This window comes from Halomonas sp. DP3Y7-2 (assembly GCF_019800795.1).
GTDB lineage: Bacteria > Pseudomonadota > Gammaproteobacteria > Pseudomonadales > Halomonadaceae > Halomonas > Halomonas litopenaei_A.
Window position 1 is genome coordinate 345,752 of record NZ_JAHVKJ010000011.1, and the last position, 57,671, is coordinate 403,422.

A 57,671-nucleotide genomic window follows, 5' to 3' on the forward strand; every position below is an offset into this window, starting at 1 on the left:
CCCGACGTCAACCCGAACACAACACACCAACACGGGTCCCCTTATGACACGCACAACTCCTAAAAGCCCCAAGCGCCCGTCGTGCCTGCAGGACGTTTTCGTCAACCTGGCCACTCACCAGCCTCATCTGCAGGAGGTGATCGCATGACCACGCCCTCTTCCACCTCCTCGCATCCCTTTGCTCCTGGCAAACCTGCACAGAAAGGCAAGGGCCGAGTCTTCCTTCTGGTCGCAGGATTGGTCGCCCTGGTAGCTGGTCTCACCCTCTACCATGAAGCGGGAACGCCATTTGGCTGGATAAGTCTGGTCCCTTCGCTGATCGTACTGGTCGTGGCCATCGCCACCCACCGCACCCTTGAAGCATTGGCCATCGGCTCCCTGTCAGGCCTCATCCTGATCGAGCCGGCCGATTACATCGGGACCCTGGCCGACATCTCACTCGATGTCATGATGAACGAGACCATCGCCTGGCTGATTCTGGTCTGCGGTCTGATGGGCGGCTTTATCGCGATGCTGGAAAAGTCCGGCTGCACCCTGAGCTTCAGCCACTTCATGAGCCGCCTGGTCAAGACTCGTCGGCAATCGTTGATCAGTACCGCCGTTCTCGGCCTGCTGATCTTTATCGATGACTACCTCAACGCTCTCGCCACATCTGCTGCCATGAAGCGACTTACCGACCGCTTCGGGGTATCACGCGAAAAGCTGGCGTACATCGTCGACTCCACGGCCGCTCCAATATGTGTGCTCGTGCCGATCTCCACCTGGGCGGTGTATTTTGCCGAATTGCTGGAGACCAATGGCGCGACCGACGGGCCTGGCATGTGGCTCTATATCCAATCGATCCCGTACATGCTGTATGGCTGGGTGGCCATGGGCCTGGTCTTTCTGGTCGCGATCGGGTTGATGCCCGATCTCGGACCGATGAAGGCCGCTGAGCGTCGCGCCAAGGCCGGCCAACCCATTCCCGATGGCGCCCCCGACGAACCGCTCAGTGACGACACCCCTCGCGGCAACCCCTGGCTTGGCCTGTTCAATTTCATTGCCCCCATGGCGGTATTGATCGGCGCCAGTGCCTACTTCGAGATCGACCTGCTCAAGGGCGTCATCGCCGCCACCCTGTTCACTATCGTGCTGTTCCTGGTGCAGCGCTTGTCGACCTTCTCGAGCTTGATGGATTCGATCATGGACGGCTTCCGTACCATGATGCTGCCCCTGGCCATTGTTGCCGTCGGCTTCATGCTCAAGGAAGTCAACGATCAACTGGGCATGACCCAGTTCATGATCGATACGCTGGCTCCTTACATCACCCCCGCACTGCTGCCTGCCATCGTGTTTGCTTCCATGGCCGTCGTGGTCTTTGCCACCGGCTCCTCCTGGGGCGTCTTTGTCATCTCGATCCCGATTGTGGTGCCCATGGCCGCCCATATGGGAGTGTCGATGCCATTGGTGGTCGGCGCCCTGCTGTCCGCCTCGAGCTTCGGCAGCCATGCCTGCTTCTTCTCCGACTCGTCGGTACTGTCCTCCCAGGGCAGCGGAGTACTGCCCATGCAGCACGCCCTGACGCAGCTGCCCTACACCCTGATCGGCGCCAGCGTTACCACCCTCGGCTTTATCGTGCTGGGATATAGCCTGGCGTAGCACGGAAGCTTGGCGTGGCACTTAAGCCTCGTGCATTGCCGGCAATGCCTATTGGCGAGGTCTGGCAGTCAACAGCACCGCCGCCCCCTGTGGGCGGCGGTGTCAGGTTCTATCTCGCGATATCGGCCGCTCTACAACCACCCCAGGGTCTGCATGGCCTGACTGGCGGGCTCAAGTCCGTAGCGGACGCACAGGAATCCGCCGAGACTAAGCGCCAGGGTATAGGGGGCGGCCATCCACACCATCCGTCGGTACGATAGGCGCACCAGCGGCGCCACCGTGGACGTGAGCAGGAAGAGGAATGCGGCCTGCCCATTGGGCATGGCCACCGAGGGCAGGTTGGTGCCTGTGGCGACGGCGACCGACAGCAGATCAAACTGTTCAGCGCTGATCAGTGCCTGCTGGAACGCGGCTCGAATCTCGCTGATGTAGACCGTGCCAACGAACACGTTATCCGACACCATCGACAGCAGTCCGTTGCTGAGATAGACCCATCCCAACTGCTCTCCCCCGGTATGCGCGAGTACCATGTCGATCACCGGCGCAAACAGGTGCTGCTCGACGATCACCGCGACAATGGTAAAGAACACCACCAGCAGAGCAGTGAACGGCAGCGCCTCTTCAAAGGCATGCCCGAGGGCATGCTCCTCGGTAATACCCAACAGCGAGCTTGCCAGTACGATCACGGCCAGCCCGATCAACCCCACCGACGCCTGATGCTGTGCCAGCGCCACCATCAACCAGGTGAGCACCCCCAGCTGGACCCAGAGTCGAGCGCGTTCACCCACGCTACATCCGGCGCGGTCCTGCCGATCATGTTCGATCAGGATCTGGCGAATCGTGTCTGGGAGCCGCTGACCATAGCCACACAGATGGCGACTCTCCACCAACAGGCAGGTACCCAGGCCAGCCGCCAACACCGGGATGGTCACCGGCGCCAGTCTCAAGAAGAACTCGCCGAAGCCCCAGCCCGCCTGGTCCGCAATGATCAGGTTCTGGGGCTCCCCCACCATGGTCATCACCCCACCCAGGGCGGTTCCCATGGAGGCGTGCAGCAACAGCGAGCGCAAGAACCGACGGTACTCCTGCAGCTCAGTGCGGCTGATATCGGACAGCCGCGTATCGTCAGCGTGATCGTGACTGTCGTGCTGGCCGCGGGCCGATGCGACGCGATGATAGATGGCATAGAAACCAACGGATACGCTGATGACCACCGCCATGACGGTCAGCGCATCGAGAAACGCCGACAACGCCGCCGTCGTCAGGCAAAAGCACAGCGACAGGACTCGCTTGGATGGAATACCGACCAGAAGCCGGGTGAATAGCTTCAGCAGCAGCGGCTTCATGAAGGTGATACCCGCGACCATGAAGACCAGCAGCAGTAATACATCGAGATTGGCCGAGACCTCATCCATCACGTGGTGCGCATCGGTCATGCCCATGCCGACGGCCTCCAGGGCCAGCAGCCCACCAGGCTGCAGCGGATAGCACTTGAGCGCCATGGTCAGGGTAAAGATGAATTCCGCCAGCAATAGCCAGCCAGCCACGAAGCCACCCAGCCAGAAGAACACGAGCGGGTTGATCACTAGGCAGGCGAGAAGCGAGAGCTTGTACCAGTCAGGGGAAGTCCCCAGGAAATGTCGAAATAGTGCCTGCGGTAAGGTCGTCACCATCTGCCGTCTCCTCGTCACACTCACCAGACAGGAGTATGCAAGCAGGCAGCGGCGAGAACTGCGCGTCTGGGTCAAGACTTCAGCCTGAACCAAAGGGGTAGCGACTTGTCAGCGCTTAGCCATCGGGATAGCGTGAGATCAGACCCCGCCAATGAGGAATGGAATGTGAAATGGGCCCGCAGCAGCCGCGACAAGATGCACCACCACGCCGATGACGTTGGCAACCTGCTTGTGGAAGGTTTCCACTACCTGGGGCTGTTCGTGATTGGTGGAATGATCGCCTGGGCCTCGGTGGGGACGTTCATCACCATGATCAGCTCTGGGCATGCAAGCGTAGACGACATTCTGCTGCTATTCATCTACCTGGAGCTAGGCGCCATGGTCGGCATCTACTTCAAGACCAACCACCTGCCGATTCGCTTTCTGCTCTACGTCGCCATTACCGCGCTGACCCGCTACCTGATAGGGGACATTTCCCACCATCCCAAGCCGGATATCAGTCTGCTCTACCTGTGCGGAGGCATTTTCCTGCTGGCATTGGCGGTGCTGGCCGTGCGTTATGCCTCGTATACCTTTCCCTCGAGTCGCCCCATTGATGCGTTGGGCAAGGAAGTGGACAGCGGCAAGTCGGAGTGAGCCCCCCCGTCACGCCGTTGACTGCGAACCTACCCTTTGCACATGAACATCGGCCCGATGAACATCGGCCCATAAACATCAGCCCATGAAAAGAAAAAAGACGCCGGAAGCCACTGACGGGCTCCGGCGTCTTTTGGAGATGCAGGGATCTCATCACCCCTTGGCGGCCATCCTCACGAGCGGTCGGTGGATTGCGTCACCACCTCCCACTGGGGCTGCCCCTGTTCCAGCAACACCCGGTCACCATCCGGCGCGCTCTCCAGGCGAGCAACCTGGCGTACACCGTCATACTCCCAGGCCACGTCATAGCCCAGCGTCTTCTCGCTGGTATCGTTGACCGTGTGGCAGCGCTGCTCGGTAGTGGTCACCGTCTGCCCGGACTCGATATGCCGCTGAACCTCTCGGCCGGCAAAGCCTCCGCCGATGGCGCCGGCCACCGTGGCGATCTTGCGCCCGCTACCGCCACCAATCTGGTTGCCGACCAGGCCGCCTACGACGGCACCCGCCGCACTGCCCAGGATACTGTGAGGGTCACGGGTGGGTGCCTGACGCGACACCTGCACATTTTCGCAGACCTGGCGCGGTGTGCTGACGGTCTCGGTGACCGGCGTCACCGCGGTAATGTTGGCGAATTGAGGCCCCTGGGGCGCCTGCTGGACCTGCCAGGCACCAAAGGCCAAGCCACCGAGACCGAAGACCGCTAGGGTGGAACCGACAATGATCGACTTGCTCATGCTGTTCTCCTTGCTCCTTCACGGGCTCTTATCCCCCGTGATGGGCGTCTTGGCGTAGGTTGATGACACCATCCTAGCCATTATCGAACAGCGTTCGAAGCCTTCTCGGTCAACTTGCGAGGTTTTTGTCGTACTGTCGTCCCGACGCGACAAGGGTGGCCCCCATTGGCGACGCCGAGACGACAGCCCTAGAGGACGCCGACCTAGGCTTTGTCCGAAAAGTCGACGAGCGAAGGTTAGACAAGGCAAAAATCGGTGAGAAAGCGCAGTTTACGAGGTGTAAATGAGCATTTTAAGGCGATTTTTAACGCCGTATCACCAAGCGCAGGCACTTTTCGTACAAGCCCTATAGTCCCAGCTTGTCCCGGGTCTCGTAGTACCAGGCGCCGATAGCGGACAGTGGCACGCGCAGCATGCGTCCACCGGGAAACGGCAAATGAGGGAGGCCAGCGAAGGCATCAAAGCGCTCATCGCGACCGGTCATCACCTCACTGATCAGCCGCCCCGCCAGATGGGTGCAGGTAACCCCGTGTCCTGAATAGCCCTGGGCGTAGTAGACGTTGTCATTGATGACACCGAACTGAGGCAGTCGGTTCAACGTCATCAGGAAGGTCCCGCTCCAGGCAAAGTCCACCTTGGTGGACTTGAGCTGCGGAAAGGTTTTTTCCATCTTCGGACGAATGACAGCCTCGATGTCAGCGGGGTCCTCGCCGCCATAGTTGACGCCGCCACCGTAGATCAACCGGTTGTCGCGGGTCAGCCGGAAATAGTCCAGCAGGTAGTTGCAGTCTTCCACCGCCATGTTGTTCGGCAGCAGCGAGCGGGCCAGGTCATCGCTCAACGGCTCGGTGGTGATGATCTGAGTACCGCAGGGCATGGACTTGGCCTCGAGCTCGGGCATGACGCCGCTCATGTAGGCGTTGCCCGCCATCACTACCCTGTCAGCGTGGACTCGCCCATGGCGGGTCTTGAGCTGTACAGACTGACCATGCACCAGAGCTTCCACCGGACTCTGCTCGTAGATCACGCCACCCAGAGACTCAAGCGCCGCCGCTTGCCCCAGCACCAGATTCAAGGGATGCAGGTGACCGCCGGAATGATCGACCAGCGCCCCGCTGTAGCGGTCGCTGCCGACTTCACGGCGATAGCTATCGCCTTCCAGCAACTCCAGCTGATGGTGGCCGTAACGCTCCCACAAGGCCTTGTGTTCACGCAGCCCCTTGAGCTGCTTGTCGTTGCAGGCCGCAAACAGGTTGCCCTCACGCAGGTCGCAATCGATGCCGTACTGGGCAATACGCTCACGAATGATGCGATTGCCTTCAAAGGCCATGTCTCCCAATGCCCGAGCCGTATCAGCCCCGTACTTGTCCTCGATGACATCCATGTCACGGCTATAGCTGTTGACGATCTGACCACCATTGCGACCAGAGGCACCATAACCGACACGTGCGGCTTCGAGTACGATGACCTTCAGCCCCTTCTCGGCCAGATGCAGGGCGGCGGAGATACCGGTGAATCCGGCACCTACCACACAGACATCACAACTCACGTCATCTGCCAACGCCGGACGCTGGGGAGTCTCATTGGCCGAAGCGGCATACCAGGAGGCCGCGTGATGAACGTTGTTGGCTGATGCCGCCGCAGAGGACGTAGAAGCTGACCTGGCCATAAAAACCTCTCACATGGTTATTTTATTCAACATATGATCGCATTCTACGCGGTTAAAAGCGTCAAAACCAACCCCGGCGACATCAAATAATCACCACTCAAAGCTTCCTATATGCATCGAGCCAGGCAATCGCCTGGCTCGATGTCAACGCCGACACACCATCATCTACCTACACCCGAAGCAGTAGATGCTCACGCTCCCAGGAGGAGATCACCTGGAAGTACTCTCGGTGCTCGGCACGCTTGACCGCCAGATAGCTGTTGGTGAATCGCTCCCCCAGAATACCCGCCAGGGCCTCACAGCCATGCAGCAGGTCCAGCGCGGGGCCGATGTCGTCGGGCAGCTTGTTACCGCCCGACCAGGCAGACCCGACCATGGGCGGACGCGGTTCTACCTGGCCCAGCATTCCCAGGTAGCCGCAGGCCAGAGAGGCCGCCATCACCAGATAGGGGTTGGCGTCGGCTCCGGCCAGCCGGTTCTCGACCCGGGTCGCCTCCGGCCCTGACACAGGGACACGCAGGCCTACCGTGCGGTTATCCATGCCCCACTCGACGTTGATGGGCGCCGAACCAGAGGTCTCGGTGCGCAGCAGACGCCGGTAGGAATTGACGTTGGGCGCCAGCAGCGGCATGGCAGCGGGCAGATAACGCTGCAGCCCGCCGATGAAATGGTGAAACAGGCGACTGGGCTGACCGTCGTCACCGGCAAACAGGTTTCGGCCCGTTGCGGGGTCGACCAGGCTCTGGTGAATATGCATGGAGCTGCCCGGCTCGTTGGCCATCGGCTTGGCCATGAAGGTGCCATACATGCCATGACGCAGCGCCGTCTCACGCAGTACGCGCTTGAACATCACGACCTGATCCGCCAGCACCAGCGGATCACCGTGCTGGAAGTTGACCTCCATCTGCCCGGCGCCTTCCTCATGGATCAGGGTATCCAGATCCAGATCCATCGCCTCGCAGTAGTCGTACATTTCCTCGAACAGAGGATCGAACTCGTTGACCGCATCGATGGAGAAGCTCTGTCGACTGCTCTCCTGTCGACCGGTGCGCCCTACCGGGGGCTCGAGGGGGTAGTCCGAGTCGGTATTGGTCTTGACCAGAAAGAACTCGACCTCCGGGGCCACGACGGGCGTCCAGCCTCGCGCTTGATAGAGCTCCAGCACGCGCTTGAGAACGTAGCGAGGCGCCAGCTCCACCGGCTCACCAGTAAGATAGTGACAGTCGTGAATGATCTGGGCGGTGGGATCGTCAGCCCAGGGGACCAGAAACACCGCATTGGGGTCGGGGACCAGCTCCATGTCCCGCTCGGCGGGATTCCAGAAGCGGATATCCTCGTCGTCCGGGTAGCCGCCGGTCACGGTCTGAATGAAGATCGAGTCCGGCAGGCGCGGCCGACCACCGTTCAGGTACTTGCCCGCGGGCATGATCTTGCCCTTGAGGATGCCGGTGAGATCGGTGACCAGGCACTCGACCTCGGTAATACCATATTGTTTGAACCAGTCGCTAAGCGCTGGGCTTTCCTGGCGGTTACTCATGAGAGTGTTCCGTTGCGTAAGTGTCTCGCTCGGTGGCCGAGCCCCATCCCGGGGCCCGTGGCCGGGCCGACGCCGCGAGGCGCTGAACGCCTCGCGGCAGTGGCATCACCGAGCCTTTACCTCGGACCACAGCTGCTGGAAGGTCTGCAGCTGTTGGCCTGACAGGCTGGGGGTGAAGCGAAGGCGTTCCATATCGTCTTCGGTCGGCTGGGTCGGCGGCTGCGTCAGCACCTCATCGAGGTAAGGCCGCGCGGCCTCGTTGGGGCTTGCGTAATAGTTGTAATTGGACAGCTGAGCGCCAATTTCGGCGTCCAGAATGAAGTCGATGAACTTGTGCGCGAGTTCCGGGTTGGGGGCATCCACGGGAATGACCATGGAGTCCACCCACATCTCGGCACCCTCGTCGGGAATGATGAAGGCGAGATGCTCGAAGGTTTCCGGGTCTTCATCCTTGAAGTACAGATAGTCGCCATTGAAGGACATGCCGACGTGGGTAACGCCCCGCGCCAGCTGCTGCAGCGTCGGAGTGCCATCGGTAAAACCAGAGAAGTTATCGCGGTTCTTGGTCTCGATCAGCAGTCTCGCGGCCTGTTTCAAATCATCCAGACTGCTGCACTGGAAGTTGCCTACCAGATAGGCGCAGGCGCTGCCGGTGGCCACCTGGCCGTCCTGGATCATCGAGAACGGATAGTCGCCATTGACCTCCGGATCAAACAGCAATGACCAGCTCTTCGGCGCCTCAGGGAAGGTCTCGGTGTTATACACGATACCGGTGGTGCCCCACTGATACGCCGCCGAGTACTCAGCACCCGGGTCGAAGCTGGGGTCCTTGAACTGGTCCATCAGGTTATCGAAATTCGGGATCAGTGCACGGTCAAGCTTCTGCACCAGGCCCGTCTCGATCATCCGCGGAATGTAGTAGTTCGACGGCACCACAATGTCGTACTGGGACGTGCCGCCAGCATTGAGCTTGGCGATCATTTCAGGGTTCGAGTTGAAGTAGTTGGTCACGACCTCAACGTCGTACCTCTCCTCAAACGCCTCGATGATCTCGGGGTCCATGTACTCGGTCCAATTGAACAGGTACAGCTTGCCCTCTTCGGCCTGAGCGGCCCCCGTGAACAGGACGCTGGCCAAGGTGATGCCGGCGGCGATGCGGTTGCGATAGAGCATGGTGTGGGTCTCCCTGGTGCCCTGGGTCATGGAACAGGTATCGGTTATCGGTCCTTCACGCCTTGCGCCGATTGATGGCAAGGCTGGCGACAGCAGCCAGCGCCACGGCAGCGATCATCAAGGTGGCAATGGCGTTGATCTCTGGAGAGACCCCCTTCTTGATGGCCCCCCAGATATAGATCGGCAAGGTGGCGCTTTCCGGTCCCGAGGTGAAGAAGCTGATGACGAAATCATCCACCGACAGGGTAAAGGAAAGGAAGAAGGCAGATATCAACGCCGGTTTGATGGTCGGCAGCATGAAGTGCACCACCCGCTTGATCGGGGTCGCGTACAAGTCCTTGGCTGCCTCGAACAGGGTGGGGTCGAGCCCCACGAAACGGGAGTAGACAATCAGCGCCACAAACGGAATCTGAAAGGTCACGTGAGCGATGATCATCGTCCCGAGTCCGGGCTTGAACCAGCCGGTCAACTCGTGGAGCTTGACGAAAAAGGCCATCTCGGAGATGCCAAAGACGATATCCGGCAACACGATCGGCAGATAGATCAGCACGATCAACCAGCCCAGCTTGCGATGCCGGTGGCGATACATGCCGTACCCGATCAGACAGCCGATCGCCAGGGCGATCAGTGATGATGCCAGCGCCAGCACCAGGGTATTGCCGAAGGCACTCATGATCTGGTCATTGGCAAACAGCTGGTGATACCAGCGCAGGGAGAAGCCGGTCATGCTGGCGGCGCTATTGGCGGCGTTGAAGGAAAACATCACCACCACAGCCAGCGGCAGGTACAGGAAGACCAGGGTCAACCACCAGAAGCCCGTCAGTCCACGCTTGAGGGTGCGCTTTCTCATATCACCACCTCCTCTCCACCGCCCAGGCGTTTGCCAATACGCCGCATGGCATAAAGCCCAGCAAAGGTTGCCAGCAGCATCAAGATGGCGCCGGCGGCGCCGAGCGGCCAGTTGGAGCCACCCGAGAACTGGTTGGCGACCAGGTTGCCCAGCATCAACGCCTTGCCACCGCCCAGCAGCTCAGGGATCACATACATGCCAAAGGCCGGGATGGCAACCAGCACCACGCCCGCCAGCAGTCCCGGCAAGGTCTGCGGAAACACCGCGTGCCAGAAGGCCTTGATGGGCGTGGCGTAGAGATCCTGGGCCGCCTCGACCTGCGCCGTATCCAGTTTTTCAAAGGCGGCGTACAGCGGCAGCACCATAAACGGCAGGAAGTTGTAGACCAGGCCCAGGGTGACGGCGAAGTTCGACGGATACAGGCCCATGTTCGGGGCAATCAGTCCCAACGTTTCGGCGGCAGCCGACAGCGGCGTCCCCGGTGCCAGCAGATTCATCCAGCCAAAGGTGCGGATGACCTGATTGGTCCAGGACGGCACGACCACCAGCAGCAGCATGATCGGCCGCCAGCGAGCTCGACAGGTGGTGATGTAGTAGGCGATCGGATAGGCCACGACGACCACCAACCCTGTCGCCACCACGGTCTGCCACAGCGACCTCAACAGCGTATAGAGGTTGCCCGGGCTCCAGCCCAGAAAGCCGAATCCCGCCAGCTGGCGAAAGGACTCCAGCGACAATGGCATCTCGGGCAGTCCATAGGGCCCGTTGGTCATGAAGGCCACGCCCATCAGATAGGCACTGGGCAGCACCAGAAAAAGGATGATCCATGCAGCACCGGGACTGACGGTAAACAGCAGATGCCTGGTCTCGGTCACCATGGCTCGGCTACGGCCGAGCACAGCAGTATCGTTCATGCTCGGTCCCCCTATGCAGCAACGGTCACAAGATCTTCAGCGGCCACCACCAGGGTCACCTCGTCATCCACCTCGGGCAGCCGGTGTCCACGGTTGTTGATCGTGGCCTGGATCGTGGCCGCGCCGACCGCCAGGCGAAACTCGGCGTGACTGCCCCGATACAGGCGTTCCACCACCCTGCCATGCAGGTGATTGGCGCCCTGCTGCGTTCCCGGCAGCACGTCCAGGGTTTCAGGGCGAATCAACAGCAGCTCATCGCTGCCCGCCGTGCCCGGTTCGAGCACCAGTTCGCCCAGCTCGGTGGTCACCCGATCCCCCTCCCGGCGGCTGATGGGATAGAGGTTGTCATGTCCCATGAAGCGCGCCACAAACGCATTGACGGGCCGTTCGTAGACATCACGTGGAGGCCCCACCTGCTGGATCGTGCCTCCGTTGAGCACGGCGATACGATCGGACATGACCATTGCCTCGTCCTGATCGTGGGTCACGAACACAAAGGTCATGCCCAGCCGCTTCTGGACCCTCAGCAATTCCACCTGCAGCTGGCTGCGCAAGCCCGCATCAAGCGCCGACAGAGGCTCATCCAACAGCAGTACATCCGGCTCGCACACCAGCGCTCGAGCCAGGGCAATGCGCTGACGCTGGCCGCCCGACAGCTGATCGATACGCCGGTCGATGAGATCCCCCAGCTGGATAAACTGCGCAATACGCGCTACCCGCTCTTCCCGCTGCTGACGATCGACACCGCGCATCTTGAGGCCAAAGGCCAGGTTCTCGCGCACGGAAAGGTGCGGAAACAGGGCATAGGACTGGAATACCGTATTGACGCTGCGCTGGTGGGGCGGCACGTCGGTGACATCACGCTGGCCGATGGTCAGACGTCCATCGTCGGCTTCTTCCAGGCCCGCGAGGATCCGCAGCAGGGTTGTCTTGCCGCAGCCAGACGGCCCCAGCAGGGTAAAGAACTCTCCCGCCTGGATAGTGAGATCAACGCCATCAAGGGCCACGGTGCTGTTGCCGAAGCGCTTGTGCAGTCCCTGCATGTGGATCGACGAGGCGCTGCGCTCTGGTCCGCCGTCTGCGGGCCGGTCGTGCTCTGAAGGACCATGCTCTGACAGCTCGTGCTGTGACGAACCGTGCGGTTGTGCAACATGCTCAGCCTCGCCGGAGTCCGCGGGCGTAGCGCTGGAATCACCCGCATGCTGGGTCGCACGCTGAGCGGAAGGTATCTCGGTCATAGGGGGGATCCTCGTCATGGTCGGCACATCAGTGAAACGCTGCGGTCGATAAAGCATGACCGTGCGTTGCTACAGCCGATCGCGAAGCTTGTAGAAATGTGTGGCGAGCAACAACAGCGGCGTCCTCAAAAGACGACCGCCAGGGAAGCGGCGGTGGGGCATGGCAGCAAAGACATCGAAGCGCTCGCTCTGGCCGGCAATCGTTTCCGCCATCAGCTTGCCGGCGAGGCCGGCCATGGCCATGCCATGTCCAGAGTATCCTTGCGCGTAGTAGACGTTGGCCGCTACACGCCCGAAGTCCGGCGCCCGATTGAAGGTGATGGCGACGTCGCCACCCCAACGGTAGTCGATCTGAACATCGTTGAGCACGGGAAACAGACGCCGAATCTTGCCATCAATGCGCGCCTCCAGCCCACGTGGAGGGCGTCCATCGTAGCTGACCTCGCCGCCATAGATCAGGCGACGGTCCGCCGACAGCCGATAGTAATCCAGCACGAAGTTGGCATCGGACAGCGCATCGTTACGGGGCAGCACCAACGCGGCCTGCTCTTCACTCATGGGCGCGGTGGCAATCATGTAGTTGGCGCAGCGCATGACCCGCCCGCTCAGGCGGGGCAGCAATGCGTCGCCGTAGGCATTGGTCGCGACCACCACGCTGTCGGCGGTGACCTGCCCCTGGGGCGTGAGCACCCGCGCTGGGGTGCCCTGCTCGATCGACGAGACCGGACTGAAGCCGTGGAAGACGGCCCCGGCCTGCTGCGCTGCACGGGCGAGACCCAAGGTGTAGTTGAGGGGATGGAGATGGCCCGCTTCCGACTCCCACAGGGCGGCCGGATAGGCGTCGGTCACCACATGCTCCTTGAGTGCGGCACCCTCGCGCCATTCAAGCGCACGGTAATCGTACTTCCGGGCCATGGTGTCCTGGTGCTCGCGCAGCTCGCGAACGTGGCGCGGTTTCACCGCTGCATGCAGGTAACCCCAGGCAAGCTCGCAAGGAATGTCATGCTGATTGATGAGGTCAGCGGTCAGACGAACCGCCTCGCGACTCATCTCCCAGATATCCCGTGCAGCCGATAGCCCAAGGGCTTGCTCCACGGTACTCATGTCGGTACCAAGCCCCGGCAGGATTTGCCCACCACTGCGACCAGAGGCGCCGTAGCCGACCTCCTGAGCTTCCAGCACCACCACCTTGTAGCCACGCTCGGCCAGATGAAGTGCTGTCGAGCAGCCGGTAATACCCGCACCGACCACACAGACGTCCGCATGCACCTGGCCTTCTAGTGCCGGTGTCGGCGCCAGCTCCACCTTGATGGAGTCGCGGTACCAGGAGGCCGCCGCGGACGAGGAAGAATCTGTCATGGGAGAATCCGTGTTGGTTGCGTAAACGCTTGTTGTTATCGAATCTCACACCTTTTTAGCAAGGTGATGACGACAGTGTGCCATTTTTTCGCCACCAGGCGTCAAGTATCCAATAACACAAACCTACTAACCCTAAGGTCAGTAATTCCTAACGCATGGCCATCCTGATGGCCTTGACGAACATGTCTCCAGCTACGACACCTAGACTTTGCGCTTCTGGCTTCATATCGTCCCGGACGACCAAAAGACATCGTTAACGCGTCGGTCATACTGTTATGCAGCTGGCAGAACTTAGCACCATCAAGGTAAAAAAACTCGACACCTGGTCCAGGCCCGATACGCTCACATCGCCATCATCAACGATGAGCGACGAAGCAGACTAGCAGAAATACGCGAGCACACAACGCACGCCATCATCAGGGCTCTCGCGCTGATTGGGCATCGTGTCCCAACGCCTCCAGAAAGACTTCCAGCACGCGATGCGGACGCCGATCACGGCGAGTGATGGCGACGAACGGCGTCTCGTAGGCGGCCTGCGCCGGGCAAAGCTCACGCAGCCGCCCCTGGGCCACCCAGATCTGGGCATGGTGATCTGGCAAGTATCCCAGGTAGGCCCCGGTGAGGATCAGAAAGGCCGCACCCTCGCGGTCGGATGCGGTGGCGCTGGCCTTGAGCCCCTGATGGCGCTCGCGACCGTCATCCGGGAGTGGGTAGGAAGGCACCACCGCGTCCCAGTCGGTGAGTGCGTCCAGCGCCACGTCTCTTGCGTCGAACAAGGGGTGCCCTCGACCGCAGTAGAGCCCGGAACGCTCGCTGTAGAGCGCATGACTGTCGAGACTGGTGGGAAGATTGACCGCCGGAACCACCCCCACATGCAGGCGGCCATCCAGCACTCCCCTGGCAATCTCTCCCGGGGGATCCATGTGCATATTGATGCGCACATCGGGGCCCTGGGCCTTGAGGCTGGCCAGGGCATGGGTAATGCGCATCTCAGGCGAGCTGACCAGCGTGTCCGTGATGCCGATATTCAGCTCACCACGAAGGCTGTGATGCAGCGCATTCACCTCGGTGCGAAAGGCTTCGAGCCCGGACAGCAGACGTCGAGCCCCTTCCAGAACCTCGCGGCCCTCCTCGGTCAGCGCAAAGCCGCCTCGACCGCGGCGGCAGAGTTTGAGCCCAAGACGCTTTTCCAGATCCCCCATGTGCAGGCTGATGGCCGACCGACTGATGCCAAGCTCGCTCTCGGCAGCGGAAAAGCCGCCGCACTCGGCCACGGCCTTGAACACCCGCAGCAGGCGGATATCAAAATCCGTGACTGGCCGCTGTCGGCTCACGGCGTCTGCTCTTGCGGCTGAGACTCGGTGGGACGCTGGCGGCACTCAGGACAGTGAGGGTCGCGGCTCAGCCGGTAATGACGCCATTCACCGGACAGGCCATCAAAGGTAGCAAGTCCCTGGTGCGCCTGCCCCGCTCCCGCCAGCAGCTTGACCGCCTCAAGGGCCTGAAAACAGCCGATCACCCCTACCAGGGGGGAAATCACGCCACTCTCGGCGCAGGATAGTGCCTCATCCTGCTGGTCGTCCTGGGGGTAGAGGCAGGCGTAGCAGGGACTCTGCTCCTGGCGCGGATCGAATACCGCCAGCTGGCCAGAGAACCGAATCGCCGCTCCGGACACCAGCGGGACGCCGGCCGCCACGCTGGCGGCATTGACCGCATAGCGACTGCTGAAACGATCGGTGCAGTCCACGATGACGTCGACCTTGCTGGCCAGGGCAGCGAGGGCGGCGGTATCGAGATGCTGCTCGACGATATGCACCTGACAGCCCTCGTTGAGCGCCGTGGCAGCCTCTGCGGCAGAGCTCGCCTTGTTGCGCCCCAGGTCTGCCTGGCGATGGGCGATCTGGCGCTGCAGATTGGACAGCTCGACACTATCGGCATCGGCGATGGTCAGCTCGCCGACCCCGGCCGCGGCCAGGTACAGCGCCACCGGAGACCCCAGCCCTCCCGCCCCGACGACCAAGGCATGACTGCCGAGCAGGCGCTCCTGCCCTTCGATATCGACCTGAGGCAGCATGATCTGACGGCTGTAACGCAGCAGTTGCTGATCATTCATGGCGCGGTCACTTGTCCTCGAATTCTGCGATGTCCGGCACATGCAGGGCGAAGTCTTCCTTCACCTCCTCCATGACCACGTAGCTCTTGGATTCCTTTACTCCGGGCAACGTCAGGACCACATCGCCCAGCAGCTGGCGATACGCCGACATTTCCGGAATCCGGCACTTGAGAATGTAGTCGAACTGACCGGAGACCAGGTGGCACTCCTGGATCTGCGGCAACTTTGAGACCGCCCGGCGAAACTCATCGAAGACGGCGGGAGACTGCGTCTCCAGACTGATCTCCACAAAGACCAGCAGGTTGGCCTTGAGCATGCGCGGATTGAGAATGGCCTTGTAGCCGCGGATAACGCCGGAGCGCTCCAGGCGCTTGACCCGCTCCAGGCAGGGCGTGGTGGACAGCCCTACCTGAGCGGCGAGGTCCACATACGACACACGGGCATTGTCCTGAAGGCAGCGAAGGATCTTGAGATCAATACGATCAAGGGAACGGTTCTTGGTTTTCATTGTGGTCCTGATGATCTAGCGGCAGGGACAGAGAGCTGGAAAGATCGACCAAAAAAGACCTGACAAAGAGGCATTTCACAACAATCTCTCGCGCCCCGCCACGCGGTGGCAACGTATTTTTCTGATTATCAGTATCACAGCCCTCTGACGGACTCCACCCCGAGGTTCAACGCAGCGGCCGCTTCAGCGCACCACTATCCCCGTGGAAACCGCCGTCATTCGCGCCTGTCCTGCCGCTGGGTCCAAGCACGGCGGAGAGCTATGGCAACCACTGCCCAAGCGTCACTCGCGAGTGTCCCGCCAGATCCCGAAGACTGCTGGCATTGGCATAGCCCAGTGCGATCAACTGGTCGCGCACCGCCGACGCCTGGTCGAAGCCGTGCTCCATCATCAACCAGCCTCCAACCGTGAGGTGCTCTCGCGCCTGGTCGGCAATGGTGAAGAGGTCCGCTAATCCTCGGTCGGCGGCCACCAGCGCCGAAGCCGGTTCATAGCGCACGTCTCCCAGGTCCAGATGAGGGTCATCCAGATCAATATAGGGAGGGTTGGAGGCAATCAGATCAAAGCGCTCGCCCGCGACAGCCGTAAACCAGTCGCTCTGCTGAACGCGGACCTGCAGTCCGTGACGACGCGCATTGCGCCGCGCCAGCGCCACGGCATCCACAGACAGGTCTACCGCGGTGACATGCCAGGCCGGGCGCTCGCTGGCAACCGCCAGGGCGATAGCCCCGGTACCGGTGCCCAGGTCGAGAAAACGGCCGACGTCAGCCTGCGCCTTTTCCAGCGCCGCCGTGACCAGGGTTTCGGTATCGGGACGGGGGATCAGCGTGCTTGGCGCCGTCTCCAGCGTCAGTCCCCAGAACTCTCGCTCGCCGGTCAGGTAGGCCACCGGGGTGCCCTGGTCGCGGGCAGCGACCAGAGCCTCGAAGCGCGCCCTTGCCAGCGGTTCCATGGGGCGGTCGCCCCAGGTGTAGAGCCAGGTGCGATCGACCCCGAGCACCTTCATCGCCAGCACTTCCGCATCCAGCCGCGCAGTGGGGCTGCCAGCGGAGGCGAGCCTCGCCCCCGCGCGGCCCAGCAACAGGTCGATGCGCATCAATGCTCCTGCTGCAGCGCTGCCAGCTGTTCCGCCTGATACTCATGGATCAGCGGCTGGATCACCTCATCCAGCCCTTCACCTGACACCACCTCACCGAGCTTGTAGAGCGTCAGGTTGATGCGGTGGTCGGTCACCCGCCCCTGGGGGAAGTTATAGGTGCGAATGCGCTCACTGCGATCCCCCGACCCGACCAGCGAACGGCGGGCATCGGCCTGCTCCTGCCGCTGACTGTCCTGGGCGGATTGCTTGAGCCTGGCGGCCAGCAGTGACATCGCCTTGGCGCGATTCTTGTGCTGACTGCGCTCTTCCTGACATTCCACGACCACGCCGGTGGGCAGGTGGGTGATACGGATGGCAGAGTCGGTGGTGTTGACGTGCTGACCGCCCGCACCGCTGGAACGAAAGGTATCGACGCGAAGATCGGCAGGGTTGATATCGATATCGGAGACCTCGTCCGCCTCCGGCATCACCGCGACGGTGCACGCCGAGGTATGGATACGCCCCTGGGACTCGGTGGCGGGAACTCGCTGAACGCGGTGGGCCCCGGACTCAAACTTGAGCCGTGCATAGACCCCCTCGCCCTTGACCCGCGAAATGATTTCCTTGTAACCGCCCTGCTCACCGTGGCTGGCGCTGACCACTTCGACCTTCCACCCCTGGTTTTCGGCGTAGCGCGAGTACATGCGAAACAGGTCACCGGCAAACAGCGCCGCTTCGTCACCGCCGGTGCCGGCACGCACCTCGAGAAAGACGTTACGTCCATCATCAGGGTCCTTGGGCACCAGCAGCTGCTTCAGCTCGACCTCGAGCGCCTCGAGTCGCTCAAGCCCTTCTTCGCGCTCCAGCTGAGCCAGCTCACGCATATCGGCGTCGGCGTCCTCGGCCATCTGCTCGGCAGTGGCCACATCCTCTTCGATGCTGCGATAGCGCTGCCAGGCCTCTACCAGAGGCTCAAGCTCAGCGTATTCACGAGAGTAGTCACGAAAGCGAGCCTGGTCGCTGATCACATCGGGCTCTGCCAGCAGGGCAGAGAGTTCCTCGAAGCGGTCGACGAAGGCATCGAGGCGCTCACGCAGGGAAGCTTTCATCGGTTATTCCTTGAAATCATGTAAGAGGGAGCAGCACACCCGACAGCCGCAGGCCGTGCTGAGCGCATCAGCCCGGCGAATGGGACTCGCCCAGCAGCAGCTCCACAGCAGCATCCATCAGCTCCTGGCGCTCGTCGGCCGCGGCGCCTCGCAGCGCCAGGGTCGGCTGGTGCAACAGGCGATTGGTCAACTGGTGGGCCAGCCGCCGAACCACGGCCTCAGGGTCTTCCCCCTTGGCCAGCCGCTCCAGGGCCTGAGCCTGGGCCTCGTCGCGCAGCGCCTCGCCCTTGGCACGCACGTCACGAATCACTTCACCGGCGCCACGAACGCGGCGCTCCTTGTGCCAGTGGGTAACGCCATGCTCGATCAGCGATTCTGCCTGATCCGCGGCCACCTGACGGTGGCGGCGATTTTCCTCGATGACCTCCTGCAGGTCATCGACGGTATAAAGGAAGATATCGGACAGGTCCCCCACCTCGGGCTCAATGTCCCTCGGCACCGCGATGTCCACCATGAACACGGGGCGATGACGGCGACGCTTCAGCGCCCGCTCCACCATCCCCTTGCCCAGTATCGGCAGCGGCGCCGCCGTGGAAGAGATCACGATGTCGGCATGTTCCAGCGCCTCGGGAATTTCATCGAGGCTGATGGCGGTGCCACCCAGGGCACCGGCCAGCACGCTGGCGCGCTCGCGGGTGCGATTGGCCACGGTCAACTGCTGCACCCCCGCCTCATGCAGATGGCGGGCCACCAGCTCGATGGTCTCGCCCGCCCCGATCAGCAGCGCTCGGGCGCGACCGAAATCATCGAAAATGCGACTGGCCAGACTGACGGCGGCATACGCCACCGACACCGGGTTCTCACCGATGGCCGTCTCGGTACGCACCTGCTTGGCGACGGCAAAGGTATGTTGAAACAGTCGCTCGAGCTCTCCCCCCAGCCCCTGCGCCTCCCGCGCCGCCTGATAGGCGTCCTTGATCTGTCCCAGAATCTGAGGCTCACCCAGCACCATGGAATCGAGACCTACCGCCACACGCATCAGGTGGCGGGCGGCATCCCCATCCAGATAATGGTAGGCGCAGTGCAACAGCTCTTCTCGGGGTAGAGCGTGAAACCGGCTGAGCCAATCAAGTACGTCGGACTCGCCGCGAGCATCGGTGACGCAGTACAGCTCGGTACGGTTACAGGTCGACAGCACCGCCGCTTCGTGCACACCAGGCAGCGCGCGCAGCTCGTTGAGCGCCAGCGTCAGCTGCGAGGGGCCAAAAGCCACCTTTTCGCGCACCTCGATGGCGGCGGTTCGATGATTGATGCCAAGGGCGAGCAGGGTCATGCGTTCGACGTCTTCATCAGCGGGTGTCTGGGGTGGTCCAGTGAACCACTCCTGCAAGGCGCCCTATCCTACCATAGGGTGTGGCGAGCTCGCTCCCTCGTCGCCGCCTTAAGGTATTGACCTTTGCCAAGAGACGCCAAGCCGTTATGCTGGGATTCCTGATGGAAAAGATGATGCCTCAATGCCTTCGAACGCGCGCCAAGGAATGCCAGCCCGCACCCTGCTTGCCCTGTCGCTGACAGCGTGGCTTGCCGGCTGCCAAAGCGTCTCCTATAGTCCCAGCGGCAGCGCCTATGACATGGCATCCGACGACCCGATGGCGGGCGCTCCCCCGATCACCCGGGGGCTCGACGCTGAAGGCCTGTCGACCCTGTTGATCGCGGAGATGGCTGGCCAGCGCGGCGACTATCGTCGAGCCACCGAAGGCTATCTGGCCGCCGCCGAACGCTATCGCTCGCCGGCCCTGGTCGAGCGCGCCACCCTGGCGGCACGCTTTACCGACGATACCGCCTTGATCGAACGCGCAGCGCGCCAGTGGCAGTCGGTCTCGCCAGAAGCTCCAGTGGCGGCTCAGATTCTCGGCAACCTGGCGGGCAGCCGCGGCAACTGGACAGAAGCGCTGCAGCAGCGACTGATCGCCCCCGGGGAAGACGACATTACCCGCTTCGTCGACACCGCTCTGTCCAGCGGCGCCGATCCTCAGGCGCTGGCGGCACAATTGAACGAGGCGTTGACCACCGGTCAGCGCGACGCGCGCCAACGGGACGACCTGCAGCTGGCCTTGGCCCTGACCGATTCCGCCTCGGGCAACCACGACGCGGCACAGCGGCGAATTGCCGCACTCGATGCCAGCAGCCGTAACAGCACCCAGGGACTGCTGGCGGAATCACGCATCGCTCTGGATGCAGGCCGCTACCAGCAGGCTCGCAGCACCGCACGCCGCGGCCTTGACCAATCACCGGAAGATCCTCGCTTCCTTCTTCTTATGGCGCGAGCCGACATCCGTCTGGGCAACCTGACCTCGGCCGAGGGGAACACCGACACGCTGCTGGATACCCGCGGCGACAATCCGCTGCTGCGGGTCGGCCTGGCCCAGCTCTACCTGGAAGAAGGCCATCGCGCGCCGGCCCGACGTCTGCTGCTGCCGCTGGTCGATGACCCTCAGGCGCCCAGCGCCCTCTATTTATTACTCGGCAGCATCGCCGAGCAGGAAGGCGACGTCGATAACGCCCTGCTGTACTACCGGCGAGTCCCCCCTGGGCCCGACTTCCTGCTGTCCCGTCAGCGGGCGGCCAGCATGCTGATCGAGGCCGATCGACTGCTGGATGCGCGCGCGTTCCTGCGGGTCGAACGCCTGCGCCACGATGAGGCCTATACCGGCCTGGTGGTCACCGAAGTCCAGCTGCTCGACCAGCAGGGCATGAATGCCCAGGCCGAGACATTGCTCAACCGCGAACTGACCCGCACACCGGAAGACGGCGACCTGCGCTACTTCCGCGCCATGCGCGCCTGGACCGAGGGAGACATGGACACCTCGGAACAGGATCTACGCACTCTGGTCGAACAGCAGCCGGACAATGCGGTCGCCCTCAATGCCCTTGGCTACACCCTGGCAGATGCAGGCGATCCTGATGACTTCGCCGAGGCAAGGCGACTGATTCAGCGCGCCTACGACCTGTCGCCGGACAATCCGGCGATTCTCGACAGCCTGGGCTGGATCGCCTATCGCGAAGGCAAACCTGAGGTCGCGCTACCCTGGATTGAACAGGCCTGGCGCCAGATTCCGGACCAGGAAGTGGCGGCCCACCTGATTGAGGTGCTGTGGGACCTTGGCGAGCGCGAACGCGCCCGCGACCTGCTCAAGCAGGCGCAGGAACGCTTCGAGGAGCGCCCGCTGATTGTCGACCTGCTGGATCGACGGCCAGAAATTGCCCCCTGACAGTACCAGGCGTCTGCCGGGTAGGTGACCGCCCTCCCCCGCAACGCTCTACCTTTATTCTCATAGTGTGTCTCCCGATGACCCGCAAGGACCCCGCGATGATGCCTTCTCTACGACTTCCCGCTATCGCCCTTAGCCTTTCTTTATTGGCTGGCTGCGCCACCTCCCAGAGCGTGACCGAGCCGCGCACCGAGCGCGAAGCCGGCGACTGGGAAGCGCAGCTGTCCCAGGTGGAAGCCTTTACCGCCTGGAACCTGACCGGCAAGGTGGGACTGCGCACCCCTGAAGACTCCACCAGCGCCAACCTGGACTGGCGCCAGACGCCCTACCACTACCGCCTGCTGGTGACGGGACCGATGGGCGCCGGTCGCAGCACCCTGGAAGGCCGTGACGGCCGCGTCTCGTTGACGACCAGCGAAGGGCGCTTCGAGGCCGACAGCCCGGAAGCCCTGATGGAACAGCGCCTGGGCTGGTCACTGCCGGTGTCCAGTCTGACCGACTGGGTAAGAGGACTGCCCGCCGACAACAGCGACCACCGCATGACAGAAGATGAGCTCGGCTTTCCGGCCACCCTGGAACAGGACGGCTGGGAGATTGACTATCGTGGTTGGGAAGATGTGTCTGGTACCTGGCTGCCGCGCCGACTGGTCATGACCTACGACGACCTGCGCGCCACCCTGGTGGTCAATCAGTGGCAACCGCTCGAAGAATGACGCGCACCTTTGCTTAAGCCATGACGCAAACCATCACCCACGCCATCACCCACGCCATCGCTCGGCCTGTCACTAGGGCAGTCATGTGGGCAGTCATTCCAGCAGTCATTCGAGCAGCCGCGGCTGCTCGACGGCACGACCAGTAAAGGCAACATGGCCATGCCCCAGCCACCCACCGCCGCAGCGCGGCTGACCTTGCCCGCCCCGGCGAAGCTAAACCGCATGCTGCATATCGTCGGCCGTCGAGCCGACGGCTATCACGAGCTGCAGACGCTGTTCCAGTTCCTCGACCATGGCGACGACATTACCATCGAGCTGCGCGAGGATGGCCAGCTGGTGCTGGACAGCGCTCTCGACGGTGTTGCTCCCCAGGACAACCTGGTGTGGCGCGCCGCCAGGCACCTGCAACAGTCCAGCGGCTGCCACCTCGGCGCTACGCTCTCGGTAACCAAGCGGCTGCCCATGGGGGGTGGCCTGGGCGGCGGGAGCAGCGATGCTGCCAGCGTGCTGGCAGGACTCAACCATCTATGGGGTCTGGGCATCCCTCGCCCGCAGCTGGCTGAGCTTGGGCTCAGCCTCGGTGCCGACGTTCCGGTCTTCGTCAACGCCCACGCCGCCTGGGCCGAGGGCATTGGTGAGCGCCTGATCCCGGTGGACCTCGATACTCCCTGGTTTGTGGTCGTGCACCCCGGTATCAGCGTATCGACCCCCGCCGTCTTCACTGCGCCAGAATTGACACGGAACACCCCCGCCATTACCATGGCGCGCGCACTCAAGGGGGGAGCGTCGAGCTGGCGCAACGATTGCGAAGACACTGTCAGGCAGCGCTATCCTGACGTGGCTCGTGCCTTGGACTGGCTGAACACCCGGGCGCCGTCGATGTTGACGGGTACCGGAGCATGTGTTTTTGCCCGTCTGACGTCGGAAGCCGACGCGGTGGCGCTGCTTGAAGCAATAGAGCAGCAGCAACCGGACTGGCACGCCTTCAAGGCCAAGGGCCTGAATCGATCGCCTCTCCTCGACGCCCTGCCCGATGATTGAGGCAGGACGTTATTGCTGGGGTATCGCCAAGCGGTAAGGCACCGGTTTTTGGTATCGGCATGCGGAGGTTCGAATCCTCCTACCCCAGCCAACTTCCTTCTGAGTCCTGGACTCACTCCCCCAGACTCACACTGAAGACCCAACACAGCAAAGGTGGCTGCGCGTGTCAAAATTGATGGTTTTCGCCGGGAATGCCAACCCCGAACTCGCCCGTAAGGTCGCCGAGAGCCTGGACAGCCGGCTTGGCAATGCCACGGTCGGTCAGTTCAGCGACGGAGAGGTCGCGGTCGAGATCAACGAGAACGTGCGCGGCAAGGATGTCTTTGTCCTGCAGTCCACCTGTGCACCGACCAACGACAACCTGATGGAACTGATCCTGATGGTTGACGCCCTGCGCCGGGCCTCCGCTACCCGTATCACGGCAGTGGTGCCTTACTTCGGCTATGCCCGCCAGGATCGCCGCGTGCGCTCTGCCCGTGTACCGATCTCGGCCAAGATCGTCGCCGACATGATGGTCAAGGCAGGCGTTGACCGGGTGATGACCATGGACCTGCACGCCGATCAGATCCAGGGCTTCTTCGATGTTCCGGTCGACAACGTCTACGGTTCACCGATCCTGCTCGACGACATCGAGCGCCAGAACTACGACGATCTGGTAGTGGTCTCCCCCGACGTTGGTGGCGTTGTCCGCGCACGTGCCATCGCCAAGCAGCTGAACGCTGATCTGGCGATCATCGACAAGCGTCGTCCCCAGGCCAACCAGGCCCAGGTGATGCATATCATCGGTGATATTCAGGACCGCACCTGTGTGGTCGTGGACGACATGATCGACACCGCTGGCACCCTGTGCAAGGCCGGTGAGGCCCTCAAGGATCACGGCGCGCGCCGTGTGGTGGCCTATGCCACCCACCCGATCCTGTCTGGCCCTGCGGTGGACAACATTTCCGAGTCGGTTCTGGACGAGGTTGTGGTGGCAGACACCATCCCGCTGTCCGAAACCGCTCGTCGCAGCGGGCGTATTCGCCAGCTGAGCGTGGCCGGCCTGATCGCGGAAGCGATTCGCCGTGTCAGCAATGAAGAATCCGTCAGCGCGATGTTCCACTGAGCCTGCGAAAGGCCAGCACATTGCGCGGGTAACGCGCCCCGGTCTCCGGGGCACCTGGAACCATCGAGGTCTGGTCGCGGGCTCGGTGGCTTCCTTACTTTTAGCCAAGAGGCAAATCCATGTCTGACTACAAACTTACCGCCAACGTTCGTAACGACCTGGGGAAAGGTGCGAGCCGCCGCCTGCGTCGTGCGAACCAGCAAGTGCCCGCCATCATCTACGGTGGCGAGAAGACGCCGCAGCCCATCGCTGTGGACAAGACCGCCTTCTACAAGGCCCTGGAAGAAGAAGCCTTCTTCTCCTCCGTCATCACCCTTGAGGTAGATGGCAAGGCCCAGCAGGTTGTCGTGCGTGACCTCCAGCGTCACCCGTACAAGCCGCTGGTGACCCACGCTGACTTCCTGCGTGTCGATGCGACTCACGAGATCACCATGCGCGTACCGCTGCACGTGGTCGGTCAGGACGAGTCCAAGGCGCTCAAGGAGCAGGACGGTGAACTGCACCAGCTGGCCAACGACGTTGAAATCAGCTGCCTGCCGAAAGATCTGCCTGACTACCTCGAAGTCGACATCTCCGGCCTGGAGCTGGGCAGCACTCTGCACCTGTCCGACCTGAAGGCGCCGGCTGGCGTCACCATCGTCGAGCTGACCTACGGCGAAGACCATGACCAGGCCATCGTCAACGTGACCAAGGCCAAGGCCATGCAGTCCGACGAAGAAGCTGCCGAGGACGAAGCTGCCGCCGCTGATGCCAGCGCCGACGCTGCCGAGGAAGCGAAGAACGAAGGCGAAGAAGGCGACAAGGAGTAATCTCTGTCCGCTTGATTCAAGGGCCACTGCGGTGGCCCTTTTCGTTTTCATCGATCGCTTTGCCCAGCGTCGCGCCGCCGAGGCCCTGAGCAAAGCGCTTGCCCGCACCGCGGCCGGAGACATGAGCATGACACGGATCAAGGCACTGATTGGCCTGGCCAATCCCGGCGCCCAGTATGAGGCGACCCGCCACAACGCTGGCGCATGGCTGGTAGAGGAAGTGGCCCGCCAGGCGTCTGCCGAGCTACGCCCGGAAAAGAAGTTTCTTGGGCTTTATGCCAAGGCCTTTGTGGAAGGACAAGACCTGCACCTGCTGGTACCGACGACCTACATGAATCGCTCCGGCGCCGCCGTCGCCGCTCTTGCCAACTTCTTCAAGCTGGCCCCTGACGAGATACTCGTCGCCCATGATGAACTCGACCTGCCCCCTGGCAGCGCCCGCTACAAGCAGGGCGGCGGCCACGGTGGACACAACGGCCTGCGCGACATCATCAGCGCACTGGGCAATGACAAGTCGTTCCATCGTGCGCGCATCGGCATCGGCCATCCGGGCAGTGCCAATCTGGTCACCAACTACGTGCTTGGCCGTCCCGGCAAGAGCGAGCGAGAGGCGATCGACGGCGCGCTGATCGAGTGCCTGGCGACACTGCCCCAGGCCCTGGCGGGCGATTGGGCCAAGGCGATGAATCGCCTGCACAGCCATTCGGCCTGACGACAGACTCCCGCGGCAGCGCTCAGCGGGTCGAGACAGGCTGTCACTCTGCCACTCGACGTCATACACTGATGCGCTTTCTGCGATGACTCGACTTCCTTCACCTTCTTTCAGGAATCACCCATGGGATTCAACTGCGGCATCGTTGGCCTGCCCAATGTCGGCAAGTCCACCCTCTTCAACGCCCTGACCAAGTCCGGCATCGACGCCGAGAACTTCCCGTTCTGCACCATCGAGCCCAATGTCGGCATCGTGCCGATGCCGGATCCGCGTCTCGATAAGCTGGCGGAGATCGTCAAGCCGGAGAAGGTCGTACCGACCACCATGGAATTCGTGGATATCGCCGGCCTGGTCGCCGGCGCGTCCAAGGGTGAAGGCCTCGGCAACCAGTTCCTCGCCAATATCCGTGAGACCCAGGCCATCGCCCACGTGGTGCGCTGCTTCGATAACGACAACGTCATCCACGTGGCCAACCAGGTCGATCCGGCGGCGGATATCGAGACCATCAACCTGGAACTGGCCCTGGCCGACCTGGATACCGTGGAAAAGGCCATCCAGCGCCTGGTTCGCGTGGTCAAGGGCGGCGACAAGGACGCCATCGCCACCAAGGCGGTGCTCGACCGCATCCAGCCTCACCTGGCAGAAGGCCAGCCGCTGCGCAGCTTCGATCTCTCTGACGACGAGAAGAAGCAGATCAAGAGCTTTGGTTTCCTGACGCTCAAGCCCACCATGTACATCGCCAACGTCAACGAGGATGGATTCGACAACAATCCTTACCTCGACGTGGTGAAGGGTATTGCCGAGGCGGAAGGCGCGGTAGTGGTGCCTGTGTGCAACCAGCTCGAGGCGGAGATCGCCGAACTCGACGACGAGGAACGTGAGATGTTCCTGGCCGAGATGGGTATGGAAGAGCCCGGCCTCGATCGCGTGATTCGCGCAGGCTACGCGCTGCTGGGTCTGCAAACCTACTTCACGGCGGGTGTGAAGGAAGTGCGTGCCTGGACCGTCAAGGTCGGCGCGACGGCCCCGGAAGGCGCTGGCGTCATTCATACCGACTTTCAAAAAGGCTTCATCCGCGCCGAAGTCGTGGCCTACGAAGACTTTGTCAGCCTCAACGGTGAGCAGGGTGCGAAGGACGCCGGCAAGTGGCGCCTGGAAGGCAAGGACTACGTGCTGAAAGACGGTGACGTGGTGCACTTCCGCTTTAACGTCTGATCCAGGCGCGACACGCTTGGGTCTGGGCTGAGCGGGGCCTGCCACCACACGCTGGTGTCGAAGCGCAGGCCCCGCCAGCACGATGACCAGAACGGCACCGAGGTACGCCTCGGTGCCGTTTTTGGTAGCACCAGAGCGAAACAGCGACTAACGAAAATCCCGCGACGTCACGCTCAGCGCCTTCCACCAGGCGCCGATATCCTCCAGGCGGCCAGCGATCACATGCACCACACTCCCCTCTCGCTCCAGGTGGCCGGTCACTCGCAATATCTGTGCATTGAGTAACGCCTGACGTTGAGCCTTGGCGGTGTCTCGCCACACCACCACATTGATATTGCCGCTGTCGTCCTCGAGGGTCACAAAGGTGACACCTGAGGCCGTACCGGGCCGCTGCCGCGTGGTCACAAGCCCTGCCACCTGAACCAGGCAGCCATGATCCACGGTCAACAGCTGCTGGGCGGTCAGACAGCCATCGAGCCCCTGCCGTTGCCCCGCCGTGGACTCACGCAGCAGCGCCATGGGATGGCGCCCAAGACTGAGCCCGAGGTGGCGATAGTCCGCCTCAAGGTCATCTTGCTCAAGGGGCGGCATCAACGCCGTGCTGTCTTCATCGAGCAGCTCGGTGTCCCCCAGGGCCAGGCCTGGCTGAGGCGCCAGCAGATCCCAGCGGGCCTGATAGCGATGTCCCGACAGACCAGCCAGGGCACCCGCAGAGGCCAGCGCCTCCCAGTCCTGTGAGCGGATCGATACACGCCGGCGCACATCGGCAAGACGGGTAAAGGGGGATCGGTCACGCTCCTCCAGCAGCGCCAGCACTGCCTCCCTGCTGAGCCCCTTCACCAGATGCAACCCCAACCGCACCGCTGGCCCTGCGGGATGCCCTGGTGCGTCCGCTGCCTCAGGGGGAGCCTCATGATCGACCTCCAGCGTCGACTCCCAGCGGCTTTGCAGCAGGTCTACCGGCCTCACCTGAACCCCATGGCGCTGAGCGTCCTGCAACAGTTGAGACGGAGAATAGAAGCCCATGGGCTGACTATTGAGCAGTCCACAGCAGAAGGCCGCGGGGTGATGGCACTTGAGCCAGGCGGACACATAGACCAGGTGGGCGAAGCTGGCCGCGTGGGACTCGGGGAAACCGTACTGACCGAAGCCTTCTATCTGGCGACAGATGGCCGCCGCGAATTCGTCGGTGTAACCACGCTCGCGCAGGCCGGCGGTCAGCTTGTGCTGGTGCTCGGCGATGGTACCCGCCCGCCGCCAGGCCGCCATGGCGCGCCTGAGCTGGTCAGCCTCGCCACCGCTATAGCCCGCCGCCACCATGGCGAGCTTGATGACCTGCTCCTGGAAGATGGGGACTCCCAGAGTTCGCTCGAGCACCTTTCTGACATCCGCGCTGGGGTACTCGACCTGTTCCAACCCGTCCCGGCGGCGCAGATACGGGTGGACCATGTCGCCCTGGATCGGCCCCGGCCTGACGATGGCAATCTCGATCACCAGATCGTAGTAATTCTGGGGCTTTAGCCTGGGCAACATGTTCATCTGGGCACGACTCTCGACCTGGAAGACACCGATGCTGTCTCCACGGGACAGCATGCGATAGACCTCCGGATCTTCCCGAGGAATCGCCGCGAGCGCCTCGATGGGGGTAATGACCCGGTCACCGCCATGGTCAGATGGCGAGTCGCTGTTTTCCTGCCGGGTCTGTTGCTGGCTGTGTTTTGGTGGCTGGCCCAGTAGGCCAAGAGTCTTGCGTATCGCGGTCAACATGCCCAGCGCCAGCACATCGACCTTCAGCAAGCCCAGGCTCTCCAGATCGTCCTTGTTCCACTGAATCAGCGTGCGCTCCTGCATGGCGGCATTTTCCACCGGGACCAATTCATGCAACGGCCCCCGAGAAATGACAAATCCACCCACGTGCTGTGACAGATGGCGTGGAAAGCCCAGCAGTTGCTCGACCAGCTCTACCAGGTGCTGACGAAGGCTGCGCGCGCCATCCTCGCTGCCCGGCTCGATCGATCCGGCCCCTGGGGAAGACGACGCCGTCACCGCGACGGACTGAGCGAGCTCCATGCGCAACCCAGTCAACCACGCCTGCTCGCCGTCACGTCGATCCAGTCGGCTGGCAAGCCAGCTCAGGTAGCTGGGCTGAAGGCCCAGCGCCCTACCCACGTCCTTCAGCGCGCTGCGAGGACGATAGCTGATCACCGTGGCGGCCAGCCCGGCTCGCTCCCGCCCATAGCGACGATAGATGTACTGGATCACTTCCTCACGCCGCTCATGCTCGAAATCGACATCAATATCCGGCGGCTCGTCACGCTCTTCGGAAATGAAGCGCTCGAACAGCAACTGCACCTGGCGTGGATCCACCTCGGTAATGAACAGGCAATAGCACACCACCGAGTTGGCGGCGGATCCCCTGCCCTGACACAGGATGCCCTGCCCGCGGGCAAAGGCCACGATATCCTCGATGGTCAGGAAGAAGGGGGCATACTGCATCCGCTCGATCAGCGACAGCTCGTGCTGAATCTGCGCAGCAATCTCGACAGGCGTTCCATCCGGAAAGCGCTTGGCCTGTCCCTGCTCCACCTTGTGGACCAACCAACTCATGGGGGTATGGCCCTCGGGCACCAGCTCCTCGGGGTATTCATAGCGCAGCTGGCCAAGATCGAACTGGCAGCGCTCGGCAATGCGCACGCTCTCATCGAGCATGTCACGGCTAAAGCACTCGGCCAGGCGTGGCAGCGAACGCAGACAGCGCTCTGCATTAGGCTCGAGCAGGTAGCCCGCCTGCTGCACGCTGGTGCCATGACGCAGCGCCGTCAGCACGTCCTGCAGACGCTTGCGCGCAGCCTGATGCATCAGCACCCCACCGGCAGCGACCAAGGGCAGCCCAAGACGTTTCGCCATGGTGACGGTGTGGTGATGACGCACCTCTTCACCGGCATCAAAGTGGCGCAGCAGCATGACCCAGCTACGCCCAGGATAATGCTGCTTCAGCCAGGCCATGCGATAGGCACAGCGATCATCACTGCCCGCTGGGTCATACAGCAGCAGGCAATCCTCAAGCCCTGCTAGCTCCTCCCAGTCCAACCGGTAATGGCCCTTGGGGGCCCGCCGACGGGCCAGGGTGATCATCCGGCAAAGTTGCGCATAGCCCTGGCGATTCTCGGCCAGCACCACCACCGCCTGATCCTCAAAACGAAATTCCGCGCCGACTATCAGAGTCATATCCAGATCGCGGGCGGCCTCCCAGGCGCGCACCACGCCGGACACGGAACATTCATCGGTGATGGCCAGCGCGCGATAGCCCAGGCAGGCCGCCTTCTCCACCAGCTCGTGTGGGTGAGAGGCCCCCTTGAGAAAGGTGAAATTCGTCAGGCAATAGAGCTCCGCATAGGCCAGCGGCGGCGCCCCAGAGGCTATATCGGCTGCAGGCGCTATCCGTCGGGCAGCGTGCTCCGATGAGGTCTCGCAGTGTTCAACCGAACCAGCCATGCAGCCACCATTGCCCGGTGTGGTCACGGAAGATCCAGCCACAGCGGGCATCGCCAAATCTCACGACGTAATAATCCCGCCGGGCCGGGGCGGCGTCCCACCAGCCACTGGCCAGGCGTTCTGGCCCGGCAAGCCACTCAAGCTGCGACAACGCTGCCGACGACATGGTCAGCGGGGTGGGCAGCAGCCAGGCAGGACGCGGGCCCTGGGGCAACACCTGCGCCGCTGCGCGGGTGCACCGCTCAAGCGTCGAGGCTCGCTCAGGGCGATGATCCTCGCGCCAGCGAGGCTGCATGACACTGTTCTGACCAAGCCGGGTTCGCAGGCGGCTGAACAGGGCATCGGCAGTTTCTTTGGGGGGCGCCGTATCGAACAGGTCCTGGGCGGGCTGCTCCTGCTGCGTCAGTTCGCTGACCTCTAGTCGCAGACGGCGCACTGGCGCATTGAGCTCACAGCGCTCCAGGCGCAACCGACATAGCTCGAGCCAGGCATCGGCAGACTGCTCTCCTCCGGCATGTCCCACCGTGATGTGCTGCTCTGCATCCCGCTGATACAGCGTCAGCTGCAGCGACAGCGCCTTGGCACAGCGCACATGCAGAAAGCCCTCCATTTCCATCAGCAGTCGCTTCAAGGGGAACAGCAGCGCAGGCGCCAATTCGATGTCATGGTTCAACTCGAGCTCACGCTCCAGCCGCGGTGGCGGCTCAAAGACGGGCAGCAGGTCAGGCACAGCACCGGTCAGCCGCTTGAGCCATTGGGTCAGATCGGGACCCAGTCGCGAAGCCAGAGATGCCGTCGGCAGAGCCAGCAGATCGCGAACACGCTGGAAGCCTAGCCCTTGCAAACGCGCCAATTGGGCACGCGGCAGCGCCAGCTGGGACAACGACAGCTGCCCCAGCCGCCGATGATGGCCATCAACATCGGCTCCAGGGCTCTGAGTACCATTGCCCCGAATACCAGTGCCCCGAAAACCAGAGCCCCGAACACCAGCGCCCCGAACAGCGCTGTCCTCATCGTGTGGGCGGACGCCCCCCGCACGAGCCAGCAGCACCGCCGCCAAGGGCGTATGCCCCGTGGCGCAGACGAGATCGAGCTCCAGACCGGCCAGCTCGCTCTCCAGCCTGGACCACAGCGCGGCAAGACCACCGAAGTAATGGAGCATCGAGCCAATTTCCAGCACCACGCCCCGGGCAGGCTCGCCAGCGAGGCTAGGCTCGAAACTGACACGCGCGCTAAAACGCCCCACCCACAGGGCGAGCCCTTCCAGCCGCTGTCGACATGCGGCCGTGTCCGCCGTGAACAATTGCAGCTCAGGCTCCAGGCTTAGCGCCGTGCTCACGGTCATGCCGGGCCGCACTCCTTGACGCTGGGCCTTGCTGCATACCTGCTGGACACGCTCTCCATTGGCCGATACCAGCGCCTTGGGCTGCGTGTCGCCAAGAGCCACCACGTCAAGCTCAAAGCGAGGACCATGCAGGCACAGCCATAACCCCTTCATGGCGCCCCCCTGTTCACCGGTGACAGGGACGAGGTCGGCAGATCCAAGGTGATCGTTTTTGCCGGTATGGCACCCTTGCGCTTGAAGGCCTCCACCTCAAGCCGACCATTAGCGCTGCCCCCCAGGCGCAAACGCCAGGGTGCAGCAGACCCTTGCTGGCCAAGCGATGCAGGGCGCAGCAATACGCCGACCCCGGTGCCCCCCGCCATCGCCAGTTGCAGGCGACGCAACCAGCTGCCCTGGAGGGCGCCAAACCAGCCAAGCACCAGGTCACAACAGCCACTTTTCACCACCTGTTCCATGGCCCACAGACGTTCTTTGGTGGTGCCTGTCTGAATGACATGGATCTTGGTGATACCGATGCCCGCCGCCTGCAGTGCCAGGGCATGAGGTATCCAAGGGGGATCCAGCAAGACAATCCGCTGGCTGCGAGTCATCAGTGGCGCCAGCAGGCGGATTTCACCGATACCGGGATGGTCAAGCAACCACTCCATCAGGTCTCCACGGGGCCAGCCCCCACCCAACACCTCATCCAGTGTCGCGAATCCGCTTGGCACAACCAGAGCATCCGCCTGAGAGGTCTCCCAGTCCCGCGCAGGATCACGGCCCGCGCGCCATAACGTTCCCCGTTGCATTAGTTGAGTGATGTCGACGGGGTGTGCTGCTGTCATGGCGCCCCCTCCTTGAAAGTGATGCGAGTCATGCTGAACAGAATACTGTTATTTTATACAGTATTTAAGGAATGCCAAGCGATGACGGCTTGAGACGTCGCCAAGACGTCAACGCAGTCAGCGTGACATGGGGTCTGTCGTCAGGGCTCAGCACTGCATAGGTTCCACCGAGAAAGGCGGGACAAGAGGAGTAAGGTGAACACAGACCGTGACGCAGCTCACCGCAGCCTGGAAAAGACTGTGGAATAGTCGTGCGGAACATTTGCCTGCTGCCCGAAGGCGTACGCCAGTGACCACCACTCCCCTTCCCGCTTCCCCCGACCTTGTGATGTCAGCGCTTGAGATCAGGGTGCAGGGCTGCGTTCAGGGCGTCGGGTTTCGTCCTTGGGTATGGCAGCTCGCCACCGCTATTGGCGTGACGGGGAATGTCCGCAATGATGGCCAGGGGGTCGTGATTCGCGCTCAGGGGTCCCCGGCACAGTTGGCGACGCTGCTGACACAGCTCGACAGTGAGCCGCCACCGCTGGCGACCATCACAGGCATCGCATCGTCCGAGTTGCCCCCAGTGGAATCGATCACCGATTTCACCATCATCGACAGTCGGCCCGGACTAACTCGCACCGATATTGCGGCAGATGCCGCTGTCTGCGCCGCGTGCAAAGCCGAGATTCTCGATCCGATGCAGCGCCGCTCGGGCTATGCATTGACCAATTGCACCCACTGCGGCCCGCGACTGTCGATTATCCGGGCCATGCCCTACGACCGTGCCGCCACGACCATGGCGGCCTTCCCGCTTTGCGCCAGCTGCTGCCAGGAGTACCGTTCCCCTGCCGATCGGCGCTTCCACGCACAGCCCATCGCCTGCCCCGACTGCGGTCCACGGGTCTCGCTGATGCGTCTTGATCGCGACCATGGTGTGCCCGCCACCGACCCGGAGAACCACGCTGATATCTCTTATGGCAGCCCTGAAAGCAGCCCTGATGCCGATCCGATCATGGCCGCGGCAGAGCTGATCTGCGCGGGTCATATCGTGGCCATCAAGGGACTCGGCGGCTATCAGCTCGCCTGTGATGCCTCTCGAGAGGATGTGGTCGCACGACTGCGCCAATTGAAGCGCCGACCGACGCGGCCCCTGGCATTGATGATGGCGGATCTCGCGATGGTCTCCCGCTACTGCCACGTCAGCCCGCGGGAGGCCGAGGCGCTAGAGAGCCCGGCGGCGCCGATCGTCCTGCTGGAGCGACGCAAGGCTCCGCCCATGTCGGCCACCGACACGCACATGTCTCCCAAAAGGCCTAGCCAGGCCCCCAACCTGGCTCTAGATATCGCCCCGAATCCGGCTCCCGACATCGCCCCGAACCTGGCTCTAGATATCGCCCCGAACCTGGCTCCAGGTCTGGACCGCCTGGGGGTGATGCTGCCGTCCACGCCCCTGCACCTGTTGCTGTTTCGACATATCGACGTACCGCTGGTACTGACCAGTGGCAATGCCTCGGGCGAGCCGCAGCTGATCGATGATGCTCGTCTCAGCGATGCACTGGGGGCTATGGCCAGCCACGCCCTGAGCCATGATCGCGGTATCGTCAGGCGCGTTGATGACAGCCTGGTTCAGGACGCCGCGGGAGCCTTGCGCGTCCTGCGGCGGGCTCGGGGCTTCGCGCCAACGTCGCTGCCATTGCCGCCGGGGTTCGAGGATATTGGCCCTGGCCTCGCCCTTGGCCCGCAGCAGAAAGCCACGTTCTGCCTGATCGATCGAGAACGCGCCATTCTGTCGCCTCATCAGGGCGACCTGGACGATCCCGCCACCCTGGATGACTTCGAGCATCATCTGCAGGATTTTCTGAAGCTCTACGACCATCGTCCTGATTGGCTGGCCTGCGATCGTCATCCGGACTATCACACGAGCCACCTGGCCACAGCGATGGCCGCTCGCGAGGGGCTGACGATAACGCAAGTCGGCCACCACCATGCCCATATTGCCGCCTGCCTGGGCGAACATGGCCGACCACTGTCTGCACCGCCGGTACTGGGTATCGCCCTGGATGGCCTCGGCCTTGGCCTGAATGGTGAGCTATGGGGTGGAGAGTGCCTGCTGGCGGACTACCAGCAGTGTCAGCGCGTGGCAGCATTGAAGGCGGTGCCGATGCCCGGAGGCGCAGCCGCCGCCCGAGAACCCTGGCGCAATCTTGTCGCCCAGTGGTTCGCCGGCCCTGGCATTGACGCCTTGCTAGGAGGCTATCCCCAACTGGAGGTGGTCAAGCGGCTTGGCGGCATGCCCTTGCAAGCCCTGGTTGCCATGCTCAAGGCAGGCCTCAACAGCCCCAAGGCGTCATCCTGCGGCAGGCTGTTCGACGCCGTCGCGGCGGCACTCGAGCTGAGCTTCGAGCACCAGCATCACGAAGGCGAAGCCGCCATGGCGCTGGAAACACTGGCTGCCAGGGCACTGGCCCGAATGTCCGTGCACGACCTCGGCACCGCCCCAGGCTATCCCCTCGACATTACCGTTTCAGACACTGGCGTCATGCTGCTGGACCCGGCCCCCCTGTGGCCGGTGCTATTTGATGATCTGGCCAGGGGCTGCGACCCGGCCCTCTGCGCGGCGCGCTTTCATCTGGGCCTGGCCACCGCCTTGGCTCGTGTCGCTTCGACACTCTCGCAAGACCACCCTTTTGACACCGTGGCCCTGAGTGGTGGCTGCTTCCACAACCGTAGCTTGCTTGCGCTGGTCGAGCAGCGCCTTGGTGCGCTGGGCTTCAAGGTGCTGAGTCACCGCCAGGTACCGGCCAATGACGGGGGCATTGCCCTTGGCCAGGCGCTGATTGCCGCAGCACCTGCTCGCCGCCAGCACCCACCACACTCGCCGTTACACCCTTGTCTAGTGCCCGACGGCCATGACGACGACTCACAGGAGAGTACCCATGTGCCTGGGAATCCCGGGGCAGATCATCACGATCGATGATATCGACACCAGTCTGGCCACCGTGGACGTCAGTGGCGTCCGCCGCCAGATCAATATCGCCTGCATCATCGATGATGCCCATCCGCCCGAATCCTGCGTGGGAGACTGGGTGCTGGTACACGTCGGGTTCGCCCTGAACCGGATCGACGCTGCCGCCGCTGAACGTACCCTGGCGATGCTGGACATGCTCGGTGATACCCACGAACTCGATGCCTTGATGGACAGCCAGGAGAAGCGGCAATGAAGTTTATCGATGAATTCCGCGACCACACACGAGCCCGCCAGACCCTGGAGCACATCACCACGCTGGTCGAGAAGATCTGTCGTGATCGCCCTGCCCCCCTTCGCATCATGGAGGTCTGCGGAGGTCACACCCACGCGATCTTCCACTATGGGCTGGAGGCGATGCTGCCCAAGCAGCTGGAGCTGATCCACGGCCCGGGCTGTCCGGTCTGCGTGCTGCCCATGGGACGCGTAGATGACTGCCTGGCGATCGCTGAACGCCCCGAGGTCATCCTGGCGACCTTTGGTGACGCCATCAGGGTTCCAGGCTCTCGCAAGAGCCTGCTTCAGGCCAAGGCCGAAGGCGCCGACGTGCGCATCGTCTACTCGCCCATGGATGCACTGGATCTCGCTATCCGCCATCCAGAACGGGAAGTGGTGTTCTTCGGCCTGGGCTTCGAGACCACGATCCCCTCCACGGCTCTGACCATCACCCAGGCACAGCGCCAGCGCATCACCAACTTCTCGGTGTTCTGCAACCACATCACCATCATTCCCACGCTGAAGGCCATTCTCGAGAATCCCGATCATCGCTTGGACGGCTTTCTCGGGCCGGGCCATGTGTCAATGATCATCGGCACCGAGCCCTACCGCTTCATCGCTGAACATTACCGTTGCCCGGTGGTCATCTCCGGCTTCGAGCCCCTGGACATGCTGCAATCTCTGCTGATGGTGGTGCGCCAGCTGCACGACGGCCGCGCCGAGGTCGAAAACCAGTACCAGCGGCTGGTTTCCCGAGACGGTAATCCCGCTGCACTGCAGGCTGTCCACGAAGTGTACGAATCCCGCCAGTCATGCGAGTGGCGGGGCCTGGGGCCCATCGAGGACTCCGGCATGCAGATTAGGCAGGCATACGCCGCCTACGATGCCGAGCGCAAGTTCTCGCTCCCGAACCAGCAGGTGGCCGACCCCGAGGCGCTGCGCTGTGGCGAGGTACTGACCGGCAATCTCAAGCCCTGGCAGTGTGAATTGTTCGGTAGCCAGTGCTCCCCGGAGTCCCCCTGCGGCGCCCTTATGGTCTCGAGTGAAGGCGCCTGCGCCGCTTACTTCCAATATGGCGGCCCCCGCGCAGAGCAGCATGAAGAGGTCTCGCCATGAGCCACAAGCGTACTCTGGCCACGGTCAATGCAGCCACCATCACCCAGGCCCATGGGGGTGGCGGCAAGGCCATGAAGGACCTGATAGATGATGTCTTCATTCGTGCCTTCGGCGCCCCTGAGGATACCCTCGAGGATCAGGCTCGACTGGCGCTGGAACCCCTCTGCCGTGCCGGGGATCGGCTGGCCATGACCAGTGATGGCTTCGTGGTGAAACCTCTGTTCTTTCCGGGTGGGGACATCGGCAGCCTGGCGGTCTGCGGCACCGTCAATGACCTGGCGGTAGGTGGCGCCCTTCCACGCTATCTGTCCTGCTCGGTGATTCTGGAAGAAGGACTGCCGGTCGATGACCTGAGACGTATTGCCCGATCCATGAAGGAAGCGGCAGACCGTGCCGGGGTCGCCATCGTGACCGGCGATACCAAGGTGGTCGAGCGTGGCGCCTGCGACGGTATCTTCATCACCACCACCGGTGTGGGGGTGATCCCTGCCGAGCGCCGCCTGAGCATCGAGCAGATTCAGGCGACAGACGTGGTCATCGTCAACGGCTGGCTGGGCGACCACGGTGCAGCGATCCTGGCCGCCCGTGGGGATCTCTCGCTGGAGACGGCTCTAGAGAGCGACTGCGCCGCCCTCAATGGCCTGGTGGAAGCACTGCTCGAGGCGGTGCCGAACACACGCTGCCTGCGCGATGCCACCCGCGGTGGGGTCGCCACAGTGCTCAACGAGATGGCCGAGGCCTCGCAACTGTCCATCGAACTTCAGGATGCGTCCTTGCCGCTGCGCCGAGAGGTCAGGGGCATGTGCGAGATCCTGGGCCTGGACCCTCTCTATCTGGCCAACGAAGGCAAGCTGGTGGCCGTGGTACCGGCGGATCGTGCCGATGCCGCCCTGGCCGCGCTCAAGCGCCATCCCCTGGGCCGGGACGCCAGCGTGATCGGCCACGCCCATACCGGCAAACCCGGACGGGTTACCCTGCGCACCTTATTTGGAGGCCAGCGAATCGTCGACATGCTGGTGGGTGAGCAGCTTCCCAGGATTTGTTGAACCGCAAGCGCTTGATGATCTATGCAGCGCGGTCTTAGGTGGCGTCACTGGGCGTCACTGGGCCCCGCCGCGTCGCCACCCTCAATCCCATAGTCAATTCCATAGCGCTTGAGCTTGGCGCGCAGCCCAATGCGCGAAAGCCCAAGCTCCTCGGCGGCACGTGTCTTGTTACCGCCATGCCGGGTCAACGCATCGAGCAGGCAGCGCGTTTCCAACAGTTCTATCTGCTCCCGCAGGGTCGCCGCGGGAGCGGTCGTCGAGGCGGGATGACTCTGCCGGAGGCTATCACGAACGCAGTGTTCTCCTGGCACTGCGCCTAGGCCCCCGTCTGTTTGCTCTGCTCTAATGTCACTTCTAGCGGCACCTCCGGCTTTACCCCTGACCGGCCCCTTGTTCCTTTCTTCACAACCCCATCCTTCACAGCCCCATCCTTCACAGCCCCATCCTTCACGACCCCGCTCTTTACGGCACGGCTCTTCACGATACTCTTCACGGTACGGCTCTTCACGGAACATGCCGGCATGGGGTGGTGTTCGCAGGGCTTCGGGCAGCAGCTCCAGACCGATGGTCGCGCCGGTCGTCATCATCAGCATGCGCGTAATCTGATTTTCCAGCTCGCGCACGTTACCGCTCCAGGGTTGGGCCGATAGACAGTCAAGCACGCCAGGACCAAACCCCGAGACACGCACGCCGTGACGGCTGGCCAGCTGCATCAACAGCGCTTCTGCCAGCGAAGGAATATCCTCAGGCCGTTCACGCAGTGCCGGCAAGGCCACCGTGGCAACGTTCAAACGATGGTACAGGTCTTCCCGAAAGCGGCCCGCTGCCACCTCTGCCGCCAGATCACGGTGGGTGGCGGCAATCACCCGCACATCCAGCTGACGCACAGTGTTGGTACCCACCGGACGTATCTCGCCCTCCTGCAGGAAGCGCAGCAATCTCAGCTGGAAGGCGGGCGAGGCGTCCCCAATCTCGTCGAGCAGCAGCGTGCCCTGCTGCGCCCGCTCCAACATACCGATACGGTGGGCACTGGCGCCGGTAAAGGCCCCCTTGCAATGTCCAAACAGCTCGCTTTCCAGCAACTCGTCTGACACCGCGCCGCAATCCAGCGCCAGAAAGGGCATCTCGGAGCGCAGGCTGGCTGAATGTATGGCCCTCGCCATCAGCTCCTTGCCGGTGCCACTTTCTCCTGTCACCAATACCGGGACGTCGAAGCCGGCTATCCGAGCAGCCAGATGACAGAGGCCATCAAGGGGCGACCCCGGCAAACGAATGATTCGTTCAAACCCGCGGGACTGTTGCAGCTGCTGTCGATGCGCGGCCAGACGCGCCTGTACGACCGGCTGTGACAGCGCCTGTTCGGCGCGCAGCCGGCGTGTTTCTCGCTCCAGCCAGTAGTGCTGCTGAGCATGCTCAACGGCGCGTACCAGCGTCCAAGGCAGATGCTGACGAAAGAGACGCTGAAACGCCTCGGGCAGCGCCACGTCGCTGTCGCCTCCCCTGACCATCGCTGCCGCATGCTCGGTCTCCCCCTCAGACGCCTCATCCAGCACGAGAAGACCACGCACGTCGGGCCAGCGCTGGGTCAGCTCCTGGACCCAGCCCGGCGACAACGGCACCCGGGTATCGACGACCAGCACCCCAACCCATTGCCGCGTCAGCTGCTCCCGGGCCCCTGGCCAATCCTGTGCGACCAGACACTCCGGCGCAGGCGATGACAGCCCGCTGAGCAGAGACTCGTACAGCGACTGGCCCACCACCAGCACACCGGGAAGCGCATCCGCTGCGACCAGGCCCGCCCCCAGCGCCGAGCGCTCAGTCAGGGAAGACACGTCACAGGACCTTGAGGCCTGGCGCCTCGCCTTGCTCCAGCGTCTCGAGGCGTTGGCGTGCCGCCTCCAGCGCGCGCTGCCGCAGCATTTCTCGCCGCTGGGCGATCCACTGAAGCCAGCGATCCATGCCCTCGCCACTGCGGGCCGACAGCCGGATGATCTCGATATCCGGGTTGATCTGGCGGGCGTAGGCTTCACAGGCCTCTATATCGACATCCACATGGGGCGCCAGATCCATCTTGCTCAACAGCATGAGGGAGGCTGCGGCGAACATGTGGGGATACTTCAGCGGCTTGTCCTCTCCCTCTGTCAGCGACAGGATGACCACCTTGGCATCTTCACCAAGGTCGAACCCTGAAGGGCACACCAGGTTGCCGACGTTCTCGATGAACAGCAGCCCAAGCTCCGCCGGCATTACCCTGGGAAGCGCTCGCTCGATCATCGATGCATCCAGATGGCAGCCCTTTCCGGTATTGACCTGAAGCGCCGGGACTCCCGTCTCACGAATGCGCTGAGCATCGTTGGCCGTCTGCTGGTCGCCTTCAATGACCGCCAGCCCATCGGGCCCCAGCCGCCGAATCGTCTCAACCAGCAGCGTGGTCTTGCCGGAGCCTGGACTGGACACCAGGTTCAACGACAGCACGCCTTTCGCTTCCAGCTGCTGGCGTACGCTGTCGGCGATCCGGTTGTTGCGCGATAGCACGTCTGTCTCGATCTCGATCAGCCGGCGCTGCGACAACCCCGCCACCTCGACGCCAGCGGGACCCGAACCACAGTCCAGATGCGGCTCCGCACCGGCGGTGACGCTGCCTGCCTGGTCATGGCTATAGCTATGCCCATGATCGTGGTGATGGTCATGCCCATGATCGTGGTGATGGTCGTGGCTATGTCCGGGATGATGTCCGTGGCCATGTCCATATGGATGAGCGTGATGATGAGCGTGGTGATCGTGCTTATGGTCATGCGCGTGGTCATGATGGGTGTGATCGTCCTCACCGGGACGGTTCTGCACGCCGGTCCCGGCGCATCCGCATACGGTACACATCAGATTACCTCCAGTTCCTTGATGCGAAGTTCTTCTCCGCCGGTGACTCTCAGGCGCGAGCTGGCGCAGCACGGACAATGATCGCCCCGCTGCTTGAGCGTCACGGTCTGGTTGCAGCCAAAGCACCAGGCGACAGCAGCCACCTCGACGATCTCAAGCCTGGCGCCCTCGACGAGGGTTCCTCGAGCGCTCAGGTCGAACCCAAACCGCAGCGCGTCGGGCTCGACACACGCCAGGGCGCCGACCTCCAGGCAGACTCGGGTGACCTGGGTGAACGGATCGCTGCGGGCGTGCTCTTCAATCAGCTCCACGATCCCCTGGCACAGGCTCAACTCATGCATGCTGGCCACCCCGCTCTCCGGCTGCGTTGACGTCTCCTCCCGCTTGCTGCGATGCAGGCCAGGTCATATCCGTCGTCTGCCACACCACCGGCAGACAAGGGTTCGCGCAGCTGAGGGCAATGGCCACACGTTGCCGAGCACCGCTGTCGCCTGAGCCGTAGGCAGAGCTGAGCAGTCGCGCCAGAAATCCCGGCTGGCACCCGCCGTCATCATCGTCGTGGCCATCTACAAGAGGTGTATCGAGCATGGCATCGGTAGGGGTATGGATGCGGTACGCCATGACCCGGCCATCGCGGCAGTCGACCTGATGCCACAGCCGGCCACGAGCGGCCTCTGCCCAGCCGTCGCCGGGACGGGATCGACCGAACCAGGCACGCGCTGGCGACGCTGAGCATGTGCTTCCGCGGGACGTACCATCGCCGCCAGCTGGGTCATCTCTGACACCACGCAAACCCTCGATCAGGCGTGCCACCTCGACGACGCGCGCCAGCATCCGAACATGCAGGCTCCAGCCATGCCGGGCGATGAGCGGCGCCAAGGCCGGGTCAGAGGCAACGCGTCGCACAAAGCTGGGGTCGTTGACCGCCTCCATGCGTCCAGCCTCGGGCAGCCAGTCAGCCGTCTGCCGTAGTACCTGAGCAGGCAGGCTGGGTGAGGCGTTCCACCACGCCGAGAGATCGGCGAGCACCCGGTTCGCCCGCTGGGCCAATAGCCGGTGCTCAAACTCCTCAAGGTCAGCCAGCCCCATGCTGGCCAGCCCCTGAAGCTCGTTGCCCGCCGCCGGATGCCCCATGGCCCCAGGCCAGTCGCGCAACATCACCAGCGCGTGCTCTCGCAGCACTTCACACTGAATGTCGGTGTGCTGGGCGGCTGGCACCGCCAGCCCCATGGCAGACGCTGCGGCGGCGGTCTGGGCGGCGGCGCAGAGGTTGTACAGACATCCCACCATGGCCAGAGCCTCGGCGGGACGACGATCCTTTAGCCAGTGAGTGGGCAGACGGCCGCGCTGTCGAACGCGAAAGACAGGCGAGTTGGCACCCTCAGGCCGGTGAGGGTCATGGTCGATGACCAGGGCAGGCATCATCAGGATGTTGCCTTTCCAGACAGGCCGATGGTCACCACGTCACGACGTGAGCGCGGACGCTGCGAAGCGCTCAGATGCGGTTGGTGAATATCAGGATCTTGCTGGACCGCTGGTGAGGAGTCGTCCGTGGATGGAGCCTCTTCATCCTGGGCGCTGTGCTGTCTGGCGGCGATATCCGCGTGACGATCCGTCTCAGCGCGATGGGTCGCATCGAACAGGGCATCCATGACCGCATGGGCAACGTCTACCGCATATTCCTGGCTCGTGAACTCGCTCATGTCCGAGAACAGGGCGCAGGCAAAAAAACCGCCTACGGGCGCGCTCAGGTTGTAGATGAATTCATACTCCCCCGAGGGAAAGGCCACTATCCGCTTGTCTCCTGAACGCAGGTCGGTCACTTCATCGGTCGCAGGGATAAGCACCAGATTCATCAGCCAGGGGGCGATCAACACGCCCAACTGCCCCTGGCATTCCGATGTCGTGGACTGCCACTCCCGAAAGCCCACCGACGCGACGCTAAGCCCTGGATGACAGAAGGGCATATCTTTCATACGCGATGCCTGGGTCTCGCGGAAGGCCTCGACCAGCGAACGGACCTGGCTGCTGGCCTGACGATTGGCCCCGTTACTGGCTGGACTATTGGTCCCGTTACTGGCCGGACTATTGGCCCTGTTAGCGGCCCCGTGACGGGTGCTGCTGGAGCCCTGAGGGAAGGACGCCTCGATTGACGTTGCAGACGCAGGTTCTGCCGGACCCAAGGGTGTCACACCCGACACGCTAGTCCCCCCGTGAGCGTCCTCAGGTTGAGCGCGAGCGTCCGCGGACGGCGGCTCACCCAGGCTCGGCTCGATGATGGCTGTGGTGGCGGGCGGGTTATCGTCACTCAGCACCATAAACTGTTGCCTATCGCCATCGCAGCTGGGGCAGCGCCAATCCGCTGGAAGACGAGAAAATGGCGTGCCTGGCGCTATTTGCCTGCTGCTGTCACCCAATGCCGGGTCATAGCAGTACCAGCAAATCTTGCATTCAAGACGGGCGCTATCGTCCAGACGCGCCGCGTCGCCAAGGAAGGACCCTTCAAACTGGGAATGGATCACGCCATGGCCTCCAGCGTCTGTTCAAGCCGGACCACAGAGTCGGCGATGTCCTCAGGCGCCGCGCAGGCCACCTCAGGGATGTCGGACACTTCGATGACGTCGAGAATCAGCGCATCCTGGGAATTGAAATAACGTACCCGCCAGACATGCTCCAGCGCCGTGCTGTCGATACGGCAATTGCCGTAGCCCCGGGACAGGATCGATACCTCGCCCTGGCCCAGCGCCAGCTCAAGATAATGAAGGTCCTCCGGGGTATGGGGCAGTAGCGACAGATTGATGGCATAAGGCTCATCGCCGGGACGGTGAGCGTGACAGCGCTCGACCAGCTCCGTGACGATAAAGGGGCCATTGACGACCCCTGCCGCCGTTTCTGGTGGGCAGAAAATTCGCTTGGGTGGCGTCTTCAGTGCGGCGCTGGGCACCCTGCCGATCTCGATTCGCTCCTCAGCCCCGCCACTACCTACCGTGGTCACTCGCCAAAGCCCGGCGAAGATGGACTCCTGTACGTCGCAGGATGGCTCACCCGTCGCACGCACCGAGACCTCTCCTTCCCCGAGTGTATCGGCCACCACCCGACGGTTTTCGTCGTCCAGCGGTGGAAACTCAACCACCAGATTGCCGCCTTCCGGCGTCCACCGAGACGCGGCGGCGGCCAAGGCCTTCAACGCCGTAAGAGCCGGGCGAATGCGTTCGGGGTCTTCCACTTCAGGCAACGGGGCATGAAAGGTGCGCATGGCCGAGGGCATGGGAAGATAGTCGAGTTCGGCACCTTCTTGACTGCCGGGCCCGACCCCACCCAAGGAGGGAGAAAAGTGGTTCAGCGTCATGATCCATTCCTTGTATAGGCCCGCCAATCACCCCGACGACTTATGACTGCCTGGCGATCAACTGGGCGTGCGGCGACGTTCCTGCGACGATAGCGCCGACCTCTTCGAGATAGGCCTGCCAGTCGCGAACCCGCGACACCACGCCCTTGAGCTGACCTTGCTCGACGAAAACCAGAGAAGGCACCGGCCAGACCTGGAAGCGCTCTCTTATCAGGTCCTCGTCCTGTCGCTGGACAACCGCGGGGATAAACTTGCCGGCAAAGGCACTCACCAGCTCCGGGAGAATGACAGCCACGTCCTGGGTTTCGAGATTGGTCTCTGGATCGCCACTCAACAGCAGTACGTGCAACCCCTCCTCTGCCATGAACGCCTGCAATTCAGCTCCCGCCAGGCAGGGATAGCCCAGTTCATTGATCAAGCGCCCCAAGGGTCCCGTCATTGCTCTCTCCCAACGACTCTCGCATCTTTTCTCACATCCTTTCTCGCACCTTTTCTCACATCCTTTCTCACATCCCTTATCACACCAATGTCCTCCCACATCCCGACTTTTTCCCCGAGCTTTTCCCGAGTTTTTCCCCGAGCGGCCGCAACGCTCCAGCTTGTCTCAGCCGCTGGTCCTTCCGGCCTTACGGGCTGCCTCGAGGTGCGGCGGTAGCCTGGGGGCTTCTGCCTCCAGGTCCGCGAAGTAGCCTGCTTCCATGGCGCCTCCCTTGGCGACTAGCGCCACGGCGTCCAAGGCGCTGCGTATCAGCTGGGCTTCCTCCGGGTCGAGCACACGCCGAGCCGCACCCAGAAACACCAGCAGCCAATTGCCTATCTCCACGTCACCGATCAGCGCGATATCCACCTGTTCAGCCGCGCTTCCCTCTGCTCGGCAGCACAGGGCGAGCGAACCGGACACGTCCACCACCTGCATCGGGATGCCTACACACATGGCTGCCACCTATCGTACGGTGGCAGCATATCGGCGGTTGTGGCCAGCCCCATCCTCATGGCGCACCTCCCTCACTGAGGCAGCCAGAACTGTCCAGACAATCAGGCCCTTGAACCGGAGAGCGGGACGCAGAGGGCTGATGATGTTGCCGCTCCGCCATGGGACTGGAGTCGGTCTCGTTTTCGGTATCGGTCAGGGTCTCGGTATGGCTGGACCGGCCAAGAAATCGCGCGTCGCCAAGGCGACAAGCGTCTCGCGACGACGGGCGCTGTCCTTCGTAGTGATCCAGTGCCAGGGCTGGTGCGGCCAGTCCGCCCAGGTCCGCGATCGCCTCACGGGGACGCAGCGTCACCTTCCAGGCGCCAAGCTCTTCCACGGCTAGCTGGATCACCTCATCGATACGGGCGGCTACCTCGGGGCGCAGCGAGCCGCCGTAGTCATCAATGACCTGCGGCTGCACGCCGATCAGCGTGAGGTGTCGAGGTTGCCACCCCAGCAACTGCGCCGCCGCCAGCACCTCCTGAAAGCCCGTCTGATGCAGTGACATCTTCTTGGCTCCCATAAAGCTCGGAACCTCATCGTCACGCACGACATGGATCGTCGCGGGAGGAAGCCCGTAGTCGATGGCATCAATGACCAGCAGCTCGCTGCATGCCTGGATGTAGGGCAGCAGATAAAGACCCTGGGTGCCTCCATCCAGCACCGTTACCTGAGGGGGCACATCAAAACGTCGATGGAGGGCTTCAACCGCCCGAACGCCAAACCCCTCATCAGCCCAGAGCACATTGCCGATTCCCAACACCAATATCGACGATGCTTGGCTGTCATTGTTATCCATGGCTAAAGGCATTCGGCTCCCACCTTCAAAGGCGCTAAGTTCCTGTCATATCAGCCGCTGATACCGGTAAACAGCAGACAACATAAAAATGCTCGGTATCGACATATAGGCATGTAAAAACAGTGAATTACTGAGCGAACACTAGCGCTTCACCAAACAAGAATTCAGTGTCGCAGAATAGCTCGGGCTGTAATCAAGAAAAAATGTCTCTATTGATCCAGCACAATTTAAAGGAAAAGGGGTAGTCACCCTGTCCATTTTCTTCCGCTAACAGGCGACTTCATCTCCGGCACGGCACACATAGGTGAGATGCGTCTTGATATGGTGTATCAAGATAAGCCAGGAGTTACCCAGTCGCTCGTTAACGAGAGAGAAGCTTTCGCGACAGGGGCTATCGAGAGAGATATCAAGACAGAGGCTTTCGAGACAGAGGCTTTCGAGACAGGGGTTTCTAAACAGGCTAATGCGAGATATATCAACGGCCACTTATTTCTGCATGGGACGGAAAATCTGGCACCTTTTCCTGACATCTAAAGGAGTTATCAACTGACAAGAATCGCTAGCGGGTTGGTAAATAGCCCACTAGCGTATGTGCGACAAGGCCTCTGCTTCTGGACCTTCTGGATCTTCCGAAACGTTTGAACCCTTTAAATCTTTGGGACCTCCTGAATCAGTGCATCAGAAGGGTTCATCGTCCTTGAAGGTACGTTCCCCCGAGATCATCGTCGAGACAATGCTCTGTCTCGACATGATGTCTTCGCGTATGGCGACGTATACGTGAATGATGATAAACACCACCATGACCCACATGCCAAGCCGGTGCAGGATGTGAACATCCAGGCTCTGCCCTACCAGCGGAATGACCCAGCCGAACAGGCTGTCCTGCCAGCTCCCCCTGAGAGCCCCCTCAGCGTACAGCGCCATCCCCGTGACGATCATGAACAGCGTTCCCAGGGTGATAAAAAGGAACATTGCCAGCTGCGCCAGGGGATTGTGCCCCACGTACTTGCGCGGACGCTTTTCAAGGAAAAGGTACCAGCGCAGCTCGAACCAGACTTCACGCCACCATTCGCTGCGATGCAGCGGCAGTCTGAACAGCTGCTTGGCATGATGGTTACCCACCAATGACCAGTAGAAACGGAACAAGAAGCCAATGGTCAGTACGTATCCTGCGGTAAAATGCGCGAAACGAATGTAGCCCATCACGAAGTGATCGCTGGCCTCACCGGAGACCGTCGGCAGCGGCTTGCCGATGAAGTAGCCGGTGACGATCAGCACGAGAATCGCCAGGGCATTGGTCCAGTGCCATAGCCGCAATGGAGCTTCGTACACGTAGACCGAGGTCTGCCTGACGGAGTCAGGTAGCGCGCCGGCCGCACTGCCGGCGCCCCCTTGGCGCGGTGCGCCCGGCTGGCCCGACACTTCTGGGTCAACAGAAGCCGCAGACGTCTGCGCAACATCCGGCGTCTTGGATTGCTGCGACATGATTCCTCCCCCGCTATCGCACGGTTACGCGGGACAGCTCTTCTCCGTCCTCGCTCATCACATGGGTGGAGCACGCCAGGCAAGGATCAAAGGAGTGCAGGGTGCGCAGGATTTCCACCGGCTCGTCCGGCCTTTCCATCGGGGTCCCCAGCAACGAGGCCTCGAAGGCTCCGATATTGCCTTCGGCATCCCTCGGGCTGCCGTTCCAGGTGGTGGGCACGATGCACTGATAGTTCTCGATCTTGCCGTCCTTGATGCGAATCCAGTGGCCGTTCATGCCCCTGGGAGCCGCCACGATACCCACCCCACGAGCTTCACTGGGCCAGGAGGCTGGGTCCCACTTCTCGATGTTGGCCGTGGCGAGGTCACCTGCTCGAATATTGGCCACCAGTTCGTGCCAGTCATCGAGCATCATGGAGGCGCAGTAATGCGCCTCAAGCGCCCGCGCCAGGGTGCGCCCTATCGTCGAAGGCAGTGCCTGGCGTGGCGTAAGGCGGGTACCGGCAAGCTGATTGAAGGCCGCCAGGGAGCTGTCGACCTGGTCGATGACGAACTCGTTGCCCTGGGCGTAATTGAGGATATAGCGAGCCAGTGGCCCCACCTCCATGGCGTGCCCGCGCCAGCGCGGCGACTTTATCCAGGAATACTTGGCCGACTCATCCAATTCTCGGATGTGGGTACGGGTGCCTACGGTTGCCTGGCCCAGCTCGTAGTGGTGTTCCGTCTCGCCGTCCCACGGGTGAAGCCCCTTTGACTCGTCGGCATAGCGATACCATGAATGGGCCACGAACTCCTGGATCTGCTCTGGATCGGTGGGGTCGACCTCGTGCACCTCGTCCCAGTTACCACCGACGATGGCACCGCCCTTCAATTGATCGGTGGACTTGTCGTAGTTGACCTTGGAGTAGTCGCCGTAATCCATCACATTGCTGCCAGCGAGACCGCCGCCATGGAGCCAGTCCTTGTAGAAGCTGGCAATGGCGATCACATCCGGCAGGTAGACGTTCTGGGAGAACGCAAAGGCCTCTTCCATACGAGCCCGAACGAAATTGAGTCGCTCCATATTGAGCGGAGCCCCGGCAGCCAGGTCACCGTCGATATTGATGGCGCAAGGCACCCCACCCACCATGTAGTTGGGATGCGGGTTCTTGCCGCCGAACACCGTATGGACCTTGACGATCTCCTTCTGCAGATCGAGTGCCTCCAGATAGTGGGCGGTGGCCATGAGATCCGCCTCCGGTGACAGCTTGTACGCCGGGTTGTCCCAGTAGCCGTTCTTGAACAGGCCCAGCTGGCCAGACTCGATAAAGGTCTTCAGACGATTCTGCACATCCCGAAAGTAGCCAGGGGATGACAGCGGATGGTTGGGGCCGGTCAGTTGCTGCAGACGAGATGTGGCCCTGGGATCGGCGCGCAGCGCATTGACGGGATTGACCCAGTCGAGCGCATGCAGGTGATAAAAGTGGACCACGTGATCGTGCCACTGCAGCACCTTTGCCATCATTTCCCGAATCAGGTGAGCATTTCGCGGGATGCGTATATCCAGGGCATTTTCCACCGCTCTCACCGATGCCAGCGCGTGACAGCCTGTACAGACGCCGCAGATGCGCTCGACAAAGGCCCAGGCATCCCGAGGATCACGGCCCTTCAAAATGACCTCAAGCCCACGCCACATGGTGCCCGTGGAGACCGCATTGCGAATGATATTGTTGTCATCCACATTGACCTCACAGCGCATGTGTCCCTCGATGCGCGTGACGGGATCCACCACGATGCGACGGCCGCTTCTATCCAGGTCGAACCCGTTGGGTGTGCGCGTCTGTGTCATCAGACCTCCTCCTTGCTGACGGATGACTGGCGCTTGACCTGCGCCCGTTTCAATGCGGTGACCGCGGCATGAATGGCGACCGCGCTGCCCACACCGGTCGCCACGGCACCACCGATCTGGTCGGCATTGGCCTCGATACCGAATTGGTGAACGTCCTGCAGGCGGGCGTACCAGGACCCTTTATCCCAAAAGCCATCCTCCGAGCAGCCGATACAGCCGTGACCCGCCTGGATGGGGAAACTCACGCCTTCATTCCAGCGCACGGTGGAACAGGCGTTGTAGGTGGTCGGACCCTTGCAGCCGACCTTGTAAAGGCAATAGCTGCGCCTCGCCCCCTCGTCATCGAAGGCCTCGACAAATTGGCCAGCATCGAAGTGCGGACGCCGATAGCATTTGTCATGGATTCGCTGGGAATAGAACATCTTCGGACGCCCGGTACGATCCAGCTCGGGCAGGCGATCGAAGGTCAGCATGTAGGTGATGACGCCGGTCATGACCTCAGCGATGGGGGGACAGCCCGGCACCTTGATGATCGGCTTGTCGGTGATGACCTTGTGCACTGGGGTGGCCCGGGTGGGGTTGGGCCTAGCGGCCTGCACACACCCGTGACTGGCGCAGGAGCCCCACGAGATGACCGCCTTGGCATGGGCCGCCGCCTCCCGCAACTGGTCCACGAACGGCCGGCCACCGACGATGCAGAACATGCCGTCCTCGTTGAGCGGCGGGTTGCCCTCCACCGCCAGGATGTAGTTGCCCTTGTAGCGTTCGATGGTGTCGGCGAGCGCCGCCTCAGCCTGATGCCCCGCTGCGGCCATCAAGGTGTCGTCGTAGTCCAGCGAGATCATGGACAGCACCACGTCCTTCACCAATGGGTGAGCCGACCGGATAAAGGACTCTGAGCAACATGTGCATTCCAGGCCATGGACCCACACCACCGGTGTGCGGGGCTTGGTTTCCATGGCGTGGGCAATCTTGGCGGTATAGGCAGGCCCCAGACCCAGCGCTGCTGCGGTCAGAGAGCAAAACTTGAGGAACGAGCGACGCGTGACTCCCTGTCGGCGCATCACGTCGTAAAAGGTCTCGATGGGTTCCATCATCAACGACTCCCCTGTCGTGGTCGTCAATCGATCTTCAATCGGCGTTTGGCATCCTGCTGGCAATGGCGTTTCCATCGCGCGGGATCAGGACGGCTTTATGGCTAACGCCGACGCTCACGGTCCACAAGAGAAAAGCAATACATGTGCCAACGACGTTTTCGTTATATTTTTCAGACAGGTAGCAGTATTTTCACGTTGCCAGCGGTAACCCAGCGACCGGTCGCTGTGCGCCAGGTTCTCGGCCCAGCCGGCACATCAGCACAGGGCGGCAAGCAACTTGCCAGCGCCGCTAATCGGCCACACCGCCGCCTTCCAGCTTGACATTCCAGGTCAGCCAAGTAGAATGCAGCGCCATTGAAAGGCTACGTAGCTCAGTTGGTTAGAGCACATCACTCATAATGATGGGGTCCCCTGTTCGAGTCAGGGCGTAGCCACCAGATACAGAAAAAGCCCGTCGATCACTGATCGGCGGGCTTTTTCGTTGTGACGAGATAGGCCGAGGGACCCTGACCTTTCCCCCAAGCTTCAGAGGCCGTCAGGCCTGGAAACAAGGATGACGGCGCGACTGTCTAGGGCGCGCCGTCTCTCTGCATCTTGCCGGGCGCTGATGCGGGATGTCTGATGCCAGCTGTCACATGCCCGCCCAGCGACCCTATCTCGTTCGATTCCTCGAGGGTCAGACCAGTGTCGGCTGGTTGAAAAACGCTGTCAGCACGCGAGTCAGATGCTCGACATCCTGGCTGCCCGCGGTCTCGCGAATCGAGTGCATGGCCCACTGCGGAACGCCAACATCCAGCGTAGGCACCCCAAGCTCAGTCGCGGTAATCGGCCCGATGGTGCTGCCGCAGCCCATGTCGGCCCGGGTGATAAAGGTCTGCACCGGCACGTCCGCCTGCTCGCACAGATCACGGAACATGGCGGCCGTGGCACTGTTGGTGGCATAGCGCTGATTGGCATTGGTCTTGATCACTGGCCCGCCATTGAGACTTGGGCCGTGCTGCGCGTCATGCTTGTCCTTGAAGTTCGGATGCAGGGCGTGGGCATTATCACAGGAGATCATGCGCGACGATTGAATCAGGCGAATGTAGCCTTCTTCCGTCCCCTCACCGACCTGCCCATTCACGCGCTTCAGCACGTCCGCCAGGAACGGGCCCTGGGCACCGCAGGCACTGGCACTGCCGACTTCCTCGTGGTCATTGGCCACCAGCACCATGCCCTGGTCGCCATCGGCATCCAGCATGGCCTCAAGCCCCATGAAGCAGGACAGCAGGTTGTCCAGCCGGGCACTGGCGATCAGCTCCTGGCGCAGCCCTACCAGTGACGGCGGCTGCAGGTCGTAGAAGCCCAGTTCGAAGTCCAGCACCTTGGCATCGCCGAGTCCGTGCTGCTGCTCCAGCCATGCCTGCAACAGGCTCTCCAGAGTCGCGTCCTCATCGGCCTGCATGACGACCGGGGCCATCTGGGTCTGGGCATTCATCGCACGCCCGTCGTTGGCTTCACGATCCAGATGAATCGCCAGGCTGGGAATGATCGCAATCGCCTGCTCGACGTTGATCAGCACGCCCTTCACCTGGCCATTCGGCAATCTAACGTGAATGCGGCCTGCCAGGCCCAGATCCCGGTCAAACCAGGGCGACAGCAGCGCGCCGCCATAGACCTGAACGCCCAGCTGCAACCACCCCGCCGAACGCTGGGCAGCATGGGTCTTGAGTCGTAGATTGGGGCTGTCGGTATGTGCACCGACCATACGCAGCGATGACAGAGGTTGCGTGCTGGGCAGGTTCACCGCAATGATGGAGGAGTCATTGCGAGTCACATAGAAGCGGTCGCCGGGAACCAATTCCCAGCTGTCGGTCTCCAACAGATGGCGGTAGCCCGCATCTTCGAGCCGCTGAGCCATGTTCGCAGTGGCATGCCAAGGGCTGGGTGAACGGCGAAGAAAGTCGAGCAACCGACTGAGCCTTTTGGCGCATTCGGTATCATCCTTTGGCAAGCACTCCTGTGACATGGGCGTCCTCTGATGCATGATAGTAATGGTTCAAGGTTTGTCCTTTACTCTGTTAACACGGTAAAGGACAAGGATTGACAGCAAGCTGCTACAATGCGAATCCGGTCCAAGGGACCCGCCGACCGAGTCGGTGTCAGACCGACGAGTGTACACGAATCCTGGAGTGCTTCATTGATGAGCCTGATTGAGTCTGCGGGTCGCGCCCTGGCGCTTTCCCTGCTGATCGCGGCCCCAACGGCGCTGGCCACTCCCACGCCCGGCGACGACCAGCGTCAGGCGGCCATGGAGGTGGCCGAATCGCTGCGTTACGGCCACTACGCGGATGTGAAGCTGGACGACCAATGGTCCAACCGCGCCTTCCAGCGCTACCTCGACGTGTTGGATGGACAACGCGCCTACTTCCTTCAAGACGACGTGGATGACTTCGGTGATCTACGCACCGGCATGGATGAAGCCTTGCTGGATGGCTCCCTGGCCAGGGCCTACGACCTCTACCAGCGCTATCACGAGCGCGCCGAAGCACGCCTTGACTGGATGCTGGACGAGATCGATGACCTCGACATGTCCTTCGATGGGCAGGGTCGACTGGAGCTGGATCGCGAAGACGCCTCCTGGGCCGCCTCTCAGGAGAGCCTGGACGAGCTGTGGCGCAAGCGCCTGGCCAACGCCGCCCTAACGCTGTCGATCAGTGGACAGGACGACGACAAGGTCATCGATACCCTGCGCGAGCGCTACGAGACCCAGAAGCACCGTCTTGAGCAGACCAACTCAGAGGATGTGTTCGGACTGATCATGGCCGCCGCTACCGGCACCGTTGACCCCCACACGGAATACCTGTCGCCGCGCCAGGGTGAATCCTTCGACATTCAGATGCGACTGTCACTGGAAGGCATCGGCGCACTGCTTCAGGCCGACGGCGAATACGTCAAGGTGGCCAGCCTGGTGCCGGGCGGCCCCGCCGAGAAGGATGGCGCACTCAAGCCTGCCGACCGCATCATCGGCGTTGGCCAGGAAGGCGAGGACATCGTCAACGTGGTCGGCATGCGCCTGGATGACGTGGTCGAGCTGATTCGCGGTCCCAAGGGCTCCGAGGTGCGTCTCGAGGTGGTGCCCGGTGAAGCCGTCGACATGACCCGCTCCACCGTGGTCGATATCACCCGCGACACCGTCAAGCTCGAGGATCAGGCGGCTTCCAGCGAAGTCATCGAGGTTCAGCGCGAAGACGGGGTGCACAAGGTCGGCGTCATCGAGGTGCCCGCCTTCTACGTGGACTTCGACGCCTGGCAGGCGGGAGAAGAGAACTACCGCTCCACCACCCGTGACGTCGCCGCCGAGGTCGAGAAGCTCAAGGCCGAAGGCGTCGAGGGCATCGTCCTCGATCTGCGCAACAACGGTGGTGGTGCCCTGCAGGAAGCCAACTCGATGATCGGCCTGTTCATCGATCGCGGCCCTACCGTGCAGGTTCGTGATGCCCGTGGGCGCATCAGCCTGTACGGTGACACCGACAGCGGCACCCTCTACGACGGTCCGCTGGTGGTTCTGGTCAACCGCCTGTCTGCCTCTGCCTCGGAAATCTTCGCAGGAGCCATCCAGGATTACGGCCGTGGCCTGATCGTGGGTTCCAACACCTTCGGCAAGGGCACCGTGCAGACCCTCAATGACCTGAGCTACGGCCAGATCAAGCTGACCCGCGCCAAGTTCTACCGGATCTCTGGGGAGAGTACCCAGAACCGCGGCGTCAAGCCGGACATCATGTACCCCAGCCTGCTCGACCCCGAGATTATCGGTGAGAGCGCGCTGGACAACGCCCTGCCCTGGGACACGGTACGTGACGTTCAGTACCGCAGCTATGGCACACCGCGCCAGTACCTGAAGGAACTGCGCACACGCCACCAGCAGCGGGCCGACGACCACCCCAACTTCCATTACCTGGAGCAGCGGGCCGAACTGGCGAGCCGCCTGCGCGAGCAGCACACCAGCGTCAGCCTCAACCGGGAGCAGCGTCAGCGTGAAGCCGACGCCCAGGACGCCGAGATGCTGTCACTCGAGAACGAGCGCCGTGAAGCCCTCGGCCTCGACATCCTCGAGGAATGGGGCGATGCCCGCGAAAGCGGTGACGATGCCGACCTGGCCGCCGAGGAAGACGCCGAAGAGGAACAGCCCGTCGACCGCGCAGAGGTCGAGGAATCAGCGGAAATCCTGCTCGACTTCGCCGAACTCGGCCCGAGCTGGCAGTACGCGGTAAAAGGCTAAGTCACGATACAGCCACTTAGCTGCACGCAGAACGAAAAAGCCGGGGCATCAAGCCCCGGCTTTTTTGGATTCTGGCCCCCACAACAGCCAGCCCACATCACAACTGCTGCATATCTAAAGCGGGTTATCTTTCGGAAAAGTCCCGTCGAAGTGAAGTGACCCCCTCCCGAGCTGCACAGGCTATAGTGCAGCTCGGGAGGGGGAGCACTTCAAGTCGGCACTATACGGCGACAGTGAAGGCCTACGGGCTCACACAGGAATTCACGACGCCCTACACCCCGGAGCAAAAAGGCCTCGTCGAGCGCTTCTTCCGGTCCTTGAAGGAAAAATGCATCTGGCAGCACCGGTTCGAGTCACTGTGCCAGGCTCGGGCGGTGATTAGCCACTGGATTCGGTACTACAACGAAGATCAGCCTCAGCCACATCAGTCTTTAGGCTATGGGCACCCTGAGCACACCCGGCGTTAGCGGCGTAGGGTGTGCAGAAACCAGGGGGTCATTACACATCAGCGCTCTACAGCACATGTGAGATAAAATAGTTGCCGCACTCGGCCTCGCAATAGTCAGGTTTAGTGTTGAATATAGCTATCTAACACTTTGCTCACCGAAAAATTGGGAGCGCAGCGAATAATTTTTCTGGGTGCAGTAACTTGTTAACTGCCAATTAGCTGCGGAGGGTTTAATCCCCATACAATTACGAACACTGCTATGGCTCCTGTTGCCCTTACTGAGAACTTCTGAAACCTAGATTCTACAGTTAACAGACCAGGAATTATTGCAGCAATAGCTGCTAATGAGACAGCAAAAATTCCTCTAAATATAAAGAACTGAGTTGGTGTAGGGTTAGGGATAAATATAGCCGAAAGAAGTATTATTAAGGCGAACAGCAATCCAGTAACTAATCCTGCTATAAGCTGCCATTTAGGCGTTTCAATCAAATCATTTGCTCCGGAGCAATTAAACCCTACTACTGGCAGGGCATTTTCCTTAAATAGGCGCTCTAATTTTTCCCATTTCTCTTTTGGAAGGTACTTTTTTGTCATTCTCTGCATATTTGCATAAGCCGAATCATCGGGATTTTCTAAAGCACCCAACAATGTTTCCGAATGACTTCGAAGAAAATTCACATGCACCACAAATGCTTTCAATACGCTGTAACAAGTCTCGGCAAAACCCGTGACCCACTTCCCATTCACATGGGCTCCTAATAAACCGCTATTTCCGACAAAATTTTCAATGAAGTTAAAATAACTTACACCTAATTTCTGGCATGTTAATAAATCTTGGAGAGAAGGATTTTCTCCTTTCTCATGAATTTTCATAACAATAGGATTTAGATGATCCATGTAGGCCTGTTTAAGACTTTCAATTTTAGCCTCAGCCTGAATAACTGCTTGCTCGTTAGTCATAATTTATTTAGTTGTCTTTGTGGCTAATATAAGCAATGTAGTCAAGTCGGCATTATCTATACCTTCCATCATCATGCACTCATATGACCCAACAACGTCATAGACTATTTTCTCAATATCAGCCTTTGATGCTGAGCCACCAAGGGCCTTAATCCGTCTAGCGATCTCATTGAGATCAACTTCAGTCGGCGACCAGTCGGTAATTAGAAGCGTAGCTTCAAGTTCTTTTTTTAGATTTCCAATACTCATGCCTCTCAGCCTACTTCTTTGTTGCAAGTTGCATTAAGGTAATTAGATCAGATGTATCTGCACCTCTGTAAAAGTAACTACCTGCACTTGTGCAGTGCTTCTTAACAATTTCTGCCCAGTCATTTTCAGATGGAGTGATCCCCTTAGCTACGAGATCTTGTATATCTTGCTTGATTTTCTCCAGCTGGTAAGAGTTCGGGTCACTGGGAGCAGTGCCAAACTTGATTTTTATTTCATGAGCTAATTCCTGATCACTATTCATCGTAGTTCCTTGTTTGATTAAACCTTATGCAGTTAATTCCCAGCAACACGCGCAGCATTTATAGCGGCGGCGCAGCCGCAACGCAGAAGCTGTCGCCGTGGTTGGCATAGCTATGCATTTTTTGCGCCCAGATCTTTCCTCGCCAGTTCAACGATTTGTTGGAGCGCGTCTCTATGTGCTTCATAATCCGCCTCATAGATATCCCAATCTGGATTATCGTCCCACCTAAGCCTAGGGCGATCCCTAAGCTCTCTGAGTACATTCTGTGCCTCTTCTGATATTACGAAAGCGCCAACATCTGTAGCTCTTTTTATTTTCCAATAGGCAGCAGCATGTCTTGAAGAGAGTTCTGACTCCGTATCGGAGGAATAACCAGTGCCTTGTCCATAATCCTCCTTCTTTATTTCGCAATACCGAAGAACGTCATAAAGAGCGTCAACTATCTCCACATATGCATGCTCTTTTCTATCCCACCATTTTTCAGAATAGAACTTTTTCATGGACCATTTTGCCGCTAGAAAAGATCCAAGAACTGCAGCCACCATTCCTGGGAGAACTTTTATAAGCAAGTCCATTCAATCTCTCCTGAGTATATAACAACTCAACAAACCGAATGCATAACGGCGCGCTCTGCGGAAAATTCGTAGCGCAGCGGAAAACTTGTCCTGCACCAGCGCTTCGCTACACCCTAATTCTTAATGACTTCGATTAATTGGTACGCTATCTCTTCTATGCTATTGAGAGATGAGTTCAAAGCCACTTTATCTGCCAAAGCTGGACTAAAGTTCATAACTTCTGTTTTTGACACCTTATGCCAAATAGGCAGTATCATTTTGTGCCCCTCCATTTCTTTCGCCACCATTGCATCTAATTCGTACTGCGTCCAATTTTTTTCGAAAAAAGAAGAAGAAAGAACTACGGTTCCATATTTCGACTTT

The 57,671-nt window shown here is 61.5% G+C and carries 51 protein-coding genes and 2 tRNA genes (1 of these 53 cut by a window edge); 17 read left to right on the forward strand and 36 right to left on the reverse strand.

Features of this window, described 5'->3' with window-relative positions:
- The first annotated feature begins 144 nt into the window (after positions 1 to 144).
- Entirely contained in the window at positions 145 to 1,638 is a 1,494-nt protein-coding gene (locus tag KUV45_RS17135; RefSeq protein WP_206943372.1) for a Na+/H+ antiporter NhaC family protein, read from the forward strand.
- Between the two features lie 131 nt (positions 1,639 to 1,769).
- Here KUV45_RS17135 and nhaB read toward each other — a convergent pair whose 3' ends face one another.
- Positions 1,770 to 3,311 (reverse strand): sodium/proton antiporter NhaB, encoded by a 1,542-nt coding sequence (gene nhaB, locus KUV45_RS17140; protein ID WP_222163531.1) that lies wholly within the window; start codon positions 3,309 to 3,311, stop codon positions 1,770 to 1,772.
- A 165-nt stretch (positions 3,312 to 3,476) separates the two neighbouring features.
- On the opposite strand from nhaB, the gene KUV45_RS17145 reads away from it, so the two are divergent.
- Positions 3,477 to 3,947, forward strand: a complete 471-nt coding sequence (locus tag KUV45_RS17145) for a phosphate-starvation-inducible protein PsiE (RefSeq protein ID WP_222163532.1) — start codon at positions 3,477 to 3,479, stop codon at positions 3,945 to 3,947.
- Between the two features lie 173 nt (positions 3,948 to 4,120).
- On the opposite strand, the gene KUV45_RS17150 is transcribed toward KUV45_RS17145, so the two are convergent.
- From KUV45_RS17150 to hemA, 14 genes are all read right to left on the reverse strand, one after another.
- Positions 4,121 to 4,681, reverse strand: coding sequence for a glycine zipper 2TM domain-containing protein (locus KUV45_RS17150; protein WP_206943382.1), 561 nt, complete (start codon positions 4,679 to 4,681; stop codon positions 4,121 to 4,123).
- A gap of 346 nt (positions 4,682 to 5,027) precedes the next feature.
- The gene (locus KUV45_RS17155) at positions 5,028 to 6,350 is read right to left on the reverse strand and encodes an FAD-binding oxidoreductase (RefSeq protein ID WP_222163534.1); all 1,323 of its coding nucleotides are present in this window, start codon (positions 6,348 to 6,350) and stop codon (positions 5,028 to 5,030) included.
- 169 nt (positions 6,351 to 6,519) lie between these two features.
- Positions 6,520 to 7,887: a glutamine synthetase family protein gene (locus tag KUV45_RS17160; RefSeq protein WP_206943384.1), complete on the reverse strand. Its 1,368-nt coding sequence runs from the start codon at positions 7,885 to 7,887 to the stop codon at positions 6,520 to 6,522.
- A gap of 105 nt (positions 7,888 to 7,992) precedes the next feature.
- The gene (locus tag KUV45_RS17165) at positions 7,993 to 9,060 is read right to left on the reverse strand and encodes a PotD/PotF family extracellular solute-binding protein (RefSeq protein ID WP_206943385.1); all 1,068 of its coding nucleotides are present in this window, start codon (positions 9,058 to 9,060) and stop codon (positions 7,993 to 7,995) included.
- 55 nt (positions 9,061 to 9,115) lie between these two features.
- Positions 9,116 to 9,910, reverse strand: coding sequence for an ABC transporter permease (locus tag KUV45_RS17170; protein ID WP_206943386.1), 795 nt, complete (start codon positions 9,908 to 9,910; stop codon positions 9,116 to 9,118).
- Positions 9,907 to 10,824 carry an ABC transporter permease gene (locus tag KUV45_RS17175; RefSeq protein ID WP_206943388.1) on the reverse strand — a complete coding sequence of 306 codons (918 nt, stop codon included), beginning with the start codon at positions 10,822 to 10,824 and terminating at the stop codon, positions 9,907 to 9,909. Before KUV45_RS17175 ends, KUV45_RS17170 begins: the two co-directional genes overlap by 4 nt.
- A gap of 11 nt (positions 10,825 to 10,835) precedes the next feature.
- The gene (locus tag KUV45_RS17180) at positions 10,836 to 12,062 is read right to left on the reverse strand and encodes an ABC transporter ATP-binding protein (protein WP_222163536.1); all 1,227 of its coding nucleotides are present in this window, start codon (positions 12,060 to 12,062) and stop codon (positions 10,836 to 10,838) included.
- A 69-nt stretch (positions 12,063 to 12,131) separates the two neighbouring features.
- Positions 12,132 to 13,421: an FAD-binding oxidoreductase gene (locus KUV45_RS17185; protein WP_222163537.1), complete on the reverse strand. Its 1,290-nt coding sequence runs from the start codon at positions 13,419 to 13,421 to the stop codon at positions 12,132 to 12,134.
- Between the two features lie 416 nt (positions 13,422 to 13,837).
- A complete protein-coding gene (locus KUV45_RS17190) occupies positions 13,838 to 14,755 on the reverse strand; it encodes a LysR family transcriptional regulator (RefSeq protein ID WP_224852065.1) in 918 nt (305 codons plus the stop codon).
- Positions 14,752 to 15,534 carry a molybdopterin-synthase adenylyltransferase MoeB gene (locus KUV45_RS17195; protein ID WP_206943395.1) on the reverse strand — a complete coding sequence of 261 codons (783 nt, stop codon included), beginning with the start codon at positions 15,532 to 15,534 and terminating at the stop codon, positions 14,752 to 14,754. The genes KUV45_RS17190 and KUV45_RS17195 overlap by 4 nt, the downstream gene beginning before the upstream one ends.
- Positions 15,535 to 15,541: 7 nt before the next feature.
- Positions 15,542 to 16,042 (reverse strand): Lrp/AsnC ligand binding domain-containing protein, encoded by a 501-nt coding sequence (locus KUV45_RS17200; RefSeq protein WP_206943397.1) that lies wholly within the window; start codon positions 16,040 to 16,042, stop codon positions 15,542 to 15,544.
- A gap of 259 nt (positions 16,043 to 16,301) precedes the next feature.
- Complete coding sequence (prmC, locus tag KUV45_RS17205) at positions 16,302 to 17,138, reverse strand: peptide chain release factor N(5)-glutamine methyltransferase (protein WP_222163540.1); 837 nt, start codon at positions 17,136 to 17,138, stop codon at positions 16,302 to 16,304.
- The gene (prfA, locus tag KUV45_RS17210; RefSeq protein ID WP_206943402.1) at positions 17,138 to 18,229 is read right to left on the reverse strand and encodes a peptide chain release factor 1; all 1,092 of its coding nucleotides are present in this window, start codon (positions 18,227 to 18,229) and stop codon (positions 17,138 to 17,140) included. The genes prmC and prfA overlap by 1 nt, the downstream gene beginning before the upstream one ends.
- Positions 18,230 to 18,296: 67 nt before the next feature.
- Positions 18,297 to 19,562, reverse strand: a complete 1,266-nt coding sequence (hemA, locus tag KUV45_RS17215; protein ID WP_222163703.1) for a glutamyl-tRNA reductase — start codon at positions 19,560 to 19,562, stop codon at positions 18,297 to 18,299.
- A 181-nt stretch (positions 19,563 to 19,743) separates the two neighbouring features.
- On the opposite strand from hemA, the gene KUV45_RS17220 reads away from it, so the two are divergent.
- The 8 genes from KUV45_RS17220 (at position 19,744) to ychF (ending at position 27,096) form a co-directional block, all read left to right on the forward strand.
- Positions 19,744 to 21,501 (forward strand): tetratricopeptide repeat protein, encoded by a 1,758-nt coding sequence (locus KUV45_RS17220; protein WP_224852064.1) that lies wholly within the window; start codon positions 19,744 to 19,746, stop codon positions 21,499 to 21,501.
- 98 nt (positions 21,502 to 21,599) lie between these two features.
- Entirely contained in the window at positions 21,600 to 22,214 is a 615-nt protein-coding gene (gene lolB, locus KUV45_RS17225) for a lipoprotein insertase outer membrane protein LolB (protein WP_224852063.1), read from the forward strand.
- A 159-nt stretch (positions 22,215 to 22,373) separates the two neighbouring features.
- A complete protein-coding gene (gene ispE / locus KUV45_RS17230; protein WP_222163543.1) occupies positions 22,374 to 23,255 on the forward strand; it encodes a 4-(cytidine 5'-diphospho)-2-C-methyl-D-erythritol kinase in 882 nt (293 codons plus the stop codon).
- A gap of 16 nt (positions 23,256 to 23,271) precedes the next feature.
- Positions 23,272 to 23,346, forward strand: a tRNA-Gln gene (locus tag KUV45_RS17235).
- Positions 23,347 to 23,418: 72 nt separating this feature from the next.
- The gene (locus KUV45_RS17240) at positions 23,419 to 24,360 is read left to right on the forward strand and encodes a ribose-phosphate pyrophosphokinase (RefSeq protein WP_206943411.1); all 942 of its coding nucleotides are present in this window, start codon (positions 23,419 to 23,421) and stop codon (positions 24,358 to 24,360) included.
- 119 nt (positions 24,361 to 24,479) lie between these two features.
- Entirely contained in the window at positions 24,480 to 25,169 is a 690-nt protein-coding gene (locus tag KUV45_RS17245) for a 50S ribosomal protein L25/general stress protein Ctc (RefSeq protein ID WP_222163545.1), read from the forward strand.
- A 127-nt stretch (positions 25,170 to 25,296) separates the two neighbouring features.
- Positions 25,297 to 25,881: an aminoacyl-tRNA hydrolase gene (gene pth / locus KUV45_RS17250; protein WP_222163705.1), complete on the forward strand. Its 585-nt coding sequence runs from the start codon at positions 25,297 to 25,299 to the stop codon at positions 25,879 to 25,881.
- Between the two features lie 123 nt (positions 25,882 to 26,004).
- Positions 26,005 to 27,096 carry a redox-regulated ATPase YchF gene (gene ychF, locus KUV45_RS17255; RefSeq protein WP_206943415.1) on the forward strand — a complete coding sequence of 364 codons (1,092 nt, stop codon included), beginning with the start codon at positions 26,005 to 26,007 and terminating at the stop codon, positions 27,094 to 27,096.
- A 147-nt stretch (positions 27,097 to 27,243) separates the two neighbouring features.
- Here ychF and KUV45_RS17260 read toward each other — a convergent pair whose 3' ends face one another.
- The 3 genes from KUV45_RS17260 to imuA are packed head-to-tail and all read right to left on the reverse strand — an operon-like array spanning position 27,244 to position 32,760.
- Positions 27,244 to 30,591 (reverse strand): error-prone DNA polymerase, encoded by a 3,348-nt coding sequence (locus KUV45_RS17260; protein WP_222163547.1) that lies wholly within the window; start codon positions 30,589 to 30,591, stop codon positions 27,244 to 27,246.
- A complete protein-coding gene (locus tag KUV45_RS17265; protein WP_222163549.1) occupies positions 30,575 to 32,089 on the reverse strand; it encodes a DNA polymerase Y family protein in 1,515 nt (504 codons plus the stop codon). The genes KUV45_RS17260 and KUV45_RS17265 overlap by 17 nt, the downstream gene beginning before the upstream one ends.
- Positions 32,086 to 32,760 carry a translesion DNA synthesis-associated protein ImuA gene (gene imuA, locus KUV45_RS17270; protein ID WP_222163550.1) on the reverse strand — a complete coding sequence of 225 codons (675 nt, stop codon included), beginning with the start codon at positions 32,758 to 32,760 and terminating at the stop codon, positions 32,086 to 32,088. Before imuA ends, KUV45_RS17265 begins: the two co-directional genes overlap by 4 nt.
- A gap of 289 nt (positions 32,761 to 33,049) precedes the next feature.
- On the opposite strand from imuA, the gene KUV45_RS17275 reads away from it, so the two are divergent.
- The 4 genes from KUV45_RS17275 to hypE are packed head-to-tail and all read left to right on the forward strand — an operon-like array spanning position 33,050 to position 38,145.
- The gene (locus KUV45_RS17275; RefSeq protein ID WP_222163552.1) at positions 33,050 to 35,719 is read left to right on the forward strand and encodes a carbamoyltransferase HypF; all 2,670 of its coding nucleotides are present in this window, start codon (positions 33,050 to 33,052) and stop codon (positions 35,717 to 35,719) included.
- Entirely contained in the window at positions 35,679 to 35,963 is a 285-nt protein-coding gene (locus tag KUV45_RS17280; protein WP_222163553.1) for a HypC/HybG/HupF family hydrogenase formation chaperone, read from the forward strand. The genes KUV45_RS17275 and KUV45_RS17280 overlap by 41 nt, the downstream gene beginning before the upstream one ends.
- Positions 35,960 to 37,099: a hydrogenase formation protein HypD gene (hypD, locus tag KUV45_RS17285; RefSeq protein WP_222163555.1), complete on the forward strand. Its 1,140-nt coding sequence runs from the start codon at positions 35,960 to 35,962 to the stop codon at positions 37,097 to 37,099. The genes KUV45_RS17280 and hypD overlap by 4 nt, the downstream gene beginning before the upstream one ends.
- The gene (gene hypE / locus KUV45_RS17290; RefSeq protein WP_222163556.1) at positions 37,096 to 38,145 is read left to right on the forward strand and encodes a hydrogenase expression/formation protein HypE; all 1,050 of its coding nucleotides are present in this window, start codon (positions 37,096 to 37,098) and stop codon (positions 38,143 to 38,145) included. Before hypD ends, hypE begins: the two co-directional genes overlap by 4 nt.
- A 44-nt stretch (positions 38,146 to 38,189) precedes the next feature.
- Here the strand turns inward: hypE and KUV45_RS17295 are convergent, their stop codons facing one another.
- The 12 genes from KUV45_RS17295 to KUV45_RS17350 form a co-directional block, all read right to left on the reverse strand.
- The gene (locus KUV45_RS17295) at positions 38,190 to 39,977 is read right to left on the reverse strand and encodes a sigma-54 dependent transcriptional regulator (protein WP_222163558.1); all 1,788 of its coding nucleotides are present in this window, start codon (positions 39,975 to 39,977) and stop codon (positions 38,190 to 38,192) included.
- 1 nt (position 39,978) lies between these two features.
- Complete coding sequence (gene hypB, locus KUV45_RS17300) at positions 39,979 to 41,022, reverse strand: hydrogenase nickel incorporation protein HypB (protein ID WP_222163560.1); 1,044 nt, start codon at positions 41,020 to 41,022, stop codon at positions 39,979 to 39,981.
- Positions 41,022 to 41,363: a hydrogenase maturation nickel metallochaperone HypA gene (gene hypA / locus KUV45_RS17305; protein ID WP_206943428.1), complete on the reverse strand. Its 342-nt coding sequence runs from the start codon at positions 41,361 to 41,363 to the stop codon at positions 41,022 to 41,024. Before hypA ends, hypB begins: the two co-directional genes overlap by 1 nt.
- On the reverse strand, positions 41,356 to 42,447 hold the full coding sequence (locus tag KUV45_RS17310; RefSeq protein WP_222163561.1) for a hypothetical protein: 1,092 nt from the start codon (positions 42,445 to 42,447) through the stop codon (positions 41,356 to 41,358). Before KUV45_RS17310 ends, hypA begins: the two co-directional genes overlap by 8 nt.
- Complete coding sequence (hybE, locus tag KUV45_RS17315; protein ID WP_222163568.1) at positions 42,447 to 43,544, reverse strand: [NiFe]-hydrogenase assembly chaperone HybE; 1,098 nt, start codon at positions 43,542 to 43,544, stop codon at positions 42,447 to 42,449. Before hybE ends, KUV45_RS17310 begins: the two co-directional genes overlap by 1 nt.
- Positions 43,541 to 44,371 carry a hydrogenase expression/formation protein gene (locus tag KUV45_RS17320; RefSeq protein WP_222163570.1) on the reverse strand — a complete coding sequence of 277 codons (831 nt, stop codon included), beginning with the start codon at positions 44,369 to 44,371 and terminating at the stop codon, positions 43,541 to 43,543. The genes hybE and KUV45_RS17320 overlap by 4 nt, the downstream gene beginning before the upstream one ends.
- Before the next feature lie 40 nt (positions 44,372 to 44,411).
- A complete protein-coding gene (locus KUV45_RS17325; protein ID WP_222163571.1) occupies positions 44,412 to 44,810 on the reverse strand; it encodes a hypothetical protein in 399 nt (132 codons plus the stop codon).
- Between the two features lie 165 nt (positions 44,811 to 44,975).
- Complete coding sequence (locus KUV45_RS17330) at positions 44,976 to 45,305, reverse strand: HypC/HybG/HupF family hydrogenase formation chaperone (protein WP_222163580.1); 330 nt, start codon at positions 45,303 to 45,305, stop codon at positions 44,976 to 44,978.
- 55 nt (positions 45,306 to 45,360) lie between these two features.
- The gene (locus KUV45_RS17335; RefSeq protein WP_224852062.1) at positions 45,361 to 46,155 is read right to left on the reverse strand and encodes a HyaD/HybD family hydrogenase maturation endopeptidase; all 795 of its coding nucleotides are present in this window, start codon (positions 46,153 to 46,155) and stop codon (positions 45,361 to 45,363) included.
- Between the two features lie 666 nt (positions 46,156 to 46,821).
- On the reverse strand, positions 46,822 to 47,628 hold the full coding sequence (gene cybH, locus KUV45_RS17340) for a Ni/Fe-hydrogenase, b-type cytochrome subunit (RefSeq protein WP_222163581.1): 807 nt from the start codon (positions 47,626 to 47,628) through the stop codon (positions 46,822 to 46,824).
- Between the two features lie 13 nt (positions 47,629 to 47,641).
- Positions 47,642 to 49,456 carry a nickel-dependent hydrogenase large subunit gene (locus KUV45_RS17345; RefSeq protein ID WP_206943442.1) on the reverse strand — a complete coding sequence of 605 codons (1,815 nt, stop codon included), beginning with the start codon at positions 49,454 to 49,456 and terminating at the stop codon, positions 47,642 to 47,644.
- A complete protein-coding gene (locus KUV45_RS17350) occupies positions 49,456 to 50,553 on the reverse strand; it encodes a hydrogenase small subunit (protein WP_308126721.1) in 1,098 nt (365 codons plus the stop codon). Before KUV45_RS17350 ends, KUV45_RS17345 begins: the two co-directional genes overlap by 1 nt.
- A 360-nt stretch (positions 50,554 to 50,913) precedes the next feature.
- On the opposite strand from KUV45_RS17350, the gene KUV45_RS17355 reads away from it, so the two are divergent.
- Positions 50,914 to 50,990: transfer RNA gene (locus KUV45_RS17355), tRNA-Met, on the forward strand.
- Between the two features lie 239 nt (positions 50,991 to 51,229).
- Here KUV45_RS17355 and KUV45_RS17360 read toward each other — a convergent pair.
- The gene (locus tag KUV45_RS17360; RefSeq protein ID WP_222163583.1) at positions 51,230 to 52,561 is read right to left on the reverse strand and encodes a M18 family aminopeptidase; all 1,332 of its coding nucleotides are present in this window, start codon (positions 52,559 to 52,561) and stop codon (positions 51,230 to 51,232) included.
- Positions 52,562 to 52,735: 174 nt separating this feature from the next.
- On the opposite strand from KUV45_RS17360, the gene KUV45_RS17365 reads away from it, so the two are divergent.
- Positions 52,736 to 54,814, forward strand: coding sequence for a carboxy terminal-processing peptidase (locus tag KUV45_RS17365; protein ID WP_206943446.1), 2,079 nt, complete (start codon positions 52,736 to 52,738; stop codon positions 54,812 to 54,814).
- Between the two features lie 233 nt (positions 54,815 to 55,047).
- Entirely contained in the window at positions 55,048 to 55,281 is a 234-nt protein-coding gene (locus tag KUV45_RS20515; protein ID WP_222163585.1) for an integrase core domain-containing protein, read from the forward strand.
- Positions 55,282 to 55,466: 185 nt separating this feature from the next.
- Here KUV45_RS20515 and KUV45_RS17375 read toward each other — a convergent pair whose 3' ends face one another.
- The 5 genes from KUV45_RS17375 to KUV45_RS17395 form a co-directional block, all read right to left on the reverse strand.
- On the reverse strand, positions 55,467 to 56,222 hold the full coding sequence (locus KUV45_RS17375) for a hypothetical protein (RefSeq protein ID WP_222163587.1): 756 nt from the start codon (positions 56,220 to 56,222) through the stop codon (positions 55,467 to 55,469).
- Positions 56,223 to 56,225: 3 nt separating this feature from the next.
- A complete protein-coding gene (locus KUV45_RS17380; RefSeq protein ID WP_222163588.1) occupies positions 56,226 to 56,471 on the reverse strand; it encodes a hypothetical protein in 246 nt (81 codons plus the stop codon).
- A 10-nt stretch (positions 56,472 to 56,481) separates the two neighbouring features.
- Positions 56,482 to 56,733, reverse strand: a complete 252-nt coding sequence (locus KUV45_RS17385) for a hypothetical protein (RefSeq protein WP_222163590.1) — start codon at positions 56,731 to 56,733, stop codon at positions 56,482 to 56,484.
- Positions 56,734 to 56,843: 110 nt separating this feature from the next.
- Complete coding sequence (locus tag KUV45_RS17390) at positions 56,844 to 57,308, reverse strand: hypothetical protein (protein ID WP_222163592.1); 465 nt, start codon at positions 57,306 to 57,308, stop codon at positions 56,844 to 56,846.
- Positions 57,309 to 57,421: 113 nt separating this feature from the next.
- On the reverse strand, positions 57,422 to 57,671 hold the 3' portion of the coding sequence (locus KUV45_RS17395) for a toll/interleukin-1 receptor domain-containing protein (protein WP_222163593.1). Its footprint extends 605 nt past the window's final position; the window shows 250 of its 855 coding nt (coding positions 606–855); its start codon lies beyond the right edge, outside the window — the gene reads right to left on this strand; it ends in the stop codon at positions 57,422 to 57,424.

Bases quoted from the DNA above. Each gene is read 5' to 3' on its own strand.
- KUV45_RS17200 (WP_206943397.1), bottom strand. From the start codon at position 16,042: ATGAAAACCAAGAACCGTTCCCTTGATCGTATTGATCTCAAGATCCTT.
- hypA (WP_206943428.1), bottom strand. From the start codon at position 41,363: ATGCATGAGTTGAGCCTGTGCCAGGGGATCGTGGAGCTGATTGAAGAG.
- KUV45_RS17360 (WP_222163583.1), bottom strand. From the start codon at position 52,561: ATGTCACAGGAGTGCTTGCCAAAGGATGATACCGAATGCGCCAAAAGG.
- KUV45_RS17175 (WP_206943388.1), bottom strand. From the start codon at position 10,824: ATGAACGATACTGCTGTGCTCGGCCGTAGCCGAGCCATGGTGACCGAG.
- hypB (WP_222163560.1), bottom strand. From the start codon at position 41,022: ATGTGTACCGTATGCGGATGCGCCGGGACCGGCGTGCAGAACCGTCCC.
- KUV45_RS17335 (WP_224852062.1), bottom strand. From the start codon at position 46,155: ATGCCTTTAGCCATGGATAACAATGACAGCCAAGCATCGTCGATATTG.
- KUV45_RS17330 (WP_222163580.1), bottom strand. From the start codon at position 45,305: ATGTGTGTAGGCATCCCGATGCAGGTGGTGGACGTGTCCGGTTCGCTC.
- KUV45_RS17310 (WP_222163561.1), bottom strand. From the start codon at position 42,447: ATGATGCCTGCCCTGGTCATCGACCATGACCCTCACCGGCCTGAGGGT.
- imuA (WP_222163550.1), bottom strand. From the start codon at position 32,760: ATGACAGCAGCACACCCCGTCGACATCACTCAACTAATGCAACGGGGA.
- KUV45_RS17350 (WP_308126721.1), bottom strand. From the start codon at position 50,553: ATGATGGAACCCATCGAGACCTTTTACGACGTGATGCGCCGACAGGGA.
- KUV45_RS17260 (WP_222163547.1), bottom strand. From the start codon at position 30,591: ATGGCTGGTTCGGTTGAACACTGCGAGACCTCATCGGAGCACGCTGCC.
- KUV45_RS17390 (WP_222163592.1), bottom strand. From the start codon at position 57,308: ATGGACTTGCTTATAAAAGTTCTCCCAGGAATGGTGGCTGCAGTTCTT.
- ispE (WP_222163543.1), top strand. From the start codon at position 22,374: ATGCCCCAGCCACCCACCGCCGCAGCGCGGCTGACCTTGCCCGCCCCG.
- ychF (WP_206943415.1), top strand. From the start codon at position 26,005: ATGGGATTCAACTGCGGCATCGTTGGCCTGCCCAATGTCGGCAAGTCC.
- KUV45_RS17385 (WP_222163590.1), bottom strand. From the start codon at position 56,733: ATGAATAGTGATCAGGAATTAGCTCATGAAATAAAAATCAAGTTTGGC.
- KUV45_RS17180 (WP_222163536.1), bottom strand. From the start codon at position 12,062: ATGACCGAGATACCTTCCGCTCAGCGTGCGACCCAGCATGCGGGTGAT.
- nhaB (WP_222163531.1), bottom strand. From the start codon at position 3,311: ATGGTGACGACCTTACCGCAGGCACTATTTCGACATTTCCTGGGGACT.
- hypE (WP_222163556.1), top strand. From the start codon at position 37,096: ATGAGCCACAAGCGTACTCTGGCCACGGTCAATGCAGCCACCATCACC.
- KUV45_RS17380 (WP_222163588.1), bottom strand. From the start codon at position 56,471: ATGAGTATTGGAAATCTAAAAAAAGAACTTGAAGCTACGCTTCTAATT.
- KUV45_RS17135 (WP_206943372.1), top strand. From the start codon at position 145: ATGACCACGCCCTCTTCCACCTCCTCGCATCCCTTTGCTCCTGGCAAA.
- lolB (WP_224852063.1), top strand. From the start codon at position 21,600: ATGATGCCTTCTCTACGACTTCCCGCTATCGCCCTTAGCCTTTCTTTA.
- KUV45_RS17245 (WP_222163545.1), top strand. From the start codon at position 24,480: ATGTCTGACTACAAACTTACCGCCAACGTTCGTAACGACCTGGGGAAA.
- KUV45_RS17280 (WP_222163553.1), top strand. From the start codon at position 35,679: ATGTGCCTGGGAATCCCGGGGCAGATCATCACGATCGATGATATCGAC.
- KUV45_RS17220 (WP_224852064.1), top strand. From the start codon at position 19,744: ATGCCTTCGAACGCGCGCCAAGGAATGCCAGCCCGCACCCTGCTTGCC.
- KUV45_RS17155 (WP_222163534.1), bottom strand. From the start codon at position 6,350: ATGGCCAGGTCAGCTTCTACGTCCTCTGCGGCGGCATCAGCCAACAAC.
- KUV45_RS17165 (WP_206943385.1), bottom strand. From the start codon at position 9,060: ATGCTCTATCGCAACCGCATCGCCGCCGGCATCACCTTGGCCAGCGTC.
- KUV45_RS17325 (WP_222163571.1), bottom strand. From the start codon at position 44,810: ATGACGGGACCCTTGGGGCGCTTGATCAATGAACTGGGCTATCCCTGC.
- KUV45_RS17345 (WP_206943442.1), bottom strand. From the start codon at position 49,456: ATGACACAGACGCGCACACCCAACGGGTTCGACCTGGATAGAAGCGGC.
- KUV45_RS17320 (WP_222163570.1), bottom strand. From the start codon at position 44,371: ATGACGCTGAACCACTTTTCTCCCTCCTTGGGTGGGGTCGGGCCCGGC.
- prfA (WP_206943402.1), bottom strand. From the start codon at position 18,229: ATGAAAGCTTCCCTGCGTGAGCGCCTCGATGCCTTCGTCGACCGCTTC.
- KUV45_RS17365 (WP_206943446.1), top strand. From the start codon at position 52,736: ATGAGCCTGATTGAGTCTGCGGGTCGCGCCCTGGCGCTTTCCCTGCTG.
- cybH (WP_222163581.1), bottom strand. From the start codon at position 47,628: ATGTCGCAGCAATCCAAGACGCCGGATGTTGCGCAGACGTCTGCGGCT.
- KUV45_RS17265 (WP_222163549.1), bottom strand. From the start codon at position 32,089: ATGAAGGGGTTATGGCTGTGCCTGCATGGTCCTCGCTTTGAGCTTGAC.
- KUV45_RS17170 (WP_206943386.1), bottom strand. From the start codon at position 9,910: ATGAGAAAGCGCACCCTCAAGCGTGGACTGACGGGCTTCTGGTGGTTG.
- KUV45_RS17160 (WP_206943384.1), bottom strand. From the start codon at position 7,887: ATGAGTAACCGCCAGGAAAGCCCAGCGCTTAGCGACTGGTTCAAACAA.
- KUV45_RS17195 (WP_206943395.1), bottom strand. From the start codon at position 15,534: ATGAATGATCAGCAACTGCTGCGTTACAGCCGTCAGATCATGCTGCCT.
- KUV45_RS17185 (WP_222163537.1), bottom strand. From the start codon at position 13,421: ATGACAGATTCTTCCTCGTCCGCGGCGGCCTCCTGGTACCGCGACTCC.
- hemA (WP_222163703.1), bottom strand. From the start codon at position 19,562: ATGACCCTGCTCGCCCTTGGCATCAATCATCGAACCGCCGCCATCGAG.
- hypD (WP_222163555.1), top strand. From the start codon at position 35,960: ATGAAGTTTATCGATGAATTCCGCGACCACACACGAGCCCGCCAGACC.
- KUV45_RS17375 (WP_222163587.1), bottom strand. From the start codon at position 56,222: ATGACTAACGAGCAAGCAGTTATTCAGGCTGAGGCTAAAATTGAAAGT.
- KUV45_RS17150 (WP_206943382.1), bottom strand. From the start codon at position 4,681: ATGAGCAAGTCGATCATTGTCGGTTCCACCCTAGCGGTCTTCGGTCTC.
- prmC (WP_222163540.1), bottom strand. From the start codon at position 17,138: ATGCGCATCGACCTGTTGCTGGGCCGCGCGGGGGCGAGGCTCGCCTCC.
- pth (WP_222163705.1), top strand. From the start codon at position 25,297: ATGACACGGATCAAGGCACTGATTGGCCTGGCCAATCCCGGCGCCCAG.